Below are 56,896 nucleotides of genomic sequence, written 5' to 3' on the forward strand. Positions count from 1 at the left end.
CCTTGTCCTTGACGTCACCCACCCGCGAACGTGCCGACTTGGCCGAGCTTTTCACCGTATCGACCTGCTTGTCGACTTCGGTCTTGGCCTGCGCCTCCGCTTGTTCGCCATCCTTGACCAAGGTGTCGAACAGCTTGGTACCGTCGTTGCTGATCTTCGAATAAGCGCCCAGACCGGCGAGCCAGATCTGCCGGGAGTATTTTTCAATACCGCCGATCCAGGAGCTGCCTTCTTTCTCGACCTTCTTTTTACCAGCCATCCCGCTCTCCTTATGGTTTACGCGCAGCACGTTCGACCAATGCCGTCAACTTATCGAGCTTAGCAGAGAGTGTATCGACGTCATGTCGGGAGGGGATGCCGATGCGATTCAAGGCGCTGGCGACGCGGACATCGAAGAGTTTTTCCAGCTTGTCGAGCTGCACCTCGACCTTGCCCTTGACCTGCGCGACCTCGTCCCTGGCGTCTTCAATGTGCGAGTTGGCAGCCTCGAGTTCCTTGTCGATGACCTTCTTGCCATCCTTCTCGACGCCCTCGCCGGCCTTGATCAGTTCCTTCACGTAACCCAGGCCTTCCTTGCCGGCCTTGGCATAGGCGCCGAGCCCGGCGAGCCAGATCTTGCGGGCGTAGGAGCGCACCTCGACGACGGTATCGGTCTTCACCGCCTGGGCCTTGCGCACCAGCGGGGTGACTTCCTTTTCCAGCGCGTCAGCCTTGGCGACGGTCTTCTTCACTGCGGTCTTTTTCAACGGGAGGGCTTTTTTCAATGGGGCAGTTGCCATGGTGCACCTCATGCTTGAAGGGATATCCGTACCCACACACTTCAGGGCCTGCACTCACCATAACCAGCCAATTTAGAATCCTCACCCTAACTCGCCCGCCCGTGTAGCGAGGGGGCTTGCCGCCGAATCAAGGTGCACGGATCAGGCAACGTCGCGGCCAAGGTTTTTCGGGGGCAAGCCCCCTCGCTACAGGTGCGTGTCAGGACTGCAGCGCTTTATCGAGCACGCGCTCGATTTCCGACTCGATGGTGCCGCTCATCATCGACAGCATCATGCCGAGCTTGAGATCCACGCGGATGGTGTCATCGTCGATGCTGATCACGCCATTGGCGCCGCTGCGCTTGACCTCGACCGTGTCGCCCTGCCACTGCGCCTTGACCTCGTATTTGCTGACCAGTTTCTCCACCAGCAACTCGGCTTTCTGCTTCGCGAGCTCGCGCCCAAGGCTGTGCTTGCGCTCTACGCTGATCCGACTCATTCAACCCCCTTGGGCGATAGTGATAACGGTGCCTATAGTAGCCCGGATCAAGCAATCGGCGATCAGCCTGAGGCTTGCCAAGACAAAGGCGGCTACCGAGGATTAGAATGGCAGTAATTTTTTCCGGTGACAGCGATATGAATGATCAGCGCAAAGGCAGCGATGCCGAACCCACCACGCACTTCGGCTACAAGAATGTGCCCGAAAGCCAGAAGGCCGAAAAGGTCGCCGAGGTGTTCCACTCGGTAGCGGCCAAGTACGACATCATGAACGACGTGCTGTCAGGCGGCATGCATCGCCTGTGGAAACGCTTCGCGATCGAACTGTCCGGCGTGCGCACGGGCAACAAGGTGCTGGACATCGCGGGCGGCACAGGCGACCTGGCGCGCAAGTTCTCGCATCTGGTCGGCCCTACCGGTGAAGTGGTGCTGGCCGACATCAACGCCTCGATGCTCAAGGTCGGCCGCGACCGCCTGCTCGACCTCGGCGTGGCCGGCAACGTCCAGTTCGTCCAGGCCGACGCGGAAAAACTGCCCTTCCCCGACAACCACTTCGACTGCGTGACCATCGCCTTCGGCCTGCGCAACGTCACCCACAAGGAAGACGCCATCGCCTCCATGCTGCGCGTGCTCAAGCCGGGTGGCCGCCTGTTGGTGCTGGAGTTCTCCAAGCCCACCAACAAGCTGATGTCCAAGGTCTACGACGCCTATTCGTTCGCCTTCATGCCACTGGCGGGCAAGCTGATCACCAACGACTCGGAAAGCTACCGCTACCTGGCCGAATCGATCCGCATGCACCCCGACCAGGAAACCCTCAAGGCCATGATGGTGCAGGCCGGTTTCGACCGCGTCACCTACCACAACATGACCTCGGGCATCGTCGCCCTGCACCGCGGCATCAAACCCTGATGCTGGTGCGTGGCCTGATCGCCAGCGTCGAGCACGGCCTCAACCGCGTGCTGCGCATGGACTGCACCGCGCTGCCACGGCTGGCGCGCCTGCAAGGCAAGGTGATCGAGATCGACTGCCGCAACCCGGCCTTGCAGCTGTTCGTGCTGCCCAGCGACGAGGGCCTGTTGCTGGCCAGCCACTGGGCGGCGCCTGCCGATTGTGTCCTGCGCGCGCCGGCGTCGAGCCTGATCCAGTTGGCCCTGAGCAAGGACAAGACCGCTGTGCTGCACAGCCCGCAGGTCGACCTGAGCGGCGACAGCGCCGTGCTCATCGATCTGGTCAAGGTGCTGCAGGACCTCGAACTGGACTGGGAATACGAGCTGTCGCAATGGCTCGGCCCGATCGCCACGCCGCTGCTCAGCGGGCATATCAACAGCCGCGCACGCTGGGCGCGCCAGGGCTTCGACAGCCTGAGCAACAACCTCGGTGAATACCTGGCCGAAGAATCCCGGACGCTGGTGGGCAAGCGCGAAGCCGAAGCCCGCTTCGCCGAACTCGACCAGCTCAAGATCGACACCGAACGCCTCGAGGCGCGTATTGAGCGCCTCTCCCGATCCCTCGACTCCAGCGATAACGCATGAAGCTGCTTGCCGTCCGCCGTTTGTTGCGCATCCAGCGCGTCGTGATCCGCTACCGTCTCGATGACCTGATTTTCGCCTTGCCCCTGCCGTGGTTCCTGCGCATCACCCGCTTCGCCATGCCCTGGCGCTGGCTCCCGCGCAAAAAGCTCGAGCTCAACCGTGGCGCACGCTTGCGCCTGGCGCTGCAGGATCTGGGGCCGATCTTCATCAAGTTCGGGCAGATCCTCTCCACCCGCCGCGACCTGCTGCCCGAAGACATCGCCGACGAGCTGATGCTGCTGCAGGACCGCGTGCCGCCCTTCGATCCGCAACAGGCCATGGCGCTGATCGAAGAACAGCTAGGGCAAAAGATCACTTCGGTGTTCAGCCGCTTCGACGTCGAGCCGCTGGCCTCGGCCTCGGTGGCGCAGGTCCACAGCGCGCGCCTCAAGAACGGCGACGAGGTCGTGGTCAAGGTCGTGCGCCCGGGCCTCAAGCCAATCATCGGCCAGGACCTGGCGTGGCTGTTCATCCTCGCCGGCTGGGCCGAGCGGCTCTCGGCCGACGCCCGCCTGCTGCATCCGGTGGACGTGGTCAGCGACTACGAAAAAACCATCTACGACGAGCTCGACCTGCTGCGCGAAGCCGCCAACTCGAGCCAGCTCAAGCGCAACTTCGAAGACTCGCCGCTGCTCTATGTGCCGCAGGTCTACTGGGACTGGTGCCGCCCCAAAGTGCTGGTCATGGAGCGCATCTACGGCGTGCAGGTCACCGATCTGGCGACTTTGGCCGACCAGCGCACCGACATGAAATTGCTGGCCGAACGCGGCGTGGAGATCTTCTTCACCCAGGTGTTTCGTGACAGCTTTTTCCACGCCGACATGCACCCTGGCAACATCTTCATCAGCACCGTAAGCCCCTGGGATCCGAAGTACATCGCCATCGACTGCGGTATCGTCGGCAGCCTCACCCCCGAGGATCAGGATTACCTGGCGCGCAATCTGTTCGCGTTTTTCAAGCGTGACTATCGCCGCGTGGCGCAGCTACACATCGACTCCGGCTGGGTGCCCGCAGAAACCAAGCTCAATGAGTTCGAAGCGGCGATTCGTACCGTGTGCGAGCCGATCTTCGAGAAGCCCCTGAAAGATATTTCCTTCGGCCAGGTGCTCATGCGCCTGTTCCAGACCGCGCGGCGCTTCAACATGGAAGTCCAGCCGCAGCTGGTGCTGCTGCAGAAAACCCTGCTCAACATCGAGGGCCTGGGCCGTCAGCTGTACCCGGATCTGGACCTGTGGAGCACCGCGCAGCCCTTCCTGGAGCGCTGGATGCGCGAACGTGTGAGCCCCAAATCGCTGCTCGCCAGTGCGCAGACGCAGCTCGAACAGATTCCGCATCTGATCGGCATGACCCGCGACCTGCTCGAACGCAACGCCCAACCCCATCGCAAGAACAAACAGCCCGATTGGCGCCACCACACCGATGGCTGGCTGCTGCGCGTCGCCGGTGCGCTGCTGCTGGTCGGCGGCGCCACGCTGGCCGCGACCGGCCCGGCCATCGACCAGATCCAGGCCTGGCCCTGCTGGCTGATGCTGGGCAGCGGCCTGTATCTGGTCGTTCGCCGATAGCCAGTGGCGCCTAGCACTGGCACACTAGAGGCCTTGTTGCCGGAGTCGAAGATGAAAGATTGGCTGGACGAGATCCGCTGGAATGAAGATGGCCTGGTACCGGCCATCGCCCAGGATCACCAAACCGGGCGCGTGTTGATGATGGCCTGGATGAACCGCGAAGCACTGAGCCTGACGGCTGCCGAAAACCGCGCCATCTACTGGTCCCGCTCCCGGGGCAAGCTGTGGCGCAAGGGCGAAGAGTCGGGCCACGTGCAAATCCTGCACGAGATGCGCCTGGACTGCGACGCCGACGTGATCATCCTCAAGGTCGAACAGATCGGCCACATCGCTTGCCATACCGGCCGTGAGAGCTGCTTCTATCGTGTGTACGCCGACGGCCAGTGGAATACCGTCGAGGCCGTCCTCAAGGACCCGCACGCCATCTACCAGGCAGGACCTGCCCATGACTGACACCCTGACGCGCCTGGCCCAGGTGCTCGAAGAGCGCAAAGGCGCCGCTGCCGACTCGTCCTATGTCGCCAGCCTCTATCACAAGGGCCTGAACAAGATTCTTGAAAAAGTCGGCGAGGAATCCGTAGAGACGATCATCGCCGCCAAGGACGCCGCTGTCAGTGGCGACTGCAGTGATGTCATCTACGAGACCGCCGATCTGTGGTTTCATAGCATGGTCATGCTTGCCGCCCTCGGCCAGCATCCACAGGCGGTACTCGACGAGCTTGACCGCCGCTTCGGCCTTTCGGGCCATGCCGAAAAGGCCGCTCGCACGCCATCCGCCTAACGAATTTTCACGAGGAGCTGCACCATGGGTATTTTTGACTGGAAACACTGGATCGTCATTCTGGTGGTCGTCGTGCTGATATTCGGTACCAAGAAGCTGAAAAACCTCGGCACCGATGTCGGTGAGTCGATCAAGGGCTTTCGCAAGGCCATGAACGACGACGAAAAGCCGCATGAGCCAACGGTAGAGCCCGTGCAGCCTGTACACCCACAGGCGACCTCGCCACTGAATCAGCCACACACCATCGACGGCCAACACCAAAAAGTCGAAGAGCCCATCAGGAAAGACTGATCTATGTTCGGCATCAGCTTTACGGAACTACTGCTCGTCGGTCTGGTGGCCCTGCTGGTGCTCGGTCCTGAGCGCCTGCCCGGTGCAGCACGCACGGCGGGCCTGTGGATCGGTCGCCTCAAGCGCAGCTTCAATGCCATCAAGAACGAAGTAGAGCGCGAAATCGGCGCCGACGAAATCCGCCGGCAATTGCATAACGAGCATATTTTGTCGCTGGAACAGGAAGCGCGCAAAATCCTCAACCCGCAAGCCGCCCAGGCCAAACCAGCGGAGCAGCCAGCCGCCGAAGCGCCCGCTGCCGAGACCCATCCGCCCGCTGCCGCGCCCTCGCCGGTCGCCGCAAGCGAGCCGCACCTGGCCGTCGAACCCGCACCCGCAGCGGTCGAGCCGGTCCATGCCGCGAGCGAACCCTTGCCTGTGCCGCCGCTGACCTCGGCCGATGCCGCCAGCAGCGAAACGGTGCCGACGCCAAAGCCTCAGACTGAAAAGCCTGCCACCGAAACCTCATTGCCCCCACGAGCCCCATGAGCGAAATCCCGGAAAACGACCAGCCGATGCCGCTGGTCTCGCACCTGACCGAACTGCGCACGCGCCTGCTGCGTTGCGTTGCAGCGATCTTCCTGGTCTTTGCCGGGCTGTTCTCCTTCGCTCAACAGATCTACACCATCGTCTCGGCGCCGCTGCGCGAGTTTCTGCCAGTGGGCTCGACGATGATCGCCACCGACGTCGCCTCGCCCTTCCTGACGCCGTTCAAGCTGACCATGATGGTGTCGCTGTTCCTGTCGATTCCGGTGATCCTGCACCAGATCTGGGGCTTCATCGCCCCGGGCCTGTACAAGCACGAAAAGCGCATCGCCGTGCCCCTGCTGGTATCGAGCATCATCCTGTTCTACGCCGGCATGGCCTTCGCGTACTTTCTGGTGTTCCCGCTGATCTTCAAGTTCTTCGCCAGCGCCACCCCGGTCGGGGTGATGATGGCCACCGACATCACCAACTACCTCGACTTCGTGATGACGCTGTTCTTCGCCTTTGGCGTGGCCTTCGAAATCCCAGTAGCGGTGGTGCTGCTGGTGTGGATCGGCGTGGTCGACGTCAAGTACCTGAAAAAAGCCCGCCCGTACGTGGTCATCGGCTGCTTCGTGGTCGGCATGCTCTTGACGCCGCCGGATATCTTCTCGCAGACCCTGCTCGCCGTACCGATGTGGATGCTCTTCGAAGTCGGCGTGCTGTTTGCCGGCATGATCAAGAAGCGCGGCGACCATGAAGAGGCCGAACCAGCCGACAGCAACGATCAGCCGCCCGCGACCCGCCCATGAACCTGCTGTTGCTCGAAGACGCCGACTTCAGCGCGGCGGACCGGGTGGTGCTGCGTGATCGGCGCCTGACCCATATGCAGGAAGTACAACGAGTGGCGGTGGGTGACAGCCTGCGCGTCGGCCGTATCGACGGTTTGATGGGGCGCGCCGAGGTGCTGAGCCTGTCCGCTGGCGAAGCCGAGCTGCAGATCAGCCTCGAACAGCCCGCACCCGCCAAGCTGCCGCTGACCATGGTGCTGGCCCTGCCGCGCCCGAAAATGCTGCGCCGGGTGTTCCAGACCGTAGCCGCCATGGGCGTGCCGCGGTTGATTCTGGTCAATAGCTACCGAGTCGAGAAGAGCTTCTGGCAGACCCCGTTCCTCGAGCCTGAAGCCATACGCGAACAGTTGATCCTCGGCCTTGAGCAATCTCGCGACACCGTGCTGCCCGAGGTGGTGATCGAAAAGCGCTTCAAGCCCTTCGTCGAAGATCGCCTGCCCACGATCGCCGCTGACACCTTGGGGCTGGTCGGCCACCCGGGCGACTATCCGCCCTGCCCCCGCGCCGTTGATACCGCTGTGACCCTGGCCATCGGCCCTGAAGGCGGCTGGATCCCCTATGAAGTGGAGCTGCTGGCCAAGGCCGGCCTGCAGCCGGTGCAGCTGGGGGAGCGCATCCTGCGGGTCGAAACCGCCGTCACGGCTTTACTGGCGCGTCTGTATTAATCCGCAACAATTTTAGAATTTGCCAGTATTCAGGATGGATATCCCCGGCCGACAAGCTTGGGTATTCATCCTATCTGCGTCAGTCACGCAATGGAGTGCTTTTATGTCAAGTTGGGCTGCCCGCTCTCTCGCCAACACCCCGGTTAAAACCAAACTCGCCCTGGGCTTCGGCCTGGTGCTGGTGCTTACCCTACTGATTGCCTCCACCGGCTGGACCGGGCTCGATAGCCTGATCTCGCGCGGCGACAAGCTTGCCTCCGTCAGCGACGTCAGCAACGCGACTCGGGAACTGCGGATCGCGCGTATCAACTACGAACTCAACAAAGGCCTCAAAGGCGCTGCCGAGGTGACCTCCGCGCTAAGCAGAGTCGATGACGCCGTGCGCAAGGCGCAGGGCTTGATGGCCGTACGCAGTGATCAAGTGCTGCTCGAAAAGCAGGTGGCCAGCGCCAGCGAATACCGCAATGCCTTCGCCGCGATGGAGCAGGCCGTGCAAAGCCGTGAAGCTGCCCGGGAACAGCTCGGCGCTACTGCGGATCGAGCGGTCAACCGCATCACTACCGTCGAACAGTCAGTATTGCAGGCAGGCGACCTGGGCCAATATACGGCCGTCGTTGCACTCAGCAAGCTGCTGCAACAGGCGCGCTACCAGGTCCGGGGTTATACCTACAGTGCCGCACCGGAAGCCGAACAGCCCGCTCAAGACGCAATCACCAAGGCCCTGGCCACCCTCGACAGCCTGGCCGGTCAATTGCCGGAGCAGTTCGCAGGCGACTTTAAAGAAGCTACCGCCGGGTTTCTGGGGTACCGCGCTGCGGTCGACCAGTTTCATACCGCTCTGGTCAACCAGCTGAGCGCACTGAACCGTATGCAGGTAGCGGGTACCCAACTGCTCGAATACGGCAACGAGCTGGAAAAGTCGCAAGCCGAAAAACGCGCGGCCGATACCCATCAAGGCAAGGTGCTGCTGGGCGTCGCCGCCGTGCTCGCGCTGCTGTTCGGCGCTCTCGCCGCATGGATCATCACGCGGCAGATCACCGTACCGCTGCAACAGACGCTGGTGGCGGTGGATCGCGTCGCCAGCGGCGATCTGACCCACAATCTCGATGTCGACCGCCGTGACGAACTGGGTCAGCTGCAGCAAAGCATGCAGCGCATGACCGTGGCGCTGCGCAGCCTGGTCAGCGGCATCAGCGACGGCGTCACGCAGATCGCCAGCGCCGCCGAAGAGCTGTCCGCCGTGACCGAGCAGACCAGCGCCGGGGTCACCAGTCAGAAAGTCGAGACCGACCAGCTCGCCACCGCCATGAACGAAATGGCCGCCACCGTGCAAGAAGTCGCGCGTAACGCCGAGCAGGCCTCTGAAGCCGCTGTGGCGGCCGATCAACAAGCCCGTGAGGGCGACAAGGTGGTTAACCAGGCAATCGCCCAGATCGAGCGCCTGGCCACCGAGGTGGGTCACTCGAGCGCGGCGGTCAACCATCTCAAGCTGGAAAGCGACAAGATCGGTGGCATTCTTGATGTGATCAAGTCAGTCGCCGAGCAGACCAACCTGCTGGCCCTCAACGCCGCGATCGAGGCGGCGCGCGCCGGTGAGGCGGGGCGCGGCTTCGCCGTGGTGGCGGACGAGGTACGCAGCCTGGCACAGCGCACTCAGACCTCGACCCAGGAAATCGAAGCATTGATCAGCGCTTTGCACAAAGGCACCCAGCAGGTGACCCAGGCCATGGACAGCAGCCTGGAGTTGACCGGCAGCAGCGTCGAACTGACGCGCAAGGCCGGCGTGTCGCTGGAGAGCATCACCCAGACGGTGTCGGCCATCCAATCGATGAACCAGCAGATCGCCACGGCTGCGGAGCAACAGAGCGCAGTGGCGGAAGAGATCAACCGCAGCGTGATCAATGTTCGCGATGTGTCCGAACAAACCTCGGCGGCCAGCGAAGAGACCGCGGCGTCGAGCGTCGAGCTGGCGCGATTGGGCACGCATTTGCAGACGCTGGTGGGGCGGTTCCGGGTCTGACCGGGCCGGCCCCATCGCGGGCAAGCCTTGCTCCCACAATGGTGCGGCGCCCGACTGTAGGAGCAGGGCTTGCCCGCGAAGGGGCCATCCGCCGCACAGAAAGCCTTGCCCACACGGGTATACATCTCATGATCTGCATAAATTGTGGGAGATTTTATGGTCTTGCGCGAACCGTGCCGGCCCCTTCGCCAGCAAGCTGTGCTCCCACAGGTGTACGGCTCAGACCCGGTTTGCGCTGTAGGAGCAAGGCTTGCCCGCGATGAGGCCATCCGCCGCACAAAATGAAAAGGCCCGGGAGATCATCCCGGGCCTTCTCGTTCGTAGCGGCTAAAACAGATCAGGCATTGACCATGTTCTGCGGTACCACCGCTTCCGGCTGCAACGGCAACAGCGGTGCGTGCGGATCAGCCGCAACCGACTGGCGCCAGGCACCGAGCCAGGCCTCGTTCTGGTCGCTCCACACCTGCGCATGCAGGCGCGACAATGCTACCGGATCGCTCAGCAAATACAGGCGCGTGGCGCTGTCGAGCTTCTCCGGCCCGACCGTCAGGGCCGTGCGCACACGCTCGGCACGCATCCACTCGATCGGCTCGGCTTGTCCGTGACGCGCCGTGGCCAGCGAACAGGCCAAGGCATTCTGCCGCGGATCGACCACCGCACGGACGAACCCGTCCTTGAGCGCATGCCAGCGGTTCTCGTGGGTGTAGGCGTCGGTGGATTGCAGCTCCTGCGGTACCGCATATTCCTCAGGGATCAGGAACAGCTTCTCGTCACGGGCCTGCAAGCCGAGGTTGGTGCGGCTGGAAATCACCGACACCGGAATCGACAGCATCAGCGACCCGACGATAGGGATCAGCCACCACAGGAAGCTCGGGTTCAGCGAGACCACCAGCAGCGCCCACAGAAAGCCCAGCAAAGTCTGCGGCCCGTGGCGCTTGACGGCCTCGCTCCATGGCGTGGAGTCGTCGTCGCGCTGCGGCGAGTTCCAGGTCGCGGCCCAGCCCAGGAAAGCGGCGAGCACGAAGCGTGTATGGAAAATCATCCGCACCGGCGCCAGCAGCATGGAAAACAGCATCTCCATCAGCATCGACAGAGTGACCTTGAAACGCCCCCCGTACTCCTTGGCACCCTTGGCCCAGATCAGGATGATACTGAGCAGCTTGGGCAGGAACAGCAGCACGATGGTGGTCGAGAACAGCGCGATGGCCTTGTCCGGGTGCCATTGCGGCCAAAGCGGATAGAGCTGCCGCGGCTCGAGGAAGTACGCCGGCTCCATCAGGGTGTTGACTGCCAGCAGCGCCGTCGACAGCACCAGGAAGAAGAACCACAGCGGCGCCGACAGGTAGGACATCACCCCGGTCAGGAACACCGCACGGTGTACCGGGTGCATGCCCTTGACCAGGAACAGGCGGAAGTTCATCAGGTTGCCGTGGCACCAGCGACGATCACGCTTGAGCTCGTCGAGCAGGTTGGGCGGCAGTTCTTCATAGCTGCCCGGCAGGTCGTAGGCGATCCATACGCCCCAACCGGCACGGCGCATCAACGCGGCTTCGACGAAGTCATGGGACAGGATCGCCCCGGCGAACGCGCCTTTGCCCGGCAGTGGCGCCAAGGCGCAGTGCTCGATGAAGGGTTTCATGCGGATGATCGCGTTGTGCCCCCAGTAGTGGGATTCACCCAACTGCCAGAAGTGCAGGCCGGCGGTGAACAGCGGGCCATAGACGCGGGTCGCGAACTGCTGCATGCGTGCGTACAGGGTGTCCATGCCCGAGGCTTTCGGCGCGGTCTGGATGATCCCCGCATCCGGCGTGGCTTCCATCAGGCGCACCAGGCCAGAGAGGCACTCGCCGCTCATGACGCTGTCGGCGTCGAGCACGACCATATAGCGGTAATCGCCGCCCCAGCGACGGCAGAAGTCGTCGAGGTTGCCACTCTTGCGTTTGACCCGACGGCGACGACGGCGATAGAAGATCCGCCCGAAGCCCTTGGTCTCACGGCAGACGTCGAGCCAGGCTTGCTGCTCGGCCACGGCGATGTCGGTATCGTAGGTGTCGCTGAGCACGAAGAAGTCGAAACGATCAAGGTTGCCACTGGCGGCGACCGACTCGAAAGTCGCGCGCAAGCCGGCGAATACCCGTGGCACGTCTTCGTTGCAGATCGGCATTACCAGAGCGGTGCGCGCTCCCGGCTCGATCGGCTCGTTACCAGCGCTGGCGCCGGAGATACGGTATTTGTCGTGTCCGGTCAGCAGTTCCAGAAAGCCCATCAGTGCGGTCCAGAAACCGGCCGAGACCCAGCAGAACAGAATGCCGAACAGCACCAGGATGCTGGTCTGCAACACGTAAGGCAGCACCTGCTGCGCCGATGTCAGCCAGGGCTGATGGGCGATTTCCTGCAGGTCGACCATGGCCCAGCCTTGATAGGGCATGATGCCTTTCATGTAATAGCCGGCAACGATGGTCTGGCCCAGCATGAGAATCAGCAGAATATAGCGGCGCATGGAGCCGACCCAACGCCAGCGCGCCTTGGGCAGGTCGCGCTTGTCGCTGGAGGGCTCCGGCGCCTGCGGCTTGCCGGTCAGGCGTCGCCACAGGCGCACCAGCACGTTGGTTTTCCACGGCTCCGGGACCACCTTGGTACGGTTGATCGGCGGGGTCGCCTTGATCCGTACTCGGCCATTGGCGTCCAGCAGCAACAGGCCGTGCTCGTCGAGCTCGGCCGCGCTGTTGAGCGTCAGGCGGTGGCCGGCCGCAGCCTGACCATCGGCACCGACGCTGGACGCCGACAGGCGCTCGTGCAGCTCGCTGAAGGAAGTGCAGCTCGCCAACTCGGCGCGCTGCTCTTCACTCATGGGCAAGTGGGCCAGGTATTCATGCAGCGACACTGGCTGTGCTTGGGAATTACTCATCGGCTGGCAACTGGTAGCTCCAGGTCTCGGTCAGGACTTGTTCGGTCTTGATCGGTTCCGGGGTGGTCGGGGCTGCTGCGGCATCAGGCTGAGCGTTTGCATCGCTAGGCTTGATGGCGTCAGCGGTGTTGTCGTTGGCTTTGGCATCGGCTTTGGCATCGGCCTTGGCGTCGGCTTTCGCGTCAGCTTTGGCATCCGCCGGCTTGTCGGACTTGGCCACGGCCTTGTCCTTGCCCGCTTCGCCGTTGGCGGCAGGTTCGGTGACCTTGGCCGCCACGGCTTCAGCCTTGGCCTTCGCCTTGGCGCCGCGGGCCAGTTCAGTCTTGGCGGACTCGTCGGTGGCATCACCTGGCAAGGCGTCCTGGACCAGCGCCGCGCGCATTTCCACAGATTTGCTGGTGTCCTTGACCTTGACTCGCAGGGTCAGGCGCCAGCCTTGGGTGACCGGGTTGTAGCGCACACTGTTCTCGAGCAGATCGGCGTTGTCGCCGACGCTGACCTGGCTGCGCACCTTGGCGTCGTCGAGCAGCGACTTGAGCACCGGTCCTTCGAAGTCGATCAGGAAGGCCACGCTGCCGTCCGGCTGACGAACCAGGTTGGACTGCTTGACGTCGCCCGTGGAACGCAGCGTCTGCTTGACCCAGGCGATGTCCGGCGAATGCAGCTCGGATTCGTCCATGGTCCAGTGGATGCGGTAGTTGTGATCCAGCGGCTCGCCCGGCTCCGGCATTTTTTCCGGATTCCAGAACGCGACGATGTTGTCGTTGGTTTCATCGGCGGTCGGGATCTCGACCAGATCGACAGTCCCCTTGCCCCAGTCGCCGCGTGGCTCGACCCAGGCGCTCGGACGCTTGTCGTAACGGTCGTCGAGGTCTTCATAGCGATTGAAGTCGCGGCCACGCTGCAGCAGACCGAAACCACGCGGGTTCTCGACCATGAAGTTGCTCACGGCCAGGTGTTTCGGGTTGTTCAGCGGACGCCAGATCCACTCGCCATTGCCGGCATGGATCGACAGGCCAGTGGAGTCGTGCAGCTCATGGCGATAGTTGAGGACCTTGGACGGCTGGTTGGAGCCGAACAGGAACATGCTGGTCAGCGGCGCGATGCCAAGGCGGCTGACGTGGTCACGCAGGTAGACCCGCGATTGCACGTTGAGGACGCTGTCGGTACCCGGGCGCAGCACCATACGGTAAGCGCCGGTGGAACGTGGCGAATCCATCAGCGCGTAGATGATCAGCTGCTTGTCGTCCGGGTTGGGTTTCTCGACCCAGAACTCGGTGAAGCGCGGAAATTCTTCGCCCGACGGCAGCGCAGTGTCCAGCGCCAGGCCGCGGGCCGAGAGGCCGTAGACCTGGCCCTTGCCGATCACGCGGAAGTAGCTCGCGCCCAGCAGGGTCATGACTTCGTCCTGCTTGTCGCCGCGGTTGATCGGGTAGGTCACGCGGAAACCGGCGTAGCCCAGCTGTTCAGTGGACTTGGGATCGAACTGCAGATCACCGAAATCGAAACGACCAGCGTCGTACTTGATCTCGTTGACCGAAGTGGAAGTCACTTCGTTGATTTTCACCGGCGTATCGAAGTGCATGCCCTGGTGATAGAACGAGAGGCGGAAAGGCGTCTTGTCGTCGACCCACTCGGCCTTGTCGGAACGGAAGTGGATCTTCTGGTAGTCCGCGAACTTCATGTCGCGGAAAACCGCCGGCAGGTTACTTTTTGGCGCTTCGTACTTCTTCGCCGCGAGGTCCTTGGCCTTGTCCGCTACGTCGTCGAGGCTGAAAGCCCAGAGCTGGCTGGCACTGAACAGGCAAAAGAGCGCGGAGCCGGCCAGCATGAGGCTGCGTAGGCGCTTACCTGGTGTTCTTGGTGCAGTACAGGAACTAACAATCACGAGCAACCCTCGCCGAAAAACAGATCAAAAAACCAACGGCCAGCTATCGATTGCCGGGTTGGCGAGCAATGTTCCGACTACGAATGGGCGTAATGATTCCCCACGCGACGCCAGAGCACCCTCAAGTCAGGTCTAAACGGATGTCAGCATCCGATCCCAATGCGCGCGATTATCTAGCACGCCGTGATACAACGCATCAGGCTTGATGAGGTTTTTACCCTACAACTGTAGATATTTATTACCAATTTCACGATTTCCGCGTTTTCACACCTGTAACAGGAAGGTCACAGGCCCGTCATTGACCAGATGGACCTGCATATCGGCACCGAATCGGCCGCACGCAACCTTGCCATGCACAGAGCTTGCCCGATCCAGCAAGTAGGTAAAAAGCTCCGCGGCGAAGGCCGGCGCCGCTGCCGTCGAGAAGCTCGGACGCAAGCCGCTCTGGGTGTCGGCCGCCAGGGTGAATTGCGATACCAGCAGCAGCCCACCGCCCAGGTCGGCGAGCGAGCGGTTCATCCTGCCCTGCTCGTCGCCGAACACTCGATAGTTAAGCAGCTTGTGCAAGAGTTTGTCGGCTGCGGCCCGGGTATCGCCCGGTTCTACGGCGACCAGCACCAGCAAGCCCTGATCGATGGCGCCGACGATTTCGCCGGCAACCTCGACCCGCGCCGCACTGACGCGTTGCAGCAGCCCCTTCATGCTTCTTCGAGCGGCAGGTCGAGCAAGCGGCGGGCCATCTGGTCGGCCGCCCGCACCAGCGCATCGGTGATCCCTGGTTCAGAGGCCGCATGGCCGGCATCGCGGATCACTTTCAGTTCGCTGTTGGGCCACGCCTGATGCAGCTCCCAGGCGTTGTCCAGCGGGCAGATCACGTCGTAGCGGCCGTGAATGATCACGGCCGGCAAGTGGGCGATCTTGGGCACGTCGCGAATCAGCTGGTCAGGTTCAAGGAAGGCATTGTTGGTGAAGTAGTGACACTCCAGGCGCGCGATCGACAAGGCCCGTTGTGGCTCGGAAAAACGATCGACCACCAGCGGATTGGGGCGCAGCGTGGCGGTGCGGCCTTCCCAGGTCGACCACGCCTTGGCGGCATGCATCTGGGCGATCTGATCGCTGCCGGTCAGGCGCTTGTGGAAGGCTTGCAGCAGATCGCCGCGCTCATCCTGGGGGATCGGCGACAGGTAGTCCTGCCAGTAATCGGGGAACATGCGGCTGGCACCGGCCTGGTAGAACCATTCGATTTCCTGCGGGCGGGCGAGAAAAATGCCACGCAGGATCAGGCCATGGACGCGCTCCGGGTGTTTTTGCGCGTAGGCCAGAGCCAGGGTAGAGCCCCACGAGCCGCCGAACAGCACCCACTTGTCGATGCCCAGATGCTCACGGATGCGCTCCATGTCGGCCACCAGGTCCCAGGTGGTGTTGTTCTCGAGGCTGGCGTGGGGGGTCGAGCGGCCGCAGCCACGCTGATCGAAGGTCACGATCCGATACAGGTTCGGATCGAAATAGCAACGGCTGGCGGCATCGCAACCAGAGCCCGGGCCACCATGAATGAACACCACCGGCAAACCCTGAGGCGATCCGCTTTCATCGACATACAGCACATGCGGCGCTTCCACGGCCAGATCGTGCCGGGCGTAAGGTTTGATCTGCGGGTACAAGGTCTGCATCACGCGCTCCGTAAAGGGAATAGGCTCCTGGGGCCATCATAAACCTGAAAGGCCATCAGGCGCATGTCCCTTCTGGAAATAGGGGCATCGCTATGCAGGGCGCTTGGCGCTCCAGACACGACGCGGGCATCCAGCAGTACGTGATCCCTATAAGGGTGCATGGCACTGCACTTGAGACGCGGCATGTAACCGGTCGAGACCAAGAATCGCTAATAACTATCAAATTTCGATTTTTATTAGGACACAGATCAAAAAAAACATAGCTCGCGAAACATTCTGAAACCTTATATTTGGGGAGCTATTGAATCATTGACAGTACCATTACATTTTTTTACCGAGAAACCAATATGCAAATAAGCCCTCCCCATAAAAATTTACCCCCCATACAACTAACAAGAAATAATTATGCTACCGAAAACATAGACATCCTGAGAAAAATATTAAAACGGGCAGAAAATGGTTGCGGCGAAATTGCAGTCAAGGACTTCCAATTAGTCATCAAACCGCCAGCGGGGCTGCTTTCCAGGCTTCTCCGCTGCTGCCGGCCAAGCAGGCCGCGAATGGAGGGTGGGAAATATTTCAAACAGGATACCCCCGTATCCAGCCAACAGGCTTGTCAGTTGATCAAGGCGTTACTGGACAAAAAAGCAACTGCGTCCAAGTCGGGCACAAATACATCAAACTGCACTCCCAAAGCGCAACCATTACCCATGCCTGCAGGAGAATTATCAAGCCGCGAGAAAACATTCATAACCCAGTTCAAATCTCAACCAAAGGACAGCTCCAAAAAAAAATTTACAAATATAGAATTTTGCCAAACGAAATTGCCAGGAGTCGATTTCAGCAATAGCCACTTTGAAAAAGTACTTTTCGACAGAACTAACTGCAAAGAAACAAATTTCAGCAACTGCCATTTCAAGGACACGACTTTCGAGATTTCGTATTTTGTAGGCGCCAATTTTTGTGGCGCAAGCTTCGACAATGTCAAGTTTCAGCTGAATTTAAACCACATCGAACCAGCCGATTGGCAAGATATGCTGCCTATTCTCGACGCTATTGACAGCGTAGACACCAAATGCCCTGGTGTCCGGAAAGACCTGGTTGACCAGTGGTTCACGCATATCAAGGAGATTGGACATGGCAAGATCGACGGGCTGGAGGCCGCCGTGCAGAACTTCCCTGATACCCAAGGCAGCGACTCCATAAAAGGCATTATAACCAAAGGAATGGAGCCATATTCGGTAATTAAAGTCGCCGACCTGTTGGCCACTCGCTTCACCCAGGAAACGGCTGCCAAGAAGGCAGAAATAATAAAGAACATCAAAGCGCATGAAAGAACCCATAACGAACTGTTCATTTACGACAATGCGCTTCATCATTTGCCTACTGACATGAAGTTTTTACGCCGTGGAATGCCTAGTAACAATGATGAGCGGCACTATTTTGGCCGTGCTTTTTACCCCGCCCAGCACCTTAGCATGGAGGCGTGCGAACTAAGCCTTAAAGCTAGCCAACTTTCAGAAAGCGACAAAAAATATCTCTACAACCCTCCCCTCCCATATCCAAGTGGGAACTTTATCATTGATAACGTCGGCACCGTCAACATTGACGCTACAAAAATTCACGACATACTGATAACCAACTCCGGCATGACGCTCACAGGTGACAATGCAAACTGCAATAACTTAGCCGTCAAAAATCCATTTAACCCAGCGAAAAATATCATCCTAGCGTCAGACAACAGCGTGTTCACCAATAGTGAATTCAGCAATGCAAAGATAAAAGGGTCGGCGAAAAATACCACTTTCAAAGCCTGTAAGTTCGACTACATTAAGATGCCCGATGCATTTTTCGACGGCGCGACGTTTGAAGATACGACTTTTTATGAATGCAGACTGAATGGGAACCTCAACAACACCACATTCAAAAATGTGAGTCTGCGAGGTGGAAATTTATCCATGGCGCGTCTGGATGGCGCTTCCATTACCCTCAATTTAGAAGCAATTAAAAATGGCGAAGATGTGTTCCATACGCTCAACCCCGTCTTGACTATCGGGGGAGATCTGCTCCGCGAACAACTGGTCATCGATGTAAGAGACCGCGTAAAAACGCTGACCCAGGGTGGTGATCCTGCCGTTCTGAAAACTATCGAGCAGGGCTTCGAAAAAATGCTCAGCCGCGGCGCGATTCCTGATGGTTTTAGCGTAGTAGCGTCCGATATGTCTTCATACATCAACCGCGCGATCAACAGCATCAATCCAAATTGACCCCTCCCCGGACACCCCTCCGGGTGTCCGTCCCATGGCCAGCCGCGCAGCATGCTTGCAGACGTGACTGGCGATGTTCAGGCGTAGCGCCTGGCGCCCCAATCAAGCATCGTCTGCAGCAGCGCCGCGATCTGGCGACGGGTCGGCTCTGCCAGATCTTCGCGGTATCTGAACGGCTCGAATTCCTCCATGTACGCCCGCTGCACCAGCTCCAGCTGCACCGCGTGGATATTGCGGCTCGGGTCACCGTAGTGGCGGGTGATGTGGCCGCCTTTGAAACGCCCATTCAGGACGTGAGTGAAGGCAGCGTTGCTCGCACAGACCGCCTCCAGCGCGGTGCCCAGCTCGGGATCGCAGCTGGCACCGTTGAAGGTCCCGAGGTTGAAGTCCGGCAGCTGGCCATCGAACAGATGAGGAATTTGCGCGCGAATGGAGTGCGCATCCCAAAGCAGCGCATAGCCGAACTCGCTGCGCAGGCGTTCGAGCTCTTCGTCCAGCGCACGGTGGTAAGGGCCCCAGATTTTTTGCAGGTAAGAGGCGCGCTCCTCGTCGCTGGGCGCCTGCCCCTCCTTGAACAGCGGATCGCCCTCGAACAGGATCGACGGGAACAATCCGGTGGTCGCCCCGGCGTACAGCGGCTTGTTGTCGGACGGCCGATTGAGGTCGATGACGAACCGCGAATACTCGGCGCTCAACAGGCTGGCGCCCATGGCTTCGGCAAAGTCGTACAAGCGTGGAATATGCCAGTCGGTGTCCGGCAGGCTGGCGGCTGCGGGCACCAGCCCGGCTTCCACCGCTGGAGTCAGGCGCAGGCCGGCGTGGGGCATGCTGATGAGCAGCGGCACGCGGCCCTGCTTGAAGCTGAATACGTTGTCCACAGTGTTCTCCTGCTTAAAAAGTGACTTCAAGGCCATGGCGCACGACCCGCTTGCCCAGGTCGCCGCCCAGCCAGTAGGCCAGGTCGGCGGGGCGTTCGATGTTCCAGGCGACGAAATCAGCGACCTTGCCCGCCGCCAACGAGCCGTGGCTGTCCTGCAAGCCTAGGGCCTTGGCGGCATGCACAGTGACGCCAGCGAGCGCCTCCTCCGGGGTCATACGGAACAGCGTGCAGGCCATGTTGAGCATCAGCCGCAACGACAGCCCCGGCGAGGTCCCCGGATTGAGGTCGCTGGCGATGGCGATGGCCACGCCGTGCTCGCGCAGAGCGTCCATGGGCGGCAGTTGGGTTTCACGCAAAAAGTAGAAGGCCCCCGGCAACAGCACCGCGACCGTACCGCTGGCGGCCATGGCGATGGCGTCGTCTTCGGTCATGAATTCCAGGTGATCGGCCGACAGCGCCTGATAGCGCGCCGCCAGCGTCGACCCGGCCAGCGAGGACAACTGCTCGGCGTGCAGCTTGACCGGCAGCCCCAGCGCCTGCGCCTTGATGAACACCCGCTCGACCTGCGCCGGGGAAAACGCCAGATATTCGCAAAACGCGTCCACCGCATCCACCAGGCCCTCGGCGGCCAGCGCCGGGAGCATCTGGTCGCAGATGTGGGCGATGTAATCGTCGGAACGATCGGTGTATTCCGGCGGCAGCGCATGGGCGGCCAAGCAAGTGGCCCGAACGGTGACGGGCAGCTCCATGCCCAGGCGCCGCGCCACACGTAGCATCTTCGCCTCGTTGACGAGGTCCAGGCCGTAACCGGATTTGATCTCGACCGTGGTCACGCCATCGCGGCGCAGCGCATCCAGACGCTGACGCGCGCTGGCGTACAGTTGCTCCTCGGTAGCCGCGCGGGTAGCGCGCACCGTGCTGGCGATGCCGCCACCGGCCGCAGCGATTTCGGCATAGCTGACCCCTTGCAGGCGCTGCTCGAACTCGCCGCTGCGGTTGCCACCGAACACCGTGTGGGTGTGGCAATCGATCAGCCCCGGAGTGACCCAGGCGCCGTCCAGATCGATGATTTCGGCGCCCTGCTGGGCCAGCACCTGGCTGCGCGGGCCGATCCAGTCGATGCGCTCGCCGAGGGTCACGATGGCCGCGTCCTCGATGATCGAATACGTGCCGCCCACCATGGTGGCGACGTGGCAGTTCTGCCAAAGCCTCTTGTGCATCTGATCAAGCCCTCAAAACGTCGCGGTCCGGCGCTGCACGAAGCGATCGACATAGTCGTCGGCAGGCGCCTGCAGAATGTCCCTCGGCGTGCCGACCTGGATCAACCGGCCATCCTTGAGAATGGCGATGCGGTTGCCCAGGCGCACGGCCTCGTCGAGGTCGTGAGTGATGAATACGATGGTCTTGTGCAACGTGTCTTGCAGCGTCAGCAGCTGGTCCTGCATCTCGGCGCGGATCAACGGGTCGAGGGCGCTGAAGGCTTCGTCCATCAAGATGATATCGGTGTCGGCCGCCAGCGCCCGCGCCAGCCCGACCCGCTGACGCATGCCGCCGGACAGCTGCTCGGGCCACTTGTGTTCATAGCCCTGCAAGCCGACCGCAGCCACCCAGTGCTGGGCGCGCTCGCGGCACGCGGCCTTGCTTTCGCCGCGCACCTTGAGGCCGTAGGCGACGTTCTCGAGCACGGTACGGTGCGGCAGCAGGCCGAAACTCTGGAACACCATGCTGATGCGCTGGCGCCGCAGGTCGCGCAGTTGCGCCATGCCGAGCTCGAGGACGTTCTGGCCATCGATGAGGATGGCGCCGCTGCTGGGGTCGATCAGCCGGTTGATATGCCGTACCAAGGTCGACTTGCCCGAGCCGGACAAGCCCATGATGACGAAAATCTCCCCGGCGTCGACCGTCAGCGACAGGTCGTTGACCCCCACCACGCAACCGGTGGCCGCCAGCACCTGCTCCTTGCTCTGGCCACCGCGAATCAACTCCAGCGCCTGATGTTCGCGGGCGCCGAAGATCTTGTAGACGTTGCGCAATTCGATACGTGGCGCGCTCATTGGCTGGCCCCCCGACGCGGGCGCCCGTAGGCCTGGGTAATGCGATCGATGACCACGGCGAGGATGACGATGGCCAGGCCGGCTTCCAGCCCGAGGCCGATGTTGAGGGTCTGGATACCCACCAGCACGTCTTCGCCCAGGCCGCGGGCGCCGATCATCGAGGCAATCACCACCATCGACAGGGCCATCATGGTGGTCTGGTTGATGCCGGCCATGATGCTCGGCAGCGCCAGCGGCAATTGCACGCCGAACAGCTGTTGCCAGCGATTGGCGCCAAAGGCGTTGGCCGCCTCCATGACCTCGCGGTCGACCTGGCGGATGCCCAGGTCAGTGAGGCGGATCAGCGGCGGCACGGCATAGATGACGGTGGCGAAGATGGCCGGCACCTTGCCCAGGCCGAACAGCATCAGCACCGGGATCAGGTACACGAAGCTGGGCAGTGTCTGCATGATGTCGAGCAATGGCATCAGCACCGCGCGCAGGCGGTTGCTGCGCGCGCACAGAATGCCCAGCGGCACGCCGATGATCACCGAGATCAGCGTCGCCACCAGCATCAGCGCCAAGGTCTGCATGAGCTTGTCCCAGAGCCCCACCGCGCCCACCAGAAACAGCAGAGCGACCATCAGCACTGCGGTGAAGAGCTTGCGCGTGGCGTGCCAGGTGACGAGGCCGACAACGATCAGCATCAGCCACCAGGGGGTGTGCTGCAGCAAGGCTTCAAGCTTGACGATGGCCCACAGCAGCGTGTCGGAGATGTGCCGGAACACATCGCCGTAGCGGCTGACCAAGGCGTCGACGGCGTCGTTGACCCAGTCGGCGATGGAGAAGGTGAAGCGGTCCGGGAACATAGGCGAATCTCGATCAGGTTGGCATAGGCTCAGACCTCATGAAACACCGTTGTGCTGCGCCACCCTCACCGAGTGTCTTGCGCAAAACCTCTGTGGTGAGGGGGCTTGCTTGCGAGAGGCCCTGCCTGACACCCTTCGATTTACCGGGCCGGCCCCTCGGGAGCAAGCCCCCTCACCACAGGGGCGATGCATCGGCTGGTAATCATCACATGGGGGATGGATCGGCCGGTGATCATCACAGGGTTAATGCATCAACCGGTAATCATCGGCAGATTCAACCCCTGCTCCTTGGCGCAATCGATGGCGATCTGGTAACCGGCATCGGCATGGCGCATCACCCCGGTGGCCGGGTCGTTGTGCAGCACGCGAGCGATACGCTCGGCGGCCTCGTCGGTCCCGTCGCAGACGATCACCATCCCCGAGTGCTGGGAGAAGCCCATGCCGACGCCGCCACCATGGTGCAGCGATACCCAGGTCGCGCCACTGGCGGTGTTGAGCAAGGCGTTGAGCAGTGGCCAGTCGGACACGGCGTCGGAGCCGTCCTGCATGGATTCGGTTTCGCGGTTGGGGCTGGCGACCGAGCCGGAATCCAGGTGGTCACGGCCGATCACTACCGGCGCCGACAGCTCGCCGCTGCGCACCATTTCGTTGAACGCCAGGCCGAGCTTGGCGCGCTGGCCCAGGCCGACCCAGCAGATACGCGCGGGCAGGCCCTGGAAGCTGATGCGTTCGCGCGCCATGTCGAGCCAGTTGTGCAGATGCGCGTCGTCGGCGATCAGCTCCTTGACCTTGGCGTCGGTCTTATAGATGTCTTCGGCATCGCCCGACAGCGCGGCCCAGCGGAACGGCCCGACGCCGCGGCAGAACAGCGGACGGATATAGGCGGGCACGAAGCCCGGAAAATCGAAAGCATTGCTGACGCCCTCGTCCTGGGCCATCTGGCGGATATTGTTGCCGTAGTCGAAGGTCGGCACGCCGGCCTTCTGGAAGGCCAGCATGGCTTCGACGTGCTCGGCCATGGACTGTTTGGCGGCCTTGACCACGGCTGCGGGCTCGGTGAGGGCGCGGGCCCGGTACTCGTCCCAGGTCCAGCCCTTGGGCAGATAGCCGTTGAGCGGATCGTGGGCGCTGGTCTGGTCGGTGACCATGTCCGGGCGCACACCGCGCTTGACCAGTTCCGGGAGGATCTCGGCGGCGTTGCCCAGCAGCGCGATGGAAACGGCCTTGCCTTCGGCGGTGTACTTGGCGATACGCGCCAGAGCGTCATCGAGGTCGCTGGCCTGCTCGTCGACATAGCGGCTGGCCAGGCGGAAATCGATACGGCTCTGCTGGCATTCGATGTTCAGCGAGCTGGCTCCAGCCATGGCAGCGGCCAGCGGTTGCGCGCCACCCATGCCACCCAGACCGGCGGTCAGCACCCATTTGCCGGTGAGGTCGCCGCCGTAGTGCTGGCGACCGGCCTCGACGAAGGTTTCGTAGGTGCCCTGGACGATGCCCTGGCTGCCGATGTAGATCCAGCTGCCGGCGGTCATCTGGCCGTACATGGCCAGGCCCTTGGCGTCGAGCTCGTTGAAGTGCTCCCAGTTTGCCCAATGCGGCACCAGGTTGGAGTTGGCGATCAGCACACGGGGGGCATTGCTGTGGGTCTTGAATACGCCCACCGGCTTGCCGGATTGCACCAGCAGGGTCTCGTCGTCATTCAGCTGGGTCAGGCTCTCGACGATCTTGTCGTAGCACTCCCAGTTGCGCGCCGCGCGCCCGATGCCGCCGTACACCACCAGTTCCTTGGGGTTCTCGGCCACTTGTGGATCGAGGTTGTTCATCAGCATGCGCAGCGGCGCTTCGGTCAGCCAGCTCTTGGCGGTCAGCGTGGTACCGCGCGCGGCACGAATCTCGACATCGCGGAAACGGGTGGGGCGTTGGGCGTCAGACATGGTGGGCTCCTGCAATTCGAGGGACACATATTTACTTGTATGTACAAGCATATGCAATTGAATTGCCAGGTTTGGTTTTTTTGCCTGTGGGGCAGAAAAATGAAGGCTTTGAGCGCCTAGGGGGGATTTGGGGAAGGCGTTACCGGGGAGTGATTACGCCCCAGGATGAGGCGTTGGGTAACATCGTGGGGCGTTTTGATCGGCGCTGACTGTACCGGCCTCTTCGCGGGCAAGCCCTGCTCCCACAATGGAAGCCGTACACCTGTGGGAGCAGGGCTTGCCCGCGAAGAGGCCGTCATTGCCGATGCAAATTCAGCAGGCAGAATTCAAGCAGCGCTCAACTCGATCACACAGCAGCGCCCTGCCAGCCCCACCTTGACCAGCTTGCCCTGAGTACTCACCTGCAAGCTGTCATAGATCCCCAGCGTCTGCGCACCATGGCCGGCGATGCGCACTTGCAGATCGTCACAGGCACTGAACACCAACGCGGTATCCGCCGAGGTGAACAGCGTCATCGGCAGGATGCCGTCAAACCACTGCAACCGCGCACGAAAACGCTGCGGCGAGTAGATCAGGTTGAAATCGCGGATGACGCCGCCCAGCAGCTCGCTGGCCACTTCGCTGTCACCACTGAACGCGAAGGCATCGAAAGGCAGCAACGGCCGGCTGTCCTTGCCATCGACCCGCAGGACCATGCCGTCGCCCTGTAGCACGGTGATGATGCGCTGGTAGCCGGCGAAGCGAGAAAAATCCCCCGAAGCGCTGATATCGGCGATCGACACCCGCCAGCCGAAACCGTCCAGCGCGGCACCCGCGCCCGCATCGTCGCGGGTGATTTCCTCGGTGCTGCCACCGCCGTTCTTCCATGGCATGCGCGGATAGCCCGCCGCGCGCAGGATCTTCAATTCGCTCATTTGCTGAAACGCCCCTCCAGACGATGACGCGAGCCGGGGTGGATCAGACGCGCTGCGGTAACGGCCTGGCGCCCTGACCAGGTGCGCCGACGGATCATCAGGCACGGCTCGCCCGCTGGAATCTTCAGCAACTCGCATTCCTGCGGTTCGGCGAGAATCGCCTCCACCACATGCTCGCCTTCGGTCAAGGGCGCTACGGCATTGAGGTAGGCATAGGGCGTCTGCACGAGGAAGTCCTGCTGCAGATAGTGCGGAGCGACCAGGGCATTGACGTAACGGTCTTCGATCTGCACGGCGATGTCGTTTTCGTAATGCACGATGATCGAGTGAAATACCCGCTGGCCCTCGCGCAAGTCCAGCGCCAGGGCGCGCTCGGCACCGGCCGCCTCCTCCTTGAGCAGCACCACCTTGCAGCTGTGACGATGGCCGCGCGCGGCGATTTCGTCGGCGATGTTGTGCACCTCGAACAGCGCCGACTGGCTTTTCGGCTCGGCGACGAAGGTGCCCACACCCTGCATGCGCACCAGCAGGCCATCGGCGGTCATCTCGCGCAGGGCGCGGTTGATAGTCATGCGGCTGAAACCCAACTGGGTGACCAGCTCGCTCTCCGATGGCACGCGGTGATGCGGCGGCCAGGTGCCATTCTCGATCTGCTGGGTGATCATGTGTTTGACCCGCGCGTACAACGGCGCGGGACTGTCGCCCATTTGCGAGGCCAGGTTGGGAACGGCGGGTGGAGTCGGCACAAGAAATCCCTGCTCAGTGAATGTGCGTAGCTTGCCGGAGTTTACCGAGCAGGCAAAGGTCTGTATATGTATAGACAAATACCCCGATGAGCGCCCCACCATGCCGGTTTACTTCGCCGAACGTGCCCTTTTGCCTGACGGCTGGGCGACCGATGTCCGCCTTGAGGTGGACGCCCAAGGCCTGTTGAGCGCGGTGCAGGCCGGCGCCAGCGATGCCGGTGCCCAGCGCCTGCGGGGGCCAGTGCTGGCGGGCATGCCCAACCTGCACTCGCATGCCTTCCAGCGCGCCATGGCGGGGCTGGCGGAAGTCGCCGGCAACCCCAACGACAGCTTCTGGACCTGGCGCGATCTGATGTATCGCCTGGTTGGCCAGATCAGCCCCGAACAGTTGGGGGTGATCGCGCGGCAGCTCTATATCGAGATGCTCAAGGCCGGCTACACCAGCGTCGCCGAATTCCACTACGTCCATCACGACCAGAACGGCCGCCCCTATGCCGATCCGGCCGAGCTGGCCGTACGCATCAGCCAGGCCGCCAGCGCCGCCGGGATCGGCCTGACCCTGCTGCCGGTGCTGTACAGCCATTCCGGCTTCGGCGGCCAGGCGCCCAACGACGGCCAACGGCGCTTCATCAACAGCACCGAGCAGTATCTGCAGCTGCAACAGCGCCTGGCGCCTTTGCTCGCCCGGCAGCCGGCGCAGACCCTCGGTTTGTGCTTCCACTCGCTGCGTGCGGTAACGCCGCAGCAGATCGAGCAGGTGCTGGCGGCCAGCGACAAGCACTGCCCGGTGCACATTCACATTGCCGAGCAACAGAAGGAAGTCGACGACTGCCTGGCCTGGAGCGGTCGGCGGCCGTTGCAGTGGCTGTACGAAAACGTCGCCGTCGACCCGCGCTGGTGCCTGGTGCACGCTACCCATGCCGATGCCGGCGAAGTCAGCCTGATGGCCCGTAGCGGCGCTGTCGCGGGGCTATGCCTGACCACCGAGGCCAACCTGGGCGACGGCATCTTCCCTGCCGTGGACTATCTGGCCCAGGGCGGGCGCATGGGCATCGGCTCGGACAGCCACGTGTCCTTGAGCGTGGTCGAGGAGCTGCGTTGGCTGGAGTACGGGCAGCGCCTGCGGGATCAACGGCGCAACCGGTTGTATGGGGCAGAGCAGCCGATGGTCGGCCGTACCCTGTACGACGCCGCACTCAAGGGCGGCGCCCAGGCCATGGGCCAGGCGGTCGGCGCACTGGCACCGGGGCAACGTGCCGACTGGCTGGTGCTGGATGGCGACGATCCCTACCTGGCCACCGCCAGCGGCGACGGCGTGCTCAACCGCTGGCTGTTCGCCGGCGGCGATCGTCAGGTTCGGGATGTGATGGTCAACGGCCGCTGGGTGGTGCAGGACGGTCGCCATGCCGACGAGGCCGAGAGCAGCCAGGCGTTCGTCAAGGTGCTGCGCGAGTTGCTGGACTGAAGAGTCCTTTGTAGCGAGGGAGATCGCCCCCGAAAAACCGGCACTGACACCCCTCGGTAAGCCAGTGCCGGCCTCTCGGGAGCAAGCCCCCTCACCACAAGGATAGATTCAAGCCGGCGTCGATCACGGCTTCTTGCCGATATCCTGATCCGCCGTACGCCAGATCAGCCGCGTCGTGTCATACCCCTGCTGCTGCGCCTTGGCCAGCAGCTCTTCGCGCACCCGCTCGGACACCGTCGGCGTGCGCGACAGCAGCCACAGGTATTTGCGATCCGGATTGCCGACCACTGCAGTCTTGTAGCCATCGCCCACGTATAGCACCCAGTAATCGCCCTTGGCGACGCCCGGCAGCAACTTCGAAAACCAGTTGTCGAACACCACCCACAACTTGTCGGTCTTGCCGGCCACTTGCGGCGACGCGGTACCGGTCGCTTCTTGCCATTCGCCCTGCGCGGTGCGGCAGCGGTTCAGCACACCGACGTTGCCATCGGCCTTGAGGCTGTAATGCGCCTCGGACTGCGCGCAGTTGCGCTGGAAGTACATCGGCAACCGCGCGATCTCGTACCAGGTGCCTTGATAACGCTTGAGGTCGACATTGCCCACGGTGTGAGGTTGCAGGTCAGCATTGGCGTCATGGGTGGCACACCCGGCCATGACCATGGCGATCAGCGCGACTATGACTGCGGAGCACTTGATTGTCAGACGTTTCATTTCAAGCCCTGCCCCGAATAGATCACTACCTTGTCACCCGCATACTGAACGCTGATGAACGCCTCCTTGTTGCCCCAGGTGCAGCTGGACATCCCCAACGCGCCCGAGCAATCGGTGGCCGTGCCGAGCAGCTGTTCGACCTCGGCCTTGTCCATCCCGGCGTGAATCTTCGAGTAATTCTCCTGATTGATCTTGTTGCAGGCCGTCAACAACACGCACAACGACAACAGCGCGAGGGAACGCAAGGACATGGGGTATTGCTCCTGGACAGGGACGATCGCCGAGCGATCAAACTGCAGCTTAGAAGAGAAAAACATGACCGGGTTCCGGCACGGCCCAGCTTTCTTTGTGTGAATCCGACTGCATTATCGCCAACTGGGCCGGCCTCTTCGCGGGCAAGCCCTGCTCCCACCGGTGTACGACTTACCATTGTGGGAGCAGGGCTTGCCCGCGAAAGCGATCAGTCGCCACACCGTTGATCCGCCGAATACCCCGCGCATTAATCTTTTGCCGCGTACGGCCGACATCCCGTGCACGGTGTCCGCCAAAGAGACACTTCCGAACGAATCCCTTGCGATTGCACCCTATGACCAGAACCCTGAAATTCAGCCACAAAATCCTCATCGCTGCGGCGTTGATCGTTGCGCTGGCGTTCGCCGGCTTCATCCTGTTCAACGATTACCGCCAGCGCCAGACCCTGCACGCCAGCACCGAGTCGTCGATGCAGGAGATCGGGACCTTGACCACTCGCAACATCCAGACCTGGCTCGACAGCCGGATCCAGTTGCTGCAGTCCATGGGCCAGCAGGTGGCGGTCGATGGCAACAGTGCCGACAGCCTCAAGCGCATCGTCGGCCTGCCGGTCTATGCCAGCAACTTTCAGCTGAGCTATTTCGGCGGCCAGGATGGCGTGATGTTTTCGGTACCGGCAGGCAATCGCTCGGCCGACTATGACCCGCGCGCCCGTGGCTGGTACAAGGCCGCCAGCGCCGCCCAGCAGACCGTGGTTACCGAGCCCTACATCGCCGCTTCGTCGGGCAAGCTGGTGGTCACCATCGCCTCGCCGGTGCAGCATGCGGGCGCCTTTCTCGGCGTCGCCGGCGCGGACATCGACCTGACCAGCATCAGCGACATCATCAACTCGCTGAACTTCGGTGGCCACGGCCATGCGTTCATCGTCAGCAGCGATGGCAAGATCCTCATCCATCCGGACGCCAAGCTGATACTCAAATTCCTGAGCGAGGCCTACCCGGGCGGCGCGCCGGTGATCAGCGCCGGGCTCAAGGAAGTGCAGGCCGACGGCAAGACCCAGTTCATCTCCTTTACCCCGGTCAAGGGCATCCCTTCGGCCAACTGGTACGTGGCAATGGTGCTGGACCGCGACGCCGCCTACGCGATGCTGAGCGACTTCCGCACCTCGGCGGTGGTGGCAACGGTGATCGCCATGGTGATCATCATCGCCCTGCTGGGCCTGCTGATCCGCGTGCTGATGGAGCCGCTGCATGTGATGGGCCGCGCCATGCACGACATCGCCGAAGGCCAGGGCGACCTGACCAAGCGCCTGACCATCCATGCGCATGACGAATTCGGCACCCTGGGGATCTCGTTCAACCGCTTCGTCGAGCGTATCCACGAATCGATCCGCGAAGTGTCGTCGGCCACCGTGCAGGTCGGCGAGGTGGCGCTGCGGGTGGTGAGCGCGTCCAACGCCTCGATGGTCAACTCCGACCAGCAGGCCAACCGCACCAACAGCGTGGCCGCGGCGATCAACGAACTGGGTGCCGCCGCCCAGGAGATCGCCCAGAACGCCGCGCTGGCCTCTCAGCACTCCAGTGACGCCAGCAACCTGGCCGCCGAAGGGCAACAGGTGGTGGACAAGACCATCGCCGTGATGGGCCAGTTGTCCAATCGCATCAGCGCGTCGTGCGCCAATATCGAGACGCTCAACGCCAGCACCGTCAACATCGGCCAGATTCTCGAGGTGATCAGCGGCATCTCCCAGCAGACCAACCTGCTGGCGCTCAATGCGGCGATCGAGGCCGCCCGTGCCGGTGAGGCCGGACGCGGCTTTGCGGTGGTGGCCGATGAGGTGCGCAACCTGGCGCACCGCACCCAGGATTCGGCGCAGCAGGTGCAGAAGATCATCGAAGAACTGCAAGTGGGCGCGCGCGAAGCGGTGGGCACCATGAACGAGAGCCAGGCCCAAAGCGAGCAGAGCATGACCATCGCCAACCAGGCCGGCGAACGGCTGGGCAGCGTGACGCAACGCATTGGCGAAATTGACGGGATGAATCAGTCGGTGGCCACGGCGACCGAGGAGCAGACCGCGGTGGTGGAGGCGATCAACGTCGACATTACCGAGATCAATACCCTCAACCAGGAAGGCGTGGAAAACCTGCAGTCGACGCTGCGGGCGTGCAATGACCTGGAGAGCCAGGTCACGCGGTTGAAGCATCTGGTAGGTAGCTTCAGGATCTGACGCATTGCCAATGTAGCGAGGGGGCTTGCCCCCGAAAAACTATCAGCCAGGTAAAAGTGTGTCGCCTGGGAAGTTTTTCGGGGGCAAACCCCCTCGCTACAGGTGTTGCTTAGCCGGCCTTGTGATAGGCCGTCACACGCTCGACTTCTTCCTTGGAGCCCAGATACACCGCCACCCGCTGGTGCAGGCCTTCGGGCTGGATATCGAGAATGCGCTGGTGGCCGTCGGTGGATGCGCCGCCAGCCTGCTCGACCAGGAACGACATCGGGTTGGCCTCGTACATCAACCGCAGCTTGCCCGGCTTGGACGGCTCGCGGCTGTCGCGTGGGTACATGAACAGGCCGCCACGGGTCAGGATACGGTGCACGTCGGCAACCATCGCCGCGACCCAACGCATGTTGTAGTTCTTTTTCAGCGGGCCTTCTTCGCCGGCCAGCAGCTCGTCGACGTAACGCTGTACCGGCGCTTCCCAGTGGCGCTGGTTCGAGGCGTTGATGGCGAATTCCTGGGTGGACTCGGGAATGGTGATGTCTTCGTGGGTGAGGGCGAAGCTGCCCATCTCGCGATCCAGGGTGAAGCCCTTGACGCCGTTGCCCAGGGTCAGCACCAGCATGGTCTGCGGGCCGTAGATGGCGTAACCGGCGGCGACCTGCTCGGTGCCCGGCTGCAGGAAGGCCTTTTCGTTCAGGGCTTCGTTCTGGCTGAGGTATTCGTTAGGGCAACGCAGCACCGAGAAGATGGTGCCGACGGGGGCGTTGATGTCGATGTTCGACGAGCCGTCCAACGGGTCGAATACCAGCAGGTACGCGCCTTTCGGGTACTTGCCCGGGATCTGGTAGGCGTTGTCCATTTCTTCGGAGGCCATGCCGGCCAAGTGACCACCCCATTCGTTGGCTTCGAGCAGGATGTCGTTGGACATCACGTCCAGCTTCTTCTGCACTTCGCCCTGAACGTTTTCAGTGCCCATGCTGCCCAGAACACCACCCAGCGCGCCCTTGGACACGGCATGGCTGATTTCCTTGCAAGCACGCGCCACCACTTCGATCAGGAAGCGCAGATCGGCAGGGGTATTGTTGCTGCGGGTCTGCTCAATCAAATAGCGACTTAGAGTAACGCGGGACATGGAAGGCTCCGGTGGGTAGGGATGAAAAACTCGCGCAGTTTACACTGGTGCGCCAAACGCACGCGAGCCGTCGACAGGGGATACGGCAATGAGACAGGTGGCGCTATGCAAGGTTCACCGGCCACAGCGGTCGTAGCACGGCCTACGAGGATCTTTTAAGCAAGCTGCGGGCCATTGCCGCCAACACCGCGATGCCCAACAGCAACACCGCGATCAGGGCGATGCGCTTCCAGTTGGTCACGGCGGCCGGCGCCACGTCGTTGCCACCGGCGATCATCGGCGTACCCGCCAGCCGCGCCACGCCCAACTCACTTAACGGCCGAGGATTGGCTGCCATCAGGATATCGAGCGGCAGACTGGCCGGTTGCACCTGGCCATCGCCGATTGCCAAGGTGAAGGGCGCCTTGCCCCGGGCAAGAAACACCACTTCGGTGGCACGCACCGCCACCCGCAATGCCGGGGCGCCGTTGCCCAGGCCGCCGCCGCGCTCATCGACCTTGATCTGCACCTCACGCAGCGGCTCGCCGGCCATCGGCATTTCGTCTTCGACACTCTCCTGGGCGCCCTGGCTGAGGCGATAGAACAACCCCGCCCGCAAACGCCGCCATGGCTCGGTCGGGCCGCTGCGGCCCGAGACCACCACCGGCGCCAGGGTGTTGGGCCGGACCAGATCCAGCTTCAGGCGCTCCACCGCCAGTTGCGCCGGCAGCCGCCACACATACTCGCCCGCCTGCCCCGTGGCGGTGCCCGGGATCGGAGCGCTCCAATTGAGGGCGGGCGCCAGCGCACGGACTTCGCTGCTGAGCACCTGCGCCATGCTGAGCATCGGCGCCGTGACCGGGCTCTGCCACAGCAGGCGCAGATAGCGCGCCCGGCGCCCGGGCAAGGTGACTTCGTGCTGCTCGACACGCTCGTTGGCAAAGGACAACCGCGCCACCTGCCCCTCGCCCCAGGGTTGCCAATGCTGCAGATCGTCGCTGGCCTCGATGCTGAAACGCTGGAATCCATCGCGCTCATCGGCCCAGTCCAGGACAAGGCGTGTAAGTGGCCGGTCGATAGCGCTGGTGTCGATCAACCAGCCGCGCAGCACCCGCTTGCCGGCATCCGCCTGCGTGCCTGGGGTCGAGCGTGGAACCACGTCGACCACGGTGCCCGAGGGATTGACCTGGACCTTGACGCTTGGCGCGCTGCCGACCGCCTCCGTGCCGTCATAGAGCGCAAACCAGTGCACGGTGTTTTCCTGGGAGCGCGATTGCGCCGTCGGCTGCTCGCGGAACAACGCGAACGCCTGGGGCTCGCCGGCGGCATCGAAAATGCGCAGGTCCTCGGTATCCGCACGGCGCGAGCTGAGCTGCAGGGCCAAGGGCAGCTCGAGCCGGTACCAAGGCCCCTCGCCACTGAGGCCGAGCGGCACCTGAACGCTGAAATCGGCGGTCTTGGGGCTGTCCTGCGCCACCCCTGCAACGGCGTGCAGGCTTATGCAGATCGCCATCAGCAGACCCATCAGCCCTGACCCTTTCCAGCCCATGCCTGCCCTCAATTTTCCAGCCCCTCGTGTGCACTCTCCCGCGTGACTGGTGGCGCGAAATAGCCGATCACCAACAGCAGAGCCCCTACGCCTATGAACGATATGATTCGAGCCAGCCCGCCCTGGTTGTCCAGCTCCACGACAAACAGCTTGACCACCACCACGGCGATCAAGGCGGCACCGACCAGCCAGATGCCGCGCCGCTGCCGATGCGAGCCATGGACCATGAGTCCCAACGCGATCACCGTCCACAGGATCGACAGCGCCGCCTGCGCGCGCATCGACTCCAGCAGCGCCGACACGTCATAGGGCACCCCGCCCCAATGGTGCACGGCACGCATGACAGCGGCGGTGGCGAAGGCGAAGGCCGAGGCACCCAGCAACCCTTGCCAGCGCGGCGACAAGCGTTGCCGCGCCTCGCCCTCGCGGCTCCAGCGCAGCAGCGCCAGCAGTGCCAACAGCAGGACCAACTCCAGCGGATTGATGATCGGCACGTAAGGCAACGGCCCCGCCGCGCCATCGCTGAACAGATTGGCCAGCCAGAACCATCCCAGCAGCACCGCCGCTACTGGCCAGGCCGCCAGCCAACGATAGGTACGCGGCAGCGCCGACACCGGCCATGACCACGGGCGCCGGGCCGACGTCGCCAGCAGATACAGGCTCGGCGCCAGTGCCCAGCCCAGCCAGCGCCAGGCGTTATGCTCATCGGCCAGGGCCAGCAGCCACTCGCGCAGATCCAGCGCCACCACCAGTATCAGCACCCAGCAGCCGAGGACATGGGCGCCCCGCTCGGCCCAACCTCGCAGCAAGGGCTGCAAGCGCCGCAGGCTGAAAAAATGCGCCGTGAATACCAACACCCAGACCACCAGCCCCAACATCCCTGTAGCGAGGGGGCTTGCCCCCGACGACGACACCCCGTCAACGACCAGGTAAAGGGCCGCTACCGGCATCAACACCAGACACACATGCGCCAACGCCGGCCAGCGCAAGCGCGGCGCCAGTACCGCGCCCAGGGCCACGCTGAGCGCCAGAACCAACAGCGCCAGTGCGCTCTGCAACCACAACGGCGCACTGCGCAGGATCTCGCTGCTGAACCCCAGCCACCACCACAACGCACCCCAGACCAACAGAGCGTGTCGCACCCGGCGCCAGCCGACGCGACGCGCGAGGGCCTGACGATGGACAGTCCAGGCCGCCAGCATCGCCGCCAGCGCCAAACACATCGCCACCCAGAAATCGCCCTGGGCGAACGGCGCCGCGCCATCGTTGATCACATCGCCCCACAGGCCCTGCCCGAACAGCAACAGCAAGGCGCCGGCAAACAGCTGGATCAGGCAGCCGCACAGCAGCACGCAAGCGGTGGCGTAAAGGATCGGGCGCGGCGCGGCGGGCACCGATGCTGCTGGCCCGTTCGCGGGCAGAGCCCGCTCCCACAGGGTTGCAGCCCGCGACGGACCGCGCGGCTGTGCCAGCTGCAGCGCCGCCACCACCGACAGCAGACCGCTAAACGCCCACCCGGCGGCGGTGCCTTGGTAGTCGAAGCTCAACGGCCAGATCAGATAGATAAAGCCCAGCCCCATGCAGGCCCAGAGCGGCAGGACATAGCGCTCCCACGCGCGGACCTCGCTGTAAGCCGCCCGGTGCAGGCGATAGAAATTGAACAGCAACGCACAGCCCAGCAGTAACGAGCCCGGCACCGAGCCATGGAACAGACTGAGCGCCCCGAAATCCAGAGTCGGCAGATAGGCGATGGCCGCGCCCAGTTGCAACAGCATCGCGAAGCAGCGCATCAACAGGCGTTGCTGACGCAGCCCGAGCCATAACAGGCCGCCGCCTTCCACGGCCCAGGCGGCGGATGTCCAGGTGTGATCCACCGCCAGGGGGATGGCCAGGCTGGCGAAGATCACGCCGATGGCCAGGCAAGTGTCGATCAGCAACCGCAACGTGGCACCGTCGCGCCGGCGCAGGATCCAGCCCAGCCCAAGGTACAAAGCGCCCAGGCCCAAGGCACTGAACGCGGTGGCCAGTTCGACATCCTTGAACAGCACCCATTGCAGACCGAACGCTGCCAGCGGCGGCCCGAACAGCAGCCCGATGAACAGCAAGATCAACTGCATACACAATCCCTAGATAGCCTGATTGACCCTTCCGACAGCCACTGCCCCCTCGCCACATGATCCGGCATGCACAAATCGCCGCGCAGTATACAGACAAGGCCCCGCAAATGCGGGGCCTTGGCAGACATCTCCTCACTCAGTTCACTTCAACGCTTTCCAGATCTCGGTAGCGTATTCGCGGATCGTGCGGTCCGACGAGAACCAGCCCATGCGCGCGGTATTGAGCACCGCCGAGCGCCACCACTGGGTCGGGTTGTGCCACAGGTCTTCGACCTTCTTCTGCGCGTCCCAGTAGGAATCGAAGTCGGCGCACAGCAGGAAGCGGTCGTAGTTGACCAACGAGTCCACCAGCCCCACATAACGCTGCGGGTCATCCGGCGAGAACACCCCGCCGCGGATCGCCTGCAACACGTCGTCCAGTCGGCGCGAACCACTGACCACTGAATGCGCGCTGAAGTCGCCATGCTGCTTGTGCTCTTCGACCTGCTGTGAGGTCAGGCCGAAAATGAACATGTGCTCGGCCCCCACGTACTCGCACATCTCGACGTTGGCGCCGTCCATGGTGCCGATGGTCAAGGCACCGTTGAGGCCGAACTTCATGTTGCTGGTGCCCGACGCCTCGTAGCCGGCCGTGGAAATCTGCTCGGACAGATCCGCCGCCGGAATGATGCTCTCGGCCAGGGTCACGTTATAGTTGGGCAGGAACACCACCTTGAGCAAGCCTCGCACGGTCGGGTCGTTGTTGACCGTACGGGCGATGTCGTTGGTGAGCTTGATGATCAACTTGGCCTGGTGATAACTGGCCGCCGCCTTGCCGGAGAAGATCTTCACCCGCGGCACCCAGTTGGTGCCCGGCTCGGCGCGGATGGCCTGATACAGCGCCACCGTGTGCAGCAGATTGAGCAACTGGCGCTTGTACTCGTGGATACGCTTGACCTGAACGTCGAACAACGCCTCCGGATTGACCGCGATGCCCAGGCGCTCATGAATGATGCGCGCGAGTTTTTTCTTGCTGACCAGTCGCTGTTCGGCGAAGGCCTTGCGAAATTCCGGCTTCTCGGCGAAGGGTTCCAGCGCGGTCAGGCCAGTCTCGGCGGTGTCGAGAATCTGCGGGCCGAGGGCTTCGGTGAGCATCGCCGTCAGTTGCGGGTTGGACTGATACAGCCAGCGGCGGAAGGTGATGCCGTTGGTCTTGTTGTTGATGCGGTCGGGATACAGCTTGTGCAACTCGGAGAACACCGTGCTCTTCATCAGCTCGGTGTGCAGCCCGGAGACGCCATTGATGCTGTGCGAACCGAGGAACGCCAGGTTACCCATGCGCACGCGTCGGCCGTTGTCTTCCTGGATCAGCGAGACCTCGCGCAGCACATCGAAGTCGACGATGCCTTTGGCCCGCAGGTCGTCGATATGGTAGGCGTTGATCAGGTAGATGATCTGCATGTGCCGTGGCAGCAAGCGCTCCATCAAGCCCACTGGCCAGGTTTCCAGCGCCTCGGGCAGCAACGTGTGGTTGGTGTAGGCCAAGGTACCGACGGTGATCCGCCAGGCGGCGTCCCACGGCACGTTGTGCTGATCCACCAGCAGGCGCATCAGCTCGGCCACAGCGATCGAGGGGTGGGTATCGTTGAGCTGGATGGCGGCGGAATCGGCCAGGTTGAGCAACGTGTCATGCATGTTCAGGTGGCGGCGCAGCAAGTCCTGCAGCGACGCCGAAACGAAGAAGTATTCCTGACGCAGGCGCAGTTCCTGCCCGGCCTCGGTGCTGTCTGCCGGATAGAGCACGCGGGAAATACTCTCGGCCCGCGCCACTTCGGCTACCGCGCCCAGGTGGTCACCGGCGTTGAAGCGCTCCAGGTGCAGCTCTTCCATGGCCCGCGCACGCCACAGGCGCAAGGTGTTGACGCTGGCGCCCTTCCAGCCGACCACGGGGGTGTCATAGGCAACCGCGCGCACGGTCTCGCCCGGCCACCACACCTGCCTGGATTGCCCGGCGGCGTCCGGCACGGTCTCGACATGGCCACCGAAGCTGATGGGGTAGATGACTTCAGGACGTTCGAATTCCCAGGGGTTGCCGAAATCCAGCCAGTTCTCGGTCTGCTCTTGTTGCCAGCCGTCGACGATGGCCTGACGGAACAAGCCGTGCTCGTATCGAATACCGTAACCGTGAGCGGCGACCCCGAGGGTCGACATGCTTTCCATGAAGCAGGCCGCCAGGCGCCCGAGGCCACCGTTGCCCAGCGCGGCATCCGGCTCCAGGCGGCGGATGCGCTCCAGGTCGACGCCAAGCTCGGTCAGCGCCTCGCGCGCGATGTCGAGGATGCCCAGGTTGCTGAGGCTGTCGAACAGCAGGCGACCGATGAGGAATTCGAGGGAGAGGTAATAGACCCGCTTCTGATTGCTGCGGTAGATCTGCCGGGTGTGGTCCATCCAGTGATCGACCATGTGGTCCCGAGCGGCCAGGGCGATGGCTTCGAACCAGTCGTGGTCGAACGCGTGATCGGGATCCTTGCCCACCGCGTATGTGAGTTTAGCGAGTACAGCAGCCCGAAATTCGGCTACCTCGACCTCTCGTGCAAGCGGTTCCTGAGACATTGATACGTCCTCGGCAATTGGAAGGTTTCAAACGTGACGATTCCTGAGACTAGACGGTTCGACAGAACACGGGAGTGCGGGTTCGGCTCTTTTTTCAGATTAAAGGTGAAAATATTCTGCTCGCCGTTGTTCACTTTTTCACCAGCGGGCGTATCATCGCGCGCCCGATAGCCCCGTTACCGACCTTGAAGAACCCCTGATGAAACCGACCCTGATCGCCGCGGCCGAACTCGACCGCCTGGAAACCTGGCAGAAGTACTCCAGCCATATGTGCGGGGGCTGCATCTCGAGCTGCTGCACGCTGCCGGTGGAAGTGAAGGTCAAGGACCTGGTGCGCCTGGGCCTGGTGGACGAGTTCGAGCTCGGCGACCCACCGAAGAACATCGCCAAGCGCCTGCAGAAGGACGGGGTGGTGGAACGCTTCAATCAAAAGTCGGGGATTTTCACGTTGCAGCGCATGAGCAACAACGATTGCTTGTTCCTGGACAAGAAGACGCGCTTTTGCACGGTCTACGAGCAGCGCCCGGACACCTGCCGCAACCACCCCAAGATCGGTCCGCGGCCTGGGTACTGCGCTTATATCCCCAAGCCGGCCGTGGTTCGCCGCTGAACGCTGAACGTTACGCCGCCTGACGCCTTACTGCAGCGGTGACTTGCCGGTTTCCCGCGCCGCGTACAGCGCCAGGCCGGTGGCAGCCAGGGCCACCATCACATAGATGGAAATCGCCGCAGTGCTGGCATAGCCCTTGTACAACGCGGCGAAGATCAGCGGCGCAAAGCCACCCCCGACGATGCCCGACAGGGTGTAGGCCAGCGACGAGCCGGCATAGCGCACTCGGGTCGGGAACTGCTCGATCACAAAGGCGGCCTGCGGACCGTACATGATCGCGTGAATGATCAGCCCGACCACAATGGCGAGGAATATCGCGCTCGTCTGGGTGGTATCCAGCAGCGCGAAGAACGCCCACGCCCAACCCAGCCCGAGAATCGCCCCCACGGCATACACCGGACGCCGGCCGATGCGATCCGACAGCGCGCCGAACATCGGTACCGCCAGCGCGTTGCATACCGTGCCAACCATCAGCGCAGTCAACGCCATGCTGCGCGACAGATGCAGCACCGTGGTCACGTACGTCAGCGAGAACACCACCACCAGCCCGTAGAGCACATCGGAGCCAATGCGCACGCCGCCGGCGATCAACACGCGCCGCCAGTGATCGCGCAGCACTTCGAGCAATGGCGTCTTGGCCTTCGAATGGCTTTTTTCCAACGCCTCGAACATCGGTGTCTCTTCGACGCCGCGGCGAATCCACAGGCCGAACATCACCAGCACCATGCTGGCGATGAAGGGCACGCGCCAGCCCCAGGCGAGAAAGCTCTCGGGTGACAGCACATAAGTGATCAGCGAAATCGCCGCGGTCGCCAGCAGCGTGCCGCAGGCTGGCCCGACCTGGGTCCAGGAGGCATTACGCCCGCGCTTGTCCGGCGCGCCGTGCTCGACCGCGATCAATACCGCGCCGGCCCACTCGCCGCCCAGGGCAATCCCCTGCACGAAGCGCAGCGCCACCAGCAACATCGGGCTGGCAATGCCCCAGGTGGCGTAGGTCGGCAGAAAGCCGATAAGTCCGGTGGTCAGGCCCATCAATACCAGGGTGACCATCAGCACATGCCGACGCCCCAGCTTGTCGCCCATGTGCCCGAAGATAAAGCCGCCGATGGGCCGCGAAAAGTACCCCACGGCATAAGTCGAAAACGCCAGCACCGTACCGAGCAGCGGATCGACCGCAGGGAAAAACACCTGCCCGAAAATCAGCGCCGCGAGCATGTTGTAAACGGTGAAGTCGTACCACTCCAACGTGGTGCCGATCATGCTGGCGGTGGCCAGCCGCCCGGATTTGACCGGTTTGCGGCCATCGGGCGCGTGGTCTTGAAGCTGCTGATGCACAACACTGGGAGAGTTCATGTCTCGGGCCCCTGGGGTATCTGAAAGCGCAGGCACGCCGGCGGTGCAGCCGTACGTCTGCGGGTCTGGGCAAGAAGTCTGAAAAGTCGACTATCCAGGAGATCGTCGAGGCGGGCGCTGCCGCTATCGCGAATCGCTGAATCAAGGTCAGTGGGTCCGTAGCCCGCTGTTATCAGGTACATCGTTCGAGCCGCCAGTCGAGGCACGGCGCGATGACATCGGGGTCGAGCATAGGAGCGCCGCCGGGCCCGAGACAAACGACTTAAACCGATTGACCCCGATAAGATTCTCTTGCCCTACCCTCAATCGTCGGGCTGATGTCCGTATTCAGGGGCCAGGTTTACGGCGAAACGGGCGGCTTCCTCGCAGGCGATCTTGGCCACCAGTTGAATGGCCTCGGTGGTGAGATCCGCGCAATAGCTGACCACCATGCGTTGCGGGCGCAGGCGCACGTCCGAATGGATGATGCGCAACGATCCGCCCTCTATCTGCCCGCTGGCCGCCGCCAGGGGCATGACCGCCAGACCGAAATCCGCCTCGACCAGTTTGACGATCGCCGAGATCGAACTGACGAAATGAATCCGCGGCGTCGACACGTCATGACTCTCGCAGAGCTCCAGCAACGCCGAGTGAGGCTGCGAGCCGCGATTCATGGTAATGATCGGGCGCTGCACCAACTGCTCGAAACCGATGGGAGCCGCTACGCTCGCCCACTCCTCGGCACGCCCGACCCAGCCCATGGCAATGGCACCGCTGGCAATGTTGCGCACGCCGTCGCTGATCACTGGATCAGTCTGGATGGCGATATCCAGCGCGCGCTGAGCCAGGCGTTCGTGCAGCTGCACGGTGGATTCGGAGGTGAGCTGCAACTCGATGGCCGGATAGGTGGACTGAATGCGCTTGAGGAAGTCGGTCAGCCAGGTGTGCACTACCGTCTCGACCACGCCGATGCGCACGACCCCGGCGATATCTGCCGTGGCCTTGTTGAAGCGGTGCATTTCGCGGTTCAGCTCGAGCATGCGCTCGGCATAGCTGAGCAGCCGCCGGCCCTCGAACGTCAGGCGGGTCTCGCGCACATCACGGTCGAACAGGCGGGTGTTGAAATCCTGCTCCAGCGTAGCGATGCGGTTGGACACCGCCGCCTGGGTGATGCTGAGCTTGTCGGCTGCCGCCCGGAAGCTGCCGAGTCGGGCGGCCCAGCAGAAGGCTTCGAGAAATCGAGTGTTCAGAGGGTGTTCTCCAGGGTCGCGGCGCCACGAGCCATCGGGTAATGGCCTTGGCGCGCCGCAATTGCTGTGCCAGCGCGGCTTGAGCCGAGGCGCTCAGAGGGTACGCATGATCGCCCGGCGGAAGTCGTCGATATGGTCGTGTATCGCGGCAACGGCTGCGGCGCTGTCGCGAGCCTCCATGGCGTCGAGGATAAGGCTGTGCTCGTGGTAGATACGTTCACTGTGGTGGGGCTCCGACAGCGTCAGGAACCAGAAGCGAGCCTGCTTTTCGTGCAGGTTGCGCAGCAGCTCGGCCAGCACCCGGTTACGCGCCGCAGCCGATATCGCCACGTGGAACTGCAGATCGAGCTCCATCAACCCGGGCACGTCGCGCTGTGCCAGCAGCGCCGGGGTGCGGTCGAGAATGGCGCGCATCGCCTTGAAGTCGCTCTCCTGTGCACGCTCCAGGGCCAGCTTGACGCACAGCTGTTCGTTGCAGACACGCACTTCGATCATATCCAGCACGTCATTAAGGGACACCGGCGTCACCATCACTCCCTTGCGCGGCAAAATCGTCACCATGCCGTCGACTTCCAGCCGGTGCAACGCCTGGTGAATGGGCGTGCGGCCGAGGCCGAGCAGGTTGATCAGCTGGGTCTCGTTGATCGCCTCGCCTGGGCGCAATTCGCAGGAGATGATCCGCTGCTTGATTTGCTTGTAGGCCAGTTCTCGCAGGCTGGCCGCGCTTTTGAGGGGCGCCTGTGTGTGCCCGCCAGCCCCGTCGATGTCAAAAGTAGTCACCCGCCCTCACCTTCTTAAATGGCCCTGATATATCACGGTACTACAAATGCCGGAGTATTTCGTACCCGGCAATATGCGCACCGGCCCTGTGCATCTTTTGCCCTGTTTCAGCGCATCGAGTACCTCGGTAACAATGTCGACGCCCCGTTCCGATGCACTTAAAAAATTCAACCCATTGAAAAAAAAGACCTTTATGGATGCCCTGGGATTATGGCATTCAAAATGCTTGTGAAGAAACAGTGATATATCAGAGCAACTTCAGTCGCATTAGATCTTTCTTTCGGCGATGAACCCCACGAATCAGGAGCACAACCATGACCACCATGACCTTTCAGGTAGCAGGACACGGCGAGATGCCGGTGGAGATCGAACAACTGATCATCGCTGGCTGGGCCGGGCGCGACAGCGCTGCGGTCGAGCACCACATCGCCGAACTGGAAGCGATCGGCGTCCGCCGCCCCACACAGATCCCCTGCTTCTACCGGGTGGCCGCCACCTTGCTGAACCCAGCCAAGCGCATTCAGGTGCCCGGCAAGGATTCCTCCGGCGAAACCGAATTCGTATTGATCAACAGCCCCGCCGGGTTGCTGGTGGGGCTGGGTTCCGATCACACCGATCGCAAGGTCGAGGCCTATGACGTGACAGTGTCCAAGCAGATGTGCGACAAGCCGATCGCCTCGCAGGCGTGGCGCTTCGACGAAGTCGAGCCGCACTGGGATCAACTGGTGATGCGCACCTGGCGAGTGCGTGATGGCGTGCGCGAGCTGTATCAGGAAGGCCCGGTGACCAGCCTGCTGGCGCCGACGACCCTGCTGAGCAAGCTCAATGCCGATGGTGCCCTGCCCCACGGCACTGCGATGTTCTGTGGCACCCAGCCGGTACTGGGCGAGCTGGGCTATGGCGAAGCCTTCGAGATGGAGCTGGCCGACCCGGTGCTGCAGCGCAGCCTGCGGCACGAATACCACGTCGAGCCTTTGAGCGTCGCGGAGTAAACCCGGATGAACTCGATCAGCGCATTGGCCGACGACCTGGCCACCGGCAAGACCACCAGTGAACAACTGGTCAATGAGGCGCTGGCGCGCATCGAACAGCATCGCCGTCAGGGTGGCTGCGCCTATATCAGTGTCGACGCCGACGCCGCGTTGAACGCCGCCCGTGCCAGCGACCTGGCCCGCGCCGCCGGCTACGTGCCCTCGCCGCTGGCCGGGTTGCCGGTCTCGATCAAGGACCTGTTCGACGTCGGCGGTCAGGTCACCGCGGCCGCTTCGATGGCGCTGGCCCACAATGCCGCGGCCCGTCAGGACGCACCCGTGGTGGCGCGCCTGCGCGCGGCCGGGGCGGTGTTGCTGGGGCGTACCAACATGAGCGAGTTCGCCTTCTCCGGGCTCGGCCTCAATCCCCACTACGGCACACCGGTGAGCCCGGCGGCGCCGCAGCGGATCGCCGGTGGCTCGAGCTCGGGCGCTGCGGTGAGTGTCGCCCTGGACATGGCCGTGGCGGGACTGGGCACTGACACCGGTGGTTCGTTGCGTATTCCGGCGGCCTTCTGCGGCCTGGTCGGTTTCAAACCGAGCGCCTCCCGGGTGCCGCTGGCCGGTGCCCTGCCCCTGGCGGGCAGCCTGGACTCGATCGGCGCGCTGACGCGCAACGTCGATGACTGCGTGCTGCTCGATCAACTGCTCTCGGGCCAACGCCTGGACACTCGCGCCGCGCCGCTGGCGGGTGTGCGCCTGGCAGTGACCCGGGACTTCGTCATGGACGGCGTCGACAGCGTGGTCGCTAACGCCTTCGAACGTGCCCTCGATCGGCTCAGCGCTGCCGGTGCAACCCTGCGCTGGTTCGACTTTGCGGAGCTGCACGAGCTCCCCGCTATCAATGCGGCGGGCGGCCTGACCGCAGCCGAGGCCTGGCACCTGCATAAAGCCTGGCTCGAAGGCGAGCACGGCAACCGCTACGACCCTCGAGTCGCCCAGCGTATCCGCCGTGGCGCGCAACTGAGCGCGGCCGACTATCTGGATCTGCTGGCCCATCGTCGCCGCCTGATTGCCGTGGCGCGAACACGCTTGGGTGATGCCGATGCCTGGCTGATGCCCAGCGTCGCCACGGTGGCGCCGCTTCTGGCGCCACTGGAGCAGGACGACGGGCATTTTTTCGCGACCAACGCGATGGTCCTGCGTAACACCAGCGTGCTGAATTTCCTTGATGGTTGTGCCTTGAGCCTGCCATGCCAGGCGCCGGGCGAATTGAGCGTCGGACTGAGCATCGGTGGCTTGCATGGCCAGGATGCGCGCGTCCTGCAAGTGGCGCGCAGTATCGAGGCATTGCTGGGCGGCCGCTGACCTGCGGCAGGCGGGCCAATAGACGAGCCAAAGCTCGCCGCCCGCCGGCTGTTGCATCCAGCCCCTGACGGGGCACTTCTGCCATCAACCTAACGTTTGAAACGCTGGAGTTGCTCATGAACCACACTACCGCGCTACCCGTCACGGCGGCCGGCATCGGCCAGACCGGGCTCGACACCCTCGCGACCTACCGCAAGATCGCCTGGCGCCTGCTGCCGTTTCTGGTGTTCCTGTTCATCCTCGCCTGGATCGACCGGGTCAACGTCGGCTTCGCCAAGCTGGCGATGCTCAGCGACCTGGGCTTCAGCGAAGCGGTGTATGGGGTGGGCGCCGGGATTTTCTTCGTCGGCTATTTCATATTCGAAGTGCCCAGCAACTTGCTGCTGGAAAAGATCGGCGCGCGCAAGACCCTCGCTCGCATCACTATCCTCTGGGGCGTGACCTCCATGGCCATGGCCTATGTCGAAAGCGCTTGGTCGTTTTACCTGCTGCGCTTCTTGCTGGGCATGTTCGAAGCCGGGTTCTTTCCAGGAATAGTGCTGTACCTGACCTACTGGTTCCCTGCGGCGCAGCGGGCAAAGATCAACGGCCTGTTCATGACCTCGTTCGCGATTGCCGGTGTGGTCGGTGGCCCGATCGCGGGCTTCATCATGAGCCGCATGGTCGGCGTCGGCAGCCTCGCCAACTGGCAGTGGCTGTTCATTCTGGAGGGCATCCCATCGGTGCTGGCCGGCCTGGCGGTGTTGCGCTATCTGCCCGAGAAACCCGCCAACGCCCAGTGGCTGAGCCCGGCCGAACGCGAGCTGGTCAGCGCTGCCATCGCCCGTGAAGAAGCGGCGCCGGGCAAACATACGCAACTCTCGGCGCTGGTGCGCAACCCGCGCATCTGGCTGTGCACGGCGGTGTACTTCTGCATCGTTGCCGGTAACGCCACCATCGCGTTCTGGACGCCGTCAGTGATCAAGTCGCTGGGCATCAGCGACACCATGAGCATCGGCTTGTTGTCGGCCATTCCCTTCATCGTCGGCACCTTGGCGATGATCTGGAACGGCCGGCATTCGGACCAGACCGCCGAGCGTCGCCTGCACTGCGCCGGCGCAGCGCTGCTGGCCGGGCTGGGGTTGATCGCCACTGGGCTGCTGCTCGGCAACGCCACCTTGGCACTCATGGCATTGACCGTCGCGGCGGCCGGCATCCTCGCCGCTTTCCCAGTGTTCTGGTCGATCCCCAGTGCCTTTCTGGCCGGGACCGCCGCCGCTGGCGGGATCGCCCTGATCAACTGCATCGGCAACCTGGCAGGCTTCGTGGCGCCGTACATGATCGGCTGGCTGCGCACGTTGACCGGCAGTCTGGCGGCGGGGCTGTATTTCGTCGCGGCGCTGGAAATCATCGCGGCGCTGTTGCTGGTCGGTCTGCTCAAGGAGGGTACAAAAACCCGGGCATAAAAAAACGCCCCCCGGCATCGCTGCCGGGGGGCGTTTTCATTCAACCAGACTGCTTATCAGTTCTTGGCTTTCTTGGCAGCGCGGGTACGCTCGCCTTCGTCCAGGATCTTCTTGCGCAGACGGATCGACTTAGGCGTGACTTCGCACAGCTCGTCGTCCTGGATGAATTCCAGAGCCTGTTCCAGGGTGAAGCGAACAGGTGGAACCAGAGCGATGGTTTCGTCTTTGCCCGAAGCACGCATGTTGTCGAGCTTCTTGCCCTTGGTAGGGTTGACGCCCATGTCGGTGTCGCGGCTGTTCAGACCAACGATCTGACCGTTGTAGATCTCCTGGCCGTGCTCGACGAACAGCTTGCCGCGCGCCTGCAGGGTTTCCAGGGAGTAGGTCAGCGCCTTGCCGGTTTCAACCGAAACCAGTACGCCGTTCTGACGACCGGACATGTGGCCGGACTTCATGACGTCGTAGCGATCAAAGATCGAGGTCAGGATGCCAGCACCGTTGGTCAGGGTCAGGAACTGGTTACGGAAACCGATCAGACCACGAGCAGGGATGTTGTATTCCAGACGAACACGGCCTTTGCCATCCGGCACCATGTTGGTCAGGTCGCCCTTGCGCAGGCCCATCTCTTCCATGACCTTGCCCTGAGACTCTTCTGGCAGGTCGATGGTGACGTTTTCGAAGGGTTCCTGCTTCACACCCTCAACCTGACGGATGATCACTTCCGGACGACCGACGCCCATTTCGAAGCCTTCGCGACGCATGGTTTCGATCAGTACCGAGAGGTGCAGCTCACCACGGCCCGAGACTTTGAACTTGTCGGCCGAGTCGCCTTCTTCAACGCGCAGAGCAACGTTGTAGAGCAGCTCTTTGTCCAGACGGTCCTTGATGTTACGGCTGGTGACGAACTTGCCTTCTTTACCGCAGAACGGCGAGTCGTTTACCTGGAAGGTCATGGAAACGGTTGGCTCGTCGACGGTCAACGGCTTCATCGCTTCGACGGTGTCCGGGTGGCACAGGGTGTCGGAGATGAACAGCGAGTCCATACCGCTGATGCAGACGATGTCGCCCGCTGCAGCTTCTTCGACGTCCACACGGTGCAGGCCGTGGTGACCCATCAGCTTGAGGATACGACCGTTACGACGCTTGCCGTCTGCACCGATGGCCACGACAGGGGTGTTCGGCTTGACGCGACCACGCGCGATACGGCCAACACCGATGACGCCCAGGAAGCTGTTGTAGTCCAGTGCCGAGATTTGCATCTGGAACGGACCGTCACGGTCAACGGCCGGAGCCGGAACGTTGTCGACGATCGACTGGTACAGCGGGGTCATGTCTTCGGCCATGTCGGTGTGATCCAGACCGGCGATGCCGTTCAGGGCCGAGGCGTAGACGACTTTGAAGTCCAGCTGTTCTTCGGTGGCACCGAGGTTGTCGAACAGGTCGAAGATCTGGTCCAGAACCCAGTCAGGACGCGCGCCTGGACGGTCGACCTTGTTGATGCACACGATCGGACGCAGGCCGGCTTCGAAAGCCTTCTTGGTCACGAAACGGGTTTGCGGCATAGGGCCGTCCTGGGCGTCGACCAGCAGCAGCACGGAGTCGACCATCGACATCACGCGCTCGACTTCGCCGCCGAAGTCGGCGTGGCCCGGGGTGTCCACGATGTTGATGTGGTAGCCGTTCCAGTTGATGGCGGTGTTTTTCGCCAGAATGGTAATACCGCGCTCTTTTTCCTGGTCGTTGGAGTCCATCACGCGCTCGTCGTTGAGCTCGTTGCGCTCCAGAGTGCCGGACTGACGCAGGAGTTTGTCGACCAGGGTGGTTTTACCATGGTCAACGTGGGCGATGATGGCGATGTTACGTAGATTCTCGATCACTTGTGTGTCTCGTTGAGTGTTCAGTTTGCTGACAGGTCGTGACAGCGATTAACAGTAGAGTCCTTACGGCCGTTACAGCCACAAGGCGGCGTCGGGGGGCCGGTGACGCAGGCCACAGGCAAACAGCCCCGGGCACTTAGCTCGGTCGATAAACGCGCACATTGGCATGCCCCTCACTGAGCAAATGGTGAGCATGCAGGCGACTCATGACGCCTTTGTCGCAATACAGCAGGTACTGGCGGGTGATATCCAGTTCCTTGAAACGGTTGTTCAGGGCATAAAAAGGCAGCGCCTGAACCTCGATGCCCTCCAGCTCGAGTGGCTGGTCTTCCTGGGCATCGGGGTGGCGGATATCGATGACGACCTGGCCCGCCGTGACGCTGGCGACCTCTTCGACATCGATGTCCTGGCCCAGCTCGTCGATCACGTTATCGATCGACACCAGCCTGGCGCGCTCCAACGCCCGCTCCAGAATGGCCATGTCGAACTTCTGTTCTTCATGAACCACGCGCGGCAGCTTGGCGTTGGTGGTGGGGTTGACCGAGATCACCCCACAATATTCCGGCATGTGCCGGGCGAAATCTGCAGTACCGATCTCGACCGCCTGGTCGATGATGTCCTGCTTGTGACTGGCCAGCAGCGGCCGCAACACCAGCATCTCGGTCGCCCGATCGATGGCCGAAAGGTTGGGCAGTGTCTGACTCGACACCTGCGAAATCGCCTCTCCGGTCACCAGCGCATTGATTTGCAGTTGCTCGGCAAAATGCGTGGCTGCGCGCAACATCATACGCTTGAGAATGACGCCCATGTGACTGTTGTCGACTTTTCCGAGGATTTCGCCGACGACTTCCTCGAAAGGAACACTAATAAAGAGTACACGATGGGAGCTGCCGTACTTTTTCCAGAGGAAGTGCGCGACCTCCATGACCCCCAGTTCGTGGGCCCTGCCGCCGAGATTGAAGAAGCAGAAATGGGTCATCAGACCACGGCGCATCATCTGATAGGCGGCCACGGTGGAATCGAACCCACCGGACATCAGCACCAAGGTCTGCTCCAGGGCGCCCAGCGGGTAACCGCCGACACTGTCGTGCTGACCGTGGATGACGAACAGGCGCTTGTCGCGGATCTCGATGCGCACCACCACTTCGGGCTTCTTCAGATCGATGCCGGCGGCCCCGCATTCACGGCGCAGCTGACTGCCGACGTGGCGCTCGACGTCCATCGAGGTGAAGCTGTGCTTGCCGGCACGCTTGCAGCGGATCGAAAAGACCTTGCCAGGCAGTTGGTCGCCGAAGTGCGCCTTGCACTTGGCGACGATGTCGTCGAGATCACCCAGCGGGTACTCGTTGACGTGCAGAAAGTGCGCGATGCCGGGCGTGCAGCTCAGACGCTCGGTGATTTCGCGCAGCACCTTCGGGTCTTCCACGCGGGTCTCGACTTCGAGATTGTCCCAGACACCATTGACCACCAGCTGTGGGTCCAGGTCGCGGACCACCAGCCGGATGTTGCGCGCCAGCTGGCGAATGAATCGCTTGCGCACAGGCGGGCTTTTGATGGTGATTTCGGGGAAGACTTTTACGATTAGTTTCATGAAAACTGGGCGCGAAGGGTCGGTCTGAAAACAGGGGGGCGGATTATAGCGGAAATTGCTCAAGGTTTAACCAGATATCGTACAGACGGATTACTGCGCACCAAAACAGATCAAACGCAAATTAATCCGCACCATAAAGGTGCCTGGCGTTGTACAAAAAACGCCCTAAGTGCCCTTAAACCTTGAATATTGGCGTCAAAGCCCATCTCGGGGCACTGGCATGCAAATTGCTCTCTTGTGAGGCAGGTTGCCTTGGCCGACTATTCGCGCCCGGCATCACCAAAATTACAGGGCTACCACTACCCAGCCCTAATCCACCCCGGAGGACAACATGTCGAAGTCGGTTCAACTCATCAAAGATCATGACGTTAAGTGGATTGATCTGCGCTTCACTGACACAAAAGGCAAGCAGCAGCACGTCACCATGCCCGCGCGTGATGCACTGGATGACGACTTCTTCGAAGTCGGCAAGATGTTCGACGGCTCCTCCATCGCTGGCTGGAAAGGCATCGAAGCTTCCGACATGATCCTGCTGCCGGACGACGAAACCGCCGTTCTGGATCCGTTCACCGAAGAACCGACCCTGATCCTGGTGTGCGACGTCATCGAACCGTCGACCATGCAAGGCTACGACCGCGACCCACGTGCCATCGCGCACCGCGCCGAAGCCTACCTGAAGTCCACAGGCATCGGCGACACCGTGTTCGTCGGCCCGGAACCAGAATTCTTCATCTTCGACGAAGTGAAATTCAAGTCCGACATCTCCGGCTCCATGTTCAAGATCTTCTCCGAACAGGCTGCCTGGATGACCGACGGCGACGTCGACGGCGGTAACAAAGGCCACCGCCCTGGCATCAAAGGCGGCTACTTCCCGCTGCCACCGGTTGACCACGACCACGAAATCCGTACCGCCATGTGCAACGCACTGGAAGAAATGGGCCAGTTCGTCGAAGTTCACCACCACGAAGTCGCCACCGCCGGCCAGAACGAAATCGGCGTACGCTTCAACACCCTGGTGAAGAAGGCCGACGAAGTTCAAACCCTGAAGTACTGCGTGCACAACGTTGCCGACGCTTACGGCCGTACCGCTACCTTCATGCCCAAGCCTCTGTATGGCGATAACGGTTCGGGCATGCACGTGCACATGTCCATCTCCAAAGATGGCAAGAACACCTTCGCCGGCGAAGGCTATGCCGGCCTGTCCGACACCGCCCTGTACTTCATCGGCGGCATCATCAAGCACGGCAAGGCCCTGAACGGCTTCACCAACCCGGCTACCAACTCCTACAAGCGTCTGGTACCAGGTTTCGAAGCTCCGGTAATGCTGGCCTACTCGGCGCGCAACCGCTCTGCCTCGATCCGTATTCCTTACGTCTCCAGCCCTAAGGGCCGTCGTATCGAAGCACGTTTCCCGGATCCGGCTGCCAACCCGTACCTGGCTTTCGCAGCACTGCTGATGGCCGGCCTGGACGGTATCCAGAACAAGATCCACCCTGGCGATGCCGCCGACAAGAACCTGTATGACCTGCCGCCAGAAGAAGCAGCAGAGATCCCACAAGTGTGCGGCAGCCTGAAAGAAGCACTGGAAGAACTGGACAAAGGCCGTGCGTTCCTGACCAAGGGCGGCGTGTTCAGCGACGACTTCATCGATGCCTACATCGAGCTGAAGAGCGAAGAAGAAATCAAGGTCCGCACTTTCGTGCACCCACTGGAATACGACCTGTACTACAGCGTCTAAACCCAGCTTGATTTGAAAAAGGCCACCTTCGGGTGGCCTTTTTTATGGGCGCGCGCCAGCACACCTTTTGCACAGATCTCGTGCTTGCCGCTCCCATACTTGTTGCAGACAATGCCCGATCCAATTCCAACAAGATCGAGCCCCCGCCCATGCCCAGATTTCTCTTCCTGCCGCTGTTCCTGAGCGCTATCGCCGCTTGCACCCAAGCCATCGCCGCCCCCGCCAGCCTCGACCCACTGATGCACAGCATCCAGGAGCGCCTGGCCATCGCCGACCAAGTGGCCCTGAGCAAATGGGACAGTCACAAGGCCGTCGAAGATCGCCCCCGCGAACAGACAGTGATCACCGGTGCCGTGGCCCTGGCGCCGCAATACCAACTGGATGGCGCGCTGGTCGGGCAGTTTTTCGCCGCCCAGATAGAGGCCAACAAACTGCGCCAGTACGCCCTGCTGTCGCGCTGGACGCTCGCCGGCGCAGCGCCGGATTCACCGCGCCCCGATCTGGTCGGGAGCATTCGCCCGCAGCTCGACGTCCTGCAAAAACGCCTGCTGCAGCAGTTGGCGGCCTTTGCCGTTTCCCGCGCCGATCCGCAATGCCCGCAGTGGCTGGCGACGGCGACGCACAAGGCTGCTGACGACGAGCTGCAACGCCTGGCGCTGATCCGCGCTACCGCTGAACTCTGCGCGCAGCCCTGAGGGAATTCTCGGCTTACCGACGGGGCGCGATCTGCTCTATGCTGATGCCGGTCAAGGCGATCCAGCGATCGCGCCTATTGTTGCCATGGAAACCTTCATGCGTTCATGCCTTATCTGCCTGTTGCTGCTGGTCGCTTTGCCGGCCTCGGCGCAGATCTACAAGTACACCGATGCCGCCGGCAACACTGCCTACAGCAGCCAGAAGCCCGAGGGCATCAAGGCCGAGACCGTCGAGCTGCCGCCCCTCAACAGCATCGAGAGCCAGCCGCGCACGGCGCCTGGCCCCAGCAAGCAAGCGCCTTCCGACGTGCCACGGCAACCGCCCTATGCGGTGCTGGAGCTGACCGGCCTGCCTGGCGCAGAAGCCCTGCGCGCCAATGGCGGCAGCTTCACGGTGGGCGTGCACCTGGAACCCAAGCTGTTCGGCGACGACCTGCTGCAACTGGTACTCGACGGGCAGCCCTATGGCCAGCCGAGCAATGTGCCGGTCATGCAACTGGTGGACATCGACCGCGGCGATCACAGCCTTGCGGTGCAGGTGCTCAACAACGGCGCGGTGCTGCAGACCAGCGCCACGCAGACGTTCACGGTGCAGCGCATCAGCGTCAACTCGCCTGCTCGGCCCAAGCCATGAAGCGCTCTGCCCTGACCACGCTGTTCTTGCTGTTGCTGAGCGCTGCCAGCCTCGCCCAGGCCGAGGTCTACACCTACACCGACGCCCAGGGTAATCAGGTATTCACCGACCAGCCGCGCAAGAACGCCAAGCGCGTGCCGCTCCCCCCCAGCAACAAGCTCAATCAGACGCAGCTCACGGTGAAGAAGAGCCCGGCGACGCCTGCCAGCAAGGCCCCGCTGAAGGTGGTCACGCATTACGACATGCTGCGCATCCTCGCGCCTGAGCCCGACGGCACGGTCAACCAGAGCAGCGGCGAACTGGTGGTCACCGTGACCAGCGATCCACCGCTGCACGAGGGCGACCAGTACCAGATTCTGCTGGATGGCAACCCGGTGGGCACACCGGGCACTAGCCCGGTGATGATGATCAAACCGGTGGACCGCGGCCTGCATCAACTGGCCGCCGAAATCATCGACAGCGATGGCGAAACCGTTGAGCGCACGCCGCCGCAAAAGCTGAACATGCAACGCATCTCCCTGGCGCAGAAGCGCCGCAACGATCCTTGCGAAGACGCCGATTGGGGCGTGCGCCCGGAATGCCCACTGTCGGCCAAGCCGTGCGAAGAGGACGACTACGGCGTACGGCCGCAATGCCCGTTGTCGATGAAGCCTGCTGACAGCTGAGTCAAGGCTTGTAACAAAGCCATACCCATCACACTGGCGAAAGGCAATGAATGGGGATTAAAACCCCAGAGTCACCTCCCTAAGCTGCGCTGCTCACAACAACGAAAATCGAGCAAACAGCCTATGTTACGTCCAATCACTCGCCTTGCTTGCACCCTCACCCTGCTTCTTGCAGCCTCCCATGCCAGCGCCAGCCAACCTGCCAGCGTGCAATCATCAGTGCTGCTCAAAAGTGAAGCGTCGTGGGAAGGCACGCCCTATGGCGCCTACCCGACCGGTGCGGCCGAGCTCTCGGTGCTGAAAATAACGATCCCGGCAAACACCACGCTCGCCTGGCACAAGCATCCGATGCCTAACGCCGCGTATGTCCTGTCCGGCGAATTGACCGTCGAAACCAAGGACGGCAAGCAGCGCACGGTGCTGGGCCAGGGCGATGCGCTGGCGGAAATGGTCGAACGCCATCACCGCGGCACCTCGGGGGCGACACCCACCGAGTTGATCGTGTTCTATGCCGGCAGCAAGGACATGCCCCCGTCGATTCCAGTGCCCGAGTAAACCGGGTCCTACCCTCCTGGCCCGGCAGCGCTACTCCAGCGCTGCCGGATCACCTCGGCGTTCCCCACGATTGCCATGCTGCTTGAAGACAATCCCCTCCTCCAAGCCGAACCTGAACGGCGATGAAACATTTTGGTGCATAATTTTGCGAGCCAGATCACCCATTAGCCCATTTTGGTTCGCTATAGGCCTGCTTACGCCCGAGCGCGTCACCAAATGGGCCGTGTTTGCACTATTTCGATAAATAAGCGCTTCTTTTCGGAGCCTTGGTTTGGTTTTTGCAGTTTCAGTGCATCAGCAGACTATTCGCGCACGCAAGCCGGACTCGCCGGGCGTTGCAATGGGCCAAAAGGGGTCAACGACAGCTAATGACCATCAGTGATGCACTGCACAGACTGTTACTCGACAACCTCACCACTGCCACTATTCTGCTCAACGCCGATCTGCGCCTCGAGTACATGAACCCGGCAGCCGAGATGCTGCTGGCCATCAGCGGCCAGCGCAGCCATGGGCAGTTTATCAGCGAACTGTTCACCGAGTCGGCCGAGGCCCTGAGCTCCCTGCGCCAGGCCGTCGAAAAAGCCCACCCCTTCACCAAGCGCGAAGCGATGCTGACCGCGCTCACCGGCCAGACCTTGACCGTCGACTACGCCGTGACGCCGATTCTCAGCCAAGGCGCGACCCTGCTGCTGCTCGAAGTCCACCCGCGCGACCGTCTGCTGCGCATCACCAAGGAAGAAGCGCAGCTGTCCAAGCAGGAAACCACCAAGATGCTGGTGCGCGGCCTGGCCCACGAAATCAAGAATCCCCTGGGCGGTATCCGCGGCGCAGCACAGCTGCTGGCCCGCGAGCTGCCGGAAGAAAGCCTCAAGGATTACACCAACGTCATCATCGAAGAGGCCGATCGCCTGCGCAATCTGGTCGACCGCATGCTCGGCTCCAACAAGCTGCCGTCGCTGGCGATGACCAACATTCATGAGGTGCTCGAACGGGTCTGCAGCCTGGTCGAAGCCGAGACCCAAGGTGGCATCACATTGGTGCGCGACTATGATCCAAGCATCCCGGACGTATTGATCGACCGGGAGCAGATGATCCAGGCCGTGCTCAATATCGTCCGCAACGCCATGCAGGCCATCAGCGGCCAGAACGAGCTGCGCCTGGGGCGGATCAGCCTGCGCACCCGCGCCATGCGTCAGTTCACCATTGGCCACACGCGTCACCGGCTGGTGAGCAAGATCGAGATCATCGACAACGGTCCGGGCATCCCCGCCGAACTACAGGAAACAATCTTCTATCCGATGGTCAGCGGCAGGCCCGACGGTACCGGTCTCGGGCTGGCCATTACCCAGAACATCATCAGTCAGCATCAAGGATTGATCGAGTGTGAGAGCCATCCCGGCCACACCACATTTTCGATCTTCCTGCCGCTGGAACAAGGAGCCGCTTCGTCATGAGCCGTAGTGAAACTGTCTGGATCGTCGATGACGACCGTTCCATCCGCTGGGTGCTGGAAAAAGCCTTGCAGCAAGAAGGCATGACCACACAGAGTTTCGACAGTGCCGATGGCGTCATGAGTCGCCTGGCTCGCCAGCAACCTGACGTGATCATCTCCGACATCCGCATGCCCGGCGCCAGCGGCCTGGACTTGCTGGCGCGCATCCGCGAACAGCACCCGCGCCTGCCGGTGATCATCATGACCGCGCATTCGGACCTCGACAGCGCCGTGGCGTCGTACCAGGGCGGTGCCTTCGAATACCTGCCCAAGCCGTTCGACGTCGACGAAGCCGTATCGCTGGTCAAGCGCGCCAACCAGCACGCTCAGGAGCAGCAAGGCCTGGCCGAAGTCCCGGCGCTGACCCGCACGCCGGAAATCATCGGTGAAGCCCCGGCGATGCAGGAAGTCTTCCGCGCCATCGGCCGCCTCAGCCACTCCAACATCACCGTGTTGATCAACGGCGAGTCGGGCACCGGTAAAGAGTTGGTGGCGCACGCGCTGCACCGCCACAGCCCGCGGGCGGCCTCGCCGTTCATTGCCTTGAACATGGCGGCGATCCCCAAGGATTTGATGGAATCCGAGCTGTTCGGCCATGAAAAAGGCGCGTTCACCGGCGCCGCCAACCTGCGCCGTGGCCGCTTCGAGCAGGCCGACGGCGGCACGCTGTTCCTAGACGAGATCGGCGACATGCCGGCCGATACCCAGACGCGGCTGTTGCGCGTGCTGGCCGACGGCGAGTTCTATCGCGTGGGCGGGCACACACCAGTCAAGGTCGATGTGCGCATCATCGCCGCTACGCACCAGAATCTCGAAACCCTGGTGCATGCCGGCAAGTTCCGTGAAGACTTGTTCCACCGCCTCAACGTCATCCGTATTCATATCCCGCGCCTGTCGGATCGTCGTGAAGACATCCCGACCCTGGCCAAGCACTTCCTCAGTCGCGCGGCGCAGGAACTGGCGGTGGAGCCCAAGCTGCTGAAGAGCGAGACCGAGGAATACCTGAAGAACCTGCCGTGGGGCGGCAACGTGCGTCAGCTGGAGAACACCTGCCGCTGGATCACGGTGATGGCTTCGGGGCGCGAGGTGCATGTCAGCGACCTGCCGCCAGAGTTGCTGAGCCTGCCGCAGGACAGCGCACCGGTGACCAACTGGGAGCAGGCCCTGCGCCAGTGGGCCGACCAGGCCCTGGCGCGGGGGCAGTCGAGCTTGCTGGACAGCGCCGTGCCGAGCTTCGAGCGAATCATGATCGAGACCGCGCTAAAGCACACTGCCGGACGCCGCCGAGATGCTGCGGTGCTGCTGGGCTGGGGCCGCAACACCTTGACGCGCAAGATCAAGGAGCTGGGCATGAAGATCGATGGCGGCGACGAGGATGATGGCGACGACGCCTGATTCTCCTACTGCAAATGTAGCGAGGGGGCTTGCCCCCGATACGGTGTGTCAATGACATCTATTCGTCTGACACACCGTATCGGGAGCAAGCCCCCTCGCCACATTGGTAATGCGACCACCTGAAAAAGTACCGAATCGGAAACTCCGCGCTTTGGTGCACACGAGCATCGGAATGCACCGCCGCAAGGCGTTATGAACCAAAACGGACAAAGCTGAACGCACTAACCGAATACTCCCGCAGGCGACATTCACTCGCCCGGCAAATTCCTGGAGGCCCGTAAACAAAGGCTTTCACGGCAGAAAAACACATTTAGATAAATTTTATTACATCCAGAAACGAAACTGGCACGACGCCTGCAATAACCCTTGCAAGACACAGTTTTGGGGGTCTTGGTACAGGCAGGCCGGGAATCCCCTTCTTTACACCGGAACGTACGGGCACTCGAGTAAGACCCGACAATCCACCCAGTTTTGGGGACTTTGGTACAGGCAGGCCGGAGATTCCCTTCTTTACACCGTAGATGCTGGCACACCCCGCCGGCGATCCACAGCAGTTCTTGGGGACCTTGGTACAGGCAGGCCGGGGTTTCCTCTTTTACACGCAGCACCGCAGACGCCGAGCCGCCACACCGGCGATGCACAATGGTTCTTGGGAGCTTTGGTACAGGCAGGCCGGAGATTCCCTCTTTTACACGCAGCACCGCAGACGCCGAGCCGCTACACCGGCGATGCACGATGGTTCTTGGGAGCTTTGGTACAGGCAGGCCGGAGATTCCCTCTTTTACACGCAGCACCGCAGACGCCGAGCCGCTACACCGGCGATGCACGATGGTTCTTGGGAGCTTTGGTACAGGCAGGCCGGAGATTCCC

General features: G+C 62.3%; 49 protein-coding genes and 2 pseudogenes (1 of these 51 running past the window's edge). 26 read left to right on the forward strand and 25 right to left on the reverse strand.

All coding sequences use genetic code 11. From position 1 onward, the window contains the following. From AC3WJP_RS20715 to AC3WJP_RS20725, 3 genes are all read right to left on the reverse strand, one after another. Nucleotides 1–259, reverse strand: the 5' portion of a protein-coding gene (locus AC3WJP_RS20715; RefSeq protein ID WP_493723459.1) for a phasin family protein. 719 nt of this gene lie to the left of the window's left edge; only the first 259 of its 978 coding nucleotides appear in the window; the start codon lies at nucleotides 257–259; its stop codon lies off the left edge, out of view. A 10-nt stretch (nucleotides 260–269) separates the two neighbouring features. Continuing rightward, nucleotides 270–779, reverse strand: a complete 510-nt coding sequence (locus AC3WJP_RS20720; RefSeq protein WP_493723458.1) for a phasin family protein — start codon at nucleotides 777–779, stop codon at nucleotides 270–272. 199 nt (nucleotides 780–978) lie between these two features. Beyond that, nucleotides 979–1,257, reverse strand: coding sequence for a polyhydroxyalkanoic acid system family protein (locus AC3WJP_RS20725; RefSeq protein ID WP_493723457.1), 279 nt, complete (start codon nucleotides 1,255–1,257; stop codon nucleotides 979–981). Nucleotides 1,258–1,394: 137 nt separating this feature from the next. On the opposite strand from AC3WJP_RS20725, the gene ubiE reads away from it, so the two are divergent. The 11 genes and pseudogenes from ubiE (at nucleotide 1,395) to AC3WJP_RS20780 (ending at nucleotide 9,504) form a co-directional block, all read left to right on the forward strand. Next, nucleotides 1,395–2,165: a bifunctional demethylmenaquinone methyltransferase/2-methoxy-6-polyprenyl-1,4-benzoquinol methylase UbiE gene (gene ubiE, locus AC3WJP_RS20730; protein ID WP_226504181.1), complete on the forward strand. Its 771-nt coding sequence runs from the start codon at nucleotides 1,395–1,397 to the stop codon at nucleotides 2,163–2,165. Further along, a complete protein-coding gene (locus AC3WJP_RS20735) occupies nucleotides 2,165–2,788 on the forward strand; it encodes a ubiquinone biosynthesis accessory factor UbiJ (RefSeq protein WP_493723456.1) in 624 nt (207 codons plus the stop codon). The genes ubiE and AC3WJP_RS20735 overlap by 1 nt, the downstream gene beginning before the upstream one ends. Next, complete coding sequence (gene ubiB / locus AC3WJP_RS20740) at nucleotides 2,785–4,392, forward strand: ubiquinone biosynthesis regulatory protein kinase UbiB (protein WP_493723455.1); 1,608 nt, start codon at nucleotides 2,785–2,787, stop codon at nucleotides 4,390–4,392. Before AC3WJP_RS20735 ends, ubiB begins: the two co-directional genes overlap by 4 nt. A gap of 51 nt (nucleotides 4,393–4,443) precedes the next feature. Further along, nucleotides 4,444–4,845, forward strand: a complete 402-nt coding sequence (gene hisI, locus AC3WJP_RS20745) for a phosphoribosyl-AMP cyclohydrolase (protein WP_493723454.1) — start codon at nucleotides 4,444–4,446, stop codon at nucleotides 4,843–4,845. Beyond that, nucleotides 4,838–5,173, forward strand: a complete 336-nt coding sequence (locus AC3WJP_RS20750) for a phosphoribosyl-ATP diphosphatase (protein ID WP_493723453.1) — start codon at nucleotides 4,838–4,840, stop codon at nucleotides 5,171–5,173. The genes hisI and AC3WJP_RS20750 overlap by 8 nt, the downstream gene beginning before the upstream one ends. A gap of 24 nt (nucleotides 5,174–5,197) precedes the next feature. After that, on the forward strand, nucleotides 5,198–5,464 hold the full coding sequence (locus AC3WJP_RS20755; protein WP_226504176.1) for a twin-arginine translocase TatA/TatE family subunit: 267 nt from the start codon (nucleotides 5,198–5,200) through the stop codon (nucleotides 5,462–5,464). Between the two features lie 3 nt (nucleotides 5,465–5,467). After that, the gene (gene tatB / locus AC3WJP_RS20760; RefSeq protein ID WP_493723452.1) at nucleotides 5,468–5,992 is read left to right on the forward strand and encodes a Sec-independent protein translocase protein TatB; all 525 of its coding nucleotides are present in this window, start codon (nucleotides 5,468–5,470) and stop codon (nucleotides 5,990–5,992) included. After that, nucleotides 5,989–6,780, forward strand: coding sequence for a twin-arginine translocase subunit TatC (gene tatC / locus AC3WJP_RS20765; protein WP_493723451.1), 792 nt, complete (start codon nucleotides 5,989–5,991; stop codon nucleotides 6,778–6,780). The genes tatB and tatC overlap by 4 nt, the downstream gene beginning before the upstream one ends. Next, nucleotides 6,777–7,484 carry a 16S rRNA (uracil(1498)-N(3))-methyltransferase gene (locus AC3WJP_RS20770; protein WP_493723450.1) on the forward strand — a complete coding sequence of 236 codons (708 nt, stop codon included), beginning with the start codon at nucleotides 6,777–6,779 and terminating at the stop codon, nucleotides 7,482–7,484. The genes tatC and AC3WJP_RS20770 overlap by 4 nt, the downstream gene beginning before the upstream one ends. A gap of 103 nt (nucleotides 7,485–7,587) precedes the next feature. Beyond that, nucleotides 7,588–8,598 (forward strand): annotated as a pseudogene (locus AC3WJP_RS20775) (methyl-accepting chemotaxis protein); the annotation flags it as partial. 201 nt (nucleotides 8,599–8,799) lie between these two features. After that, the gene (locus AC3WJP_RS20780) at nucleotides 8,800–9,504 is read left to right on the forward strand and encodes a methyl-accepting chemotaxis protein (protein ID WP_493735689.1); all 705 of its coding nucleotides are present in this window, start codon (nucleotides 8,800–8,802) and stop codon (nucleotides 9,502–9,504) included. A 337-nt stretch (nucleotides 9,505–9,841) separates the two neighbouring features. Here the strand turns inward: AC3WJP_RS20780 and mdoH are convergent, their stop codons facing one another. From mdoH to pip, 4 genes are all read right to left on the reverse strand, one after another. After that, complete coding sequence (mdoH, locus tag AC3WJP_RS20785; protein ID WP_493723449.1) at nucleotides 9,842–12,412, reverse strand: glucans biosynthesis glucosyltransferase MdoH; 2,571 nt, start codon at nucleotides 12,410–12,412, stop codon at nucleotides 9,842–9,844. Next, entirely contained in the window at nucleotides 12,405–14,300 is a 1,896-nt protein-coding gene (locus AC3WJP_RS20790; RefSeq protein WP_493723448.1) for a glucan biosynthesis protein G, read from the reverse strand. Before AC3WJP_RS20790 ends, mdoH begins: the two co-directional genes overlap by 8 nt. Before the next feature lie 264 nt (nucleotides 14,301–14,564). Continuing rightward, entirely contained in the window at nucleotides 14,565–15,002 is a 438-nt protein-coding gene (gene dtd / locus AC3WJP_RS20795) for a D-aminoacyl-tRNA deacylase (RefSeq protein WP_493723447.1), read from the reverse strand. Continuing rightward, nucleotides 14,999–15,970: a prolyl aminopeptidase gene (gene pip / locus AC3WJP_RS20800; RefSeq protein ID WP_493723446.1), complete on the reverse strand. Its 972-nt coding sequence runs from the start codon at nucleotides 15,968–15,970 to the stop codon at nucleotides 14,999–15,001. Before pip ends, dtd begins: the two co-directional genes overlap by 4 nt. A gap of 347 nt (nucleotides 15,971–16,317) precedes the next feature. Between pip and AC3WJP_RS20805 the strand changes: the two genes are divergently transcribed. Beyond that, nucleotides 16,318–18,237, forward strand: a complete 1,920-nt coding sequence (locus AC3WJP_RS20805; protein ID WP_493723445.1) for a pentapeptide repeat-containing protein — start codon at nucleotides 16,318–16,320, stop codon at nucleotides 18,235–18,237. 77 nt (nucleotides 18,238–18,314) lie between these two features. On the opposite strand, the gene hutG is transcribed toward AC3WJP_RS20805, so the two are convergent. The 7 genes from hutG to hutC all read right to left on the reverse strand — a co-directional run bounded on the left by hutG (nucleotide 18,315) and on the right by hutC (nucleotide 25,574). Beyond that, nucleotides 18,315–19,115 carry an N-formylglutamate deformylase gene (gene hutG, locus AC3WJP_RS20810; RefSeq protein ID WP_493723444.1) on the reverse strand — a complete coding sequence of 267 codons (801 nt, stop codon included), beginning with the start codon at nucleotides 19,113–19,115 and terminating at the stop codon, nucleotides 18,315–18,317. Between the two features lie 13 nt (nucleotides 19,116–19,128). Continuing rightward, nucleotides 19,129–20,337, reverse strand: a complete 1,209-nt coding sequence (gene hutI / locus AC3WJP_RS20815; protein WP_493723443.1) for an imidazolonepropionase — start codon at nucleotides 20,335–20,337, stop codon at nucleotides 19,129–19,131. Nucleotides 20,338–20,349: 12 nt separating this feature from the next. Then, nucleotides 20,350–21,171, reverse strand: a complete 822-nt coding sequence (locus tag AC3WJP_RS20820; protein WP_493723442.1) for a quaternary amine ABC transporter ATP-binding protein — start codon at nucleotides 21,169–21,171, stop codon at nucleotides 20,350–20,352. Continuing rightward, nucleotides 21,168–22,019, reverse strand: coding sequence for an ABC transporter permease (locus AC3WJP_RS20825; protein ID WP_493723441.1), 852 nt, complete (start codon nucleotides 22,017–22,019; stop codon nucleotides 21,168–21,170). Before AC3WJP_RS20825 ends, AC3WJP_RS20820 begins: the two co-directional genes overlap by 4 nt. 251 nt (nucleotides 22,020–22,270) lie before the next feature. After that, on the reverse strand, nucleotides 22,271–23,953 hold the full coding sequence (gene hutU, locus AC3WJP_RS20830) for a urocanate hydratase (protein ID WP_493723440.1): 1,683 nt from the start codon (nucleotides 23,951–23,953) through the stop codon (nucleotides 22,271–22,273). Nucleotides 23,954–24,279: 326 nt separating this feature from the next. Beyond that, nucleotides 24,280–24,867 carry a HutD/Ves family protein gene (locus AC3WJP_RS20835; RefSeq protein WP_493723702.1) on the reverse strand — a complete coding sequence of 196 codons (588 nt, stop codon included), beginning with the start codon at nucleotides 24,865–24,867 and terminating at the stop codon, nucleotides 24,280–24,282. After that, a complete protein-coding gene (hutC, locus tag AC3WJP_RS20840) occupies nucleotides 24,864–25,574 on the reverse strand; it encodes a histidine utilization transcriptional repressor HutC (protein WP_493723746.1) in 711 nt (236 codons plus the stop codon). The genes AC3WJP_RS20835 and hutC overlap by 4 nt, the downstream gene beginning before the upstream one ends. Before the next feature lie 139 nt (nucleotides 25,575–25,713). On the opposite strand from hutC, the gene AC3WJP_RS20845 reads away from it, so the two are divergent. Then, nucleotides 25,714–27,078, forward strand: coding sequence for a formimidoylglutamate deiminase (locus tag AC3WJP_RS20845; RefSeq protein ID WP_493723703.1), 1,365 nt, complete (start codon nucleotides 25,714–25,716; stop codon nucleotides 27,076–27,078). A 123-nt stretch (nucleotides 27,079–27,201) separates the two neighbouring features. On the opposite strand, the gene AC3WJP_RS20850 is transcribed toward AC3WJP_RS20845, so the two are convergent. Further along, entirely contained in the window at nucleotides 27,202–27,789 is a 588-nt protein-coding gene (locus tag AC3WJP_RS20850; RefSeq protein ID WP_493723704.1) for a lipocalin family protein, read from the reverse strand. Then, nucleotides 27,786–28,040 (reverse strand): hypothetical protein, encoded by a 255-nt coding sequence (locus AC3WJP_RS20855; RefSeq protein ID WP_493723705.1) that lies wholly within the window; start codon nucleotides 28,038–28,040, stop codon nucleotides 27,786–27,788. The genes AC3WJP_RS20850 and AC3WJP_RS20855 overlap by 4 nt, the downstream gene beginning before the upstream one ends. A gap of 335 nt (nucleotides 28,041–28,375) precedes the next feature. On the opposite strand from AC3WJP_RS20855, the pseudogene AC3WJP_RS20860 reads away from it, so the two are divergent. Continuing rightward, nucleotides 28,376–29,413, forward strand: a pseudogene (locus AC3WJP_RS20860) (HAMP domain-containing protein); the annotation flags it as partial. A 90-nt stretch (nucleotides 29,414–29,503) separates the two neighbouring features. Next, nucleotides 29,504–30,268 carry a methyl-accepting chemotaxis protein gene (locus AC3WJP_RS20865; protein WP_493723747.1) on the forward strand — a complete coding sequence of 255 codons (765 nt, stop codon included), beginning with the start codon at nucleotides 29,504–29,506 and terminating at the stop codon, nucleotides 30,266–30,268. Between the two features lie 109 nt (nucleotides 30,269–30,377). Here the strand turns inward: AC3WJP_RS20865 and AC3WJP_RS20870 are convergent, their stop codons facing one another. The 4 genes from AC3WJP_RS20870 to AC3WJP_RS20885 form a co-directional block, all read right to left on the reverse strand. Beyond that, the gene (locus tag AC3WJP_RS20870; protein ID WP_493723706.1) at nucleotides 30,378–31,391 is read right to left on the reverse strand and encodes a class 1 fructose-bisphosphatase; all 1,014 of its coding nucleotides are present in this window, start codon (nucleotides 31,389–31,391) and stop codon (nucleotides 30,378–30,380) included. Nucleotides 31,392–31,533: 142 nt separating this feature from the next. After that, on the reverse strand, nucleotides 31,534–32,895 hold the full coding sequence (locus AC3WJP_RS20875) for a DUF3999 domain-containing protein (RefSeq protein ID WP_493723707.1): 1,362 nt from the start codon (nucleotides 32,893–32,895) through the stop codon (nucleotides 31,534–31,536). A 32-nt stretch (nucleotides 32,896–32,927) separates the two neighbouring features. Beyond that, nucleotides 32,928–35,036, reverse strand: a complete 2,109-nt coding sequence (locus AC3WJP_RS20880; RefSeq protein WP_493723708.1) for a DUF2339 domain-containing protein — start codon at nucleotides 35,034–35,036, stop codon at nucleotides 32,928–32,930. Nucleotides 35,037–35,177: 141 nt separating this feature from the next. Further along, nucleotides 35,178–37,628: a glycogen/starch/alpha-glucan phosphorylase gene (locus AC3WJP_RS20885; protein WP_493723709.1), complete on the reverse strand. Its 2,451-nt coding sequence runs from the start codon at nucleotides 37,626–37,628 to the stop codon at nucleotides 35,178–35,180. Between the two features lie 199 nt (nucleotides 37,629–37,827). Between AC3WJP_RS20885 and AC3WJP_RS20890 the strand changes: the two genes are divergently transcribed. Next, the gene (locus AC3WJP_RS20890; RefSeq protein ID WP_493723710.1) at nucleotides 37,828–38,238 is read left to right on the forward strand and encodes a YkgJ family cysteine cluster protein; all 411 of its coding nucleotides are present in this window, start codon (nucleotides 37,828–37,830) and stop codon (nucleotides 38,236–38,238) included. Between the two features lie 27 nt (nucleotides 38,239–38,265). Here the strand turns inward: AC3WJP_RS20890 and AC3WJP_RS20895 are convergent, their stop codons facing one another. The 3 genes from AC3WJP_RS20895 to AC3WJP_RS20905 all read right to left on the reverse strand — a co-directional run bounded on the left by AC3WJP_RS20895 (nucleotide 38,266) and on the right by AC3WJP_RS20905 (nucleotide 41,600). Continuing rightward, entirely contained in the window at nucleotides 38,266–39,591 is a 1,326-nt protein-coding gene (locus AC3WJP_RS20895) for an MFS transporter (RefSeq protein WP_493723711.1), read from the reverse strand. A gap of 302 nt (nucleotides 39,592–39,893) precedes the next feature. Then, nucleotides 39,894–40,820, reverse strand: a complete 927-nt coding sequence (locus tag AC3WJP_RS20900) for a LysR family transcriptional regulator (protein ID WP_493723748.1) — start codon at nucleotides 40,818–40,820, stop codon at nucleotides 39,894–39,896. 93 nt (nucleotides 40,821–40,913) lie between these two features. Then, nucleotides 40,914–41,600: a GntR family transcriptional regulator gene (locus tag AC3WJP_RS20905; protein WP_493723712.1), complete on the reverse strand. Its 687-nt coding sequence runs from the start codon at nucleotides 41,598–41,600 to the stop codon at nucleotides 40,914–40,916. Nucleotides 41,601–41,914: 314 nt separating this feature from the next. Here AC3WJP_RS20905 and AC3WJP_RS20910 point away from each other — a divergent pair, with 314 nt between their 5' ends. The 3 genes from AC3WJP_RS20910 to AC3WJP_RS20920 all read left to right on the forward strand — a co-directional run bounded on the left by AC3WJP_RS20910 (nucleotide 41,915) and on the right by AC3WJP_RS20920 (nucleotide 45,384). Next, nucleotides 41,915–42,592, forward strand: coding sequence for a DUF2848 domain-containing protein (locus AC3WJP_RS20910; RefSeq protein WP_493723713.1), 678 nt, complete (start codon nucleotides 41,915–41,917; stop codon nucleotides 42,590–42,592). A gap of 6 nt (nucleotides 42,593–42,598) precedes the next feature. Beyond that, nucleotides 42,599–43,939 carry an amidase gene (locus AC3WJP_RS20915; protein ID WP_493723714.1) on the forward strand — a complete coding sequence of 447 codons (1,341 nt, stop codon included), beginning with the start codon at nucleotides 42,599–42,601 and terminating at the stop codon, nucleotides 43,937–43,939. A gap of 116 nt (nucleotides 43,940–44,055) precedes the next feature. Continuing rightward, nucleotides 44,056–45,384 (forward strand): MFS transporter, encoded by a 1,329-nt coding sequence (locus AC3WJP_RS20920; protein ID WP_493723715.1) that lies wholly within the window; start codon nucleotides 44,056–44,058, stop codon nucleotides 45,382–45,384. A 56-nt stretch (nucleotides 45,385–45,440) separates the two neighbouring features. On the opposite strand, the gene typA is transcribed toward AC3WJP_RS20920, so the two are convergent. Next, nucleotides 45,441–47,261, reverse strand: a complete 1,821-nt coding sequence (gene typA, locus AC3WJP_RS20925; protein ID WP_493723716.1) for a translational GTPase TypA — start codon at nucleotides 47,259–47,261, stop codon at nucleotides 45,441–45,443. A gap of 136 nt (nucleotides 47,262–47,397) precedes the next feature. Continuing rightward, on the reverse strand, nucleotides 47,398–48,852 hold the full coding sequence (thiI, locus tag AC3WJP_RS20930; RefSeq protein ID WP_493723717.1) for a tRNA uracil 4-sulfurtransferase ThiI: 1,455 nt from the start codon (nucleotides 48,850–48,852) through the stop codon (nucleotides 47,398–47,400). Between the two features lie 331 nt (nucleotides 48,853–49,183). On the opposite strand from thiI, the gene glnA reads away from it, so the two are divergent. From glnA to ntrC, 7 genes are all read left to right on the forward strand, one after another. After that, nucleotides 49,184–50,590 (forward strand): glutamate--ammonia ligase, encoded by a 1,407-nt coding sequence (gene glnA, locus AC3WJP_RS20935; protein ID WP_493723718.1) that lies wholly within the window; start codon nucleotides 49,184–49,186, stop codon nucleotides 50,588–50,590. A gap of 149 nt (nucleotides 50,591–50,739) precedes the next feature. Then, nucleotides 50,740–51,285, forward strand: coding sequence for a chorismate mutase (locus AC3WJP_RS20940; RefSeq protein WP_493723719.1), 546 nt, complete (start codon nucleotides 50,740–50,742; stop codon nucleotides 51,283–51,285). 97 nt (nucleotides 51,286–51,382) lie between these two features. Further along, nucleotides 51,383–51,919 carry a DUF4124 domain-containing protein gene (locus AC3WJP_RS20945; protein ID WP_493723720.1) on the forward strand — a complete coding sequence of 179 codons (537 nt, stop codon included), beginning with the start codon at nucleotides 51,383–51,385 and terminating at the stop codon, nucleotides 51,917–51,919. Beyond that, entirely contained in the window at nucleotides 51,916–52,584 is a 669-nt protein-coding gene (locus AC3WJP_RS20950; RefSeq protein ID WP_493723721.1) for a DUF4124 domain-containing protein, read from the forward strand. Before AC3WJP_RS20945 ends, AC3WJP_RS20950 begins: the two co-directional genes overlap by 4 nt. A 123-nt stretch (nucleotides 52,585–52,707) precedes the next feature. After that, nucleotides 52,708–53,139: a cupin domain-containing protein gene (locus tag AC3WJP_RS20955; RefSeq protein ID WP_493723722.1), complete on the forward strand. Its 432-nt coding sequence runs from the start codon at nucleotides 52,708–52,710 to the stop codon at nucleotides 53,137–53,139. A gap of 368 nt (nucleotides 53,140–53,507) precedes the next feature. Further along, complete coding sequence (gene glnL / locus AC3WJP_RS20960; RefSeq protein ID WP_493723723.1) at nucleotides 53,508–54,593, forward strand: nitrogen regulation protein NR(II); 1,086 nt, start codon at nucleotides 53,508–53,510, stop codon at nucleotides 54,591–54,593. Then, a complete protein-coding gene (gene ntrC / locus AC3WJP_RS20965) occupies nucleotides 54,590–56,026 on the forward strand; it encodes a nitrogen regulation protein NR(I) (RefSeq protein WP_226504144.1) in 1,437 nt (478 codons plus the stop codon). Before glnL ends, ntrC begins: the two co-directional genes overlap by 4 nt. The last annotated feature ends 870 nt before the right edge of the window (nucleotides 56,027–56,896 follow it).

The organism is Pseudomonas sp. GW821-FHT01A09 (assembly GCF_058986725.1).

Coding starts and splice junctions, on each gene's coding strand:
- AC3WJP_RS20720 (WP_493723458.1), bottom strand. CDS start 779: ATGGCAACTGCCCCATTGAAAAAAGCCCTCCCGTTGAAAAAGACCGCA.
- AC3WJP_RS20725 (WP_493723457.1), bottom strand. CDS start 1,257: ATGAGTCGGATCAGCGTAGAGCGCAAGCACAGCCTTGGGCGCGAGCTC.
- ubiE (WP_226504181.1), top strand. CDS start 1,395: ATGAATGATCAGCGCAAAGGCAGCGATGCCGAACCCACCACGCACTTC.
- AC3WJP_RS20735 (WP_493723456.1), top strand. CDS start 2,165: ATGCTGGTGCGTGGCCTGATCGCCAGCGTCGAGCACGGCCTCAACCGC.
- ubiB (WP_493723455.1), top strand. CDS start 2,785: ATGAAGCTGCTTGCCGTCCGCCGTTTGTTGCGCATCCAGCGCGTCGTG.
- hisI (WP_493723454.1), top strand. CDS start 4,444: ATGAAAGATTGGCTGGACGAGATCCGCTGGAATGAAGATGGCCTGGTA.
- AC3WJP_RS20750 (WP_493723453.1), top strand. CDS start 4,838: ATGACTGACACCCTGACGCGCCTGGCCCAGGTGCTCGAAGAGCGCAAA.
- AC3WJP_RS20755 (WP_226504176.1), top strand. CDS start 5,198: ATGGGTATTTTTGACTGGAAACACTGGATCGTCATTCTGGTGGTCGTC.
- tatB (WP_493723452.1), top strand. CDS start 5,468: ATGTTCGGCATCAGCTTTACGGAACTACTGCTCGTCGGTCTGGTGGCC.
- tatC (WP_493723451.1), top strand. CDS start 5,989: ATGAGCGAAATCCCGGAAAACGACCAGCCGATGCCGCTGGTCTCGCAC.
- AC3WJP_RS20770 (WP_493723450.1), top strand. CDS start 6,777: ATGAACCTGCTGTTGCTCGAAGACGCCGACTTCAGCGCGGCGGACCGG.
- AC3WJP_RS20780 (WP_493735689.1), top strand. CDS start 8,800: ATGGCCGCCACCGTGCAAGAAGTCGCGCGTAACGCCGAGCAGGCCTCT.
- mdoH (WP_493723449.1), bottom strand. CDS start 12,412: ATGAGTAATTCCCAAGCACAGCCAGTGTCGCTGCATGAATACCTGGCC.
- dtd (WP_493723447.1), bottom strand. CDS start 15,002: ATGAAGGGGCTGCTGCAACGCGTCAGTGCGGCGCGGGTCGAGGTTGCC.
- pip (WP_493723446.1), bottom strand. CDS start 15,970: ATGCAGACCTTGTACCCGCAGATCAAACCTTACGCCCGGCACGATCTG.
- AC3WJP_RS20805 (WP_493723445.1), top strand. CDS start 16,318: ATGCAAATAAGCCCTCCCCATAAAAATTTACCCCCCATACAACTAACA.
- hutI (WP_493723443.1), bottom strand. CDS start 20,337: ATGCACAAGAGGCTTTGGCAGAACTGCCACGTCGCCACCATGGTGGGC.
- AC3WJP_RS20820 (WP_493723442.1), bottom strand. CDS start 21,171: ATGAGCGCGCCACGTATCGAATTGCGCAACGTCTACAAGATCTTCGGC.
- AC3WJP_RS20825 (WP_493723441.1), bottom strand. CDS start 22,019: ATGTTCCCGGACCGCTTCACCTTCTCCATCGCCGACTGGGTCAACGAC.
- hutU (WP_493723440.1), bottom strand. CDS start 23,953: ATGTCTGACGCCCAACGCCCCACCCGTTTCCGCGATGTCGAGATTCGT.
- AC3WJP_RS20835 (WP_493723702.1), bottom strand. CDS start 24,867: ATGAGCGAATTGAAGATCCTGCGCGCGGCGGGCTATCCGCGCATGCCA.
- hutC (WP_493723746.1), bottom strand. CDS start 25,574: ATGGGCGACAGTCCCGCGCCGTTGTACGCGCGGGTCAAACACATGATC.
- AC3WJP_RS20845 (WP_493723703.1), top strand. CDS start 25,714: ATGCCGGTTTACTTCGCCGAACGTGCCCTTTTGCCTGACGGCTGGGCG.
- AC3WJP_RS20850 (WP_493723704.1), bottom strand. CDS start 27,789: ATGAAACGTCTGACAATCAAGTGCTCCGCAGTCATAGTCGCGCTGATC.
- AC3WJP_RS20855 (WP_493723705.1), bottom strand. CDS start 28,040: ATGTCCTTGCGTTCCCTCGCGCTGTTGTCGTTGTGCGTGTTGTTGACG.
- AC3WJP_RS20865 (WP_493723747.1), top strand. CDS start 29,504: ATGGTCAACTCCGACCAGCAGGCCAACCGCACCAACAGCGTGGCCGCG.
- AC3WJP_RS20870 (WP_493723706.1), bottom strand. CDS start 31,391: ATGTCCCGCGTTACTCTAAGTCGCTATTTGATTGAGCAGACCCGCAGC.
- AC3WJP_RS20875 (WP_493723707.1), bottom strand. CDS start 32,895: ATGGGTCTGCTGATGGCGATCTGCATAAGCCTGCACGCCGTTGCAGGG.
- AC3WJP_RS20880 (WP_493723708.1), bottom strand. CDS start 35,036: ATGCAGTTGATCTTGCTGTTCATCGGGCTGCTGTTCGGGCCGCCGCTG.
- AC3WJP_RS20885 (WP_493723709.1), bottom strand. CDS start 37,628: ATGTCTCAGGAACCGCTTGCACGAGAGGTCGAGGTAGCCGAATTTCGG.
- AC3WJP_RS20890 (WP_493723710.1), top strand. CDS start 37,828: ATGAAACCGACCCTGATCGCCGCGGCCGAACTCGACCGCCTGGAAACC.
- AC3WJP_RS20895 (WP_493723711.1), bottom strand. CDS start 39,591: ATGAACTCTCCCAGTGTTGTGCATCAGCAGCTTCAAGACCACGCGCCC.
- AC3WJP_RS20910 (WP_493723713.1), top strand. CDS start 41,915: ATGACCACCATGACCTTTCAGGTAGCAGGACACGGCGAGATGCCGGTG.
- AC3WJP_RS20915 (WP_493723714.1), top strand. CDS start 42,599: ATGAACTCGATCAGCGCATTGGCCGACGACCTGGCCACCGGCAAGACC.
- AC3WJP_RS20920 (WP_493723715.1), top strand. CDS start 44,056: ATGAACCACACTACCGCGCTACCCGTCACGGCGGCCGGCATCGGCCAG.
- thiI (WP_493723717.1), bottom strand. CDS start 48,852: ATGAAACTAATCGTAAAAGTCTTCCCCGAAATCACCATCAAAAGCCCG.
- glnA (WP_493723718.1), top strand. CDS start 49,184: ATGTCGAAGTCGGTTCAACTCATCAAAGATCATGACGTTAAGTGGATT.
- AC3WJP_RS20940 (WP_493723719.1), top strand. CDS start 50,740: ATGCCCAGATTTCTCTTCCTGCCGCTGTTCCTGAGCGCTATCGCCGCT.
- AC3WJP_RS20945 (WP_493723720.1), top strand. CDS start 51,383: ATGCGTTCATGCCTTATCTGCCTGTTGCTGCTGGTCGCTTTGCCGGCC.
- AC3WJP_RS20950 (WP_493723721.1), top strand. CDS start 51,916: ATGAAGCGCTCTGCCCTGACCACGCTGTTCTTGCTGTTGCTGAGCGCT.
- AC3WJP_RS20955 (WP_493723722.1), top strand. CDS start 52,708: ATGTTACGTCCAATCACTCGCCTTGCTTGCACCCTCACCCTGCTTCTT.
- glnL (WP_493723723.1), top strand. CDS start 53,508: ATGACCATCAGTGATGCACTGCACAGACTGTTACTCGACAACCTCACC.
- ntrC (WP_226504144.1), top strand. CDS start 54,590: ATGAGCCGTAGTGAAACTGTCTGGATCGTCGATGACGACCGTTCCATC.